The organism is Thalassobacillus sp. B23F22_16 (assembly GCF_043496955.1).
Classification (GTDB): Bacteria; Bacillota; Bacilli; order Bacillales; family Halobacillaceae; genus Thalassobacillus; species Thalassobacillus devorans_A.
In genome coordinates this window covers 2501-60171 of sequence record NZ_JBIEKD010000004.1, presented here as the reverse complement: position 1 = coordinate 60171, position 57671 = coordinate 2501, and the positions used below count along the sequence as shown (strand labels likewise).

The 57671-nt window shown below is 44.5% G+C and carries 60 protein-coding genes, 2 tRNA genes, 1 other RNA gene and 1 other annotated feature (2 of these 64 running past the window's edge); of the genes, 45 read left to right on the top strand and 18 right to left on the bottom strand.

Annotated features, from left to right (window positions below; genetic code table 11):
- Positions 1-647, top strand: the 3' portion of a protein-coding gene (locus ACGTNI_RS05180; protein ID WP_394460488.1) for an HD-GYP domain-containing protein. The gene continues 445 nt to the left of window position 1, outside the view; only the last 647 of its 1092 coding nucleotides appear in the window; its start codon lies off the left edge, out of view; it ends in the stop codon at positions 645-647.
- 44 nt (positions 648-691) lie between these two features.
- Here ACGTNI_RS05180 and ACGTNI_RS05175 read toward each other — a convergent pair whose 3' ends face one another.
- Positions 692-1636, bottom strand: a complete 945-nt coding sequence (locus tag ACGTNI_RS05175) for a YaaC family protein (protein WP_394460486.1) — start codon at positions 1634-1636, stop codon at positions 692-694.
- A gap of 151 nt (positions 1637-1787) precedes the next feature.
- Here ACGTNI_RS05175 and guaB point away from each other — a divergent pair, with 151 nt between their 5' ends.
- The 6 genes from guaB (at position 1788) to ACGTNI_RS05145 (ending at position 8363) form a co-directional block, all read left to right on the top strand.
- Positions 1788-3257, top strand: a complete 1470-nt coding sequence (guaB, locus tag ACGTNI_RS05170; RefSeq protein ID WP_394460484.1) for an IMP dehydrogenase — start codon at positions 1788-1790, stop codon at positions 3255-3257.
- Positions 3258-3363: 106 nt separating this feature from the next.
- Positions 3364-4695: a serine hydrolase gene (locus ACGTNI_RS05165; RefSeq protein ID WP_394460482.1), complete on the top strand. Its 1332-nt coding sequence runs from the start codon at positions 3364-3366 to the stop codon at positions 4693-4695.
- A gap of 115 nt (positions 4696-4810) precedes the next feature.
- The gene (gene pdxS / locus ACGTNI_RS05160; RefSeq protein WP_394460480.1) at positions 4811-5695 is read left to right on the top strand and encodes a pyridoxal 5'-phosphate synthase lyase subunit PdxS; all 885 of its coding nucleotides are present in this window, start codon (positions 4811-4813) and stop codon (positions 5693-5695) included.
- Between the two features lie 16 nt (positions 5696-5711).
- Positions 5712-6302 carry a pyridoxal 5'-phosphate synthase glutaminase subunit PdxT gene (gene pdxT, locus ACGTNI_RS05155; RefSeq protein ID WP_085506642.1) on the top strand — a complete coding sequence of 197 codons (591 nt, stop codon included), beginning with the start codon at positions 5712-5714 and terminating at the stop codon, positions 6300-6302.
- A 38-nt stretch (positions 6303-6340) separates the two neighbouring features.
- Positions 6341-6559, top strand: a binding site (T-box leader).
- 56 nt (positions 6560-6615) lie between these two features.
- Complete coding sequence (serS, locus tag ACGTNI_RS05150; RefSeq protein WP_394460478.1) at positions 6616-7890, top strand: serine--tRNA ligase; 1275 nt, start codon at positions 6616-6618, stop codon at positions 7888-7890.
- Positions 7891-8270: 380 nt separating this feature from the next.
- Positions 8271-8363, top strand: a tRNA-Ser gene (locus tag ACGTNI_RS05145).
- A 113-nt stretch (positions 8364-8476) separates the two neighbouring features.
- Here the strand turns inward: ACGTNI_RS05145 and ACGTNI_RS05140 are convergent.
- Together ACGTNI_RS05140 and ACGTNI_RS05135 are read right to left on the bottom strand one after the other, a co-directional pair.
- Positions 8477-9163, bottom strand: a complete 687-nt coding sequence (locus ACGTNI_RS05140; protein ID WP_085506644.1) for a deoxynucleoside kinase — start codon at positions 9161-9163, stop codon at positions 8477-8479.
- Positions 9160-9801, bottom strand: coding sequence for a deoxynucleoside kinase (locus ACGTNI_RS05135; protein WP_394460476.1), 642 nt, complete (start codon positions 9799-9801; stop codon positions 9160-9162). The genes ACGTNI_RS05140 and ACGTNI_RS05135 overlap by 4 nt, the downstream gene beginning before the upstream one ends.
- Before the next feature lie 176 nt (positions 9802-9977).
- Here ACGTNI_RS05135 and ACGTNI_RS05130 point away from each other — a divergent pair.
- Positions 9978-10050, top strand: a tRNA-Arg gene (locus ACGTNI_RS05130).
- 51 nt (positions 10051-10101) lie between these two features.
- Here the strand turns inward: ACGTNI_RS05130 and ACGTNI_RS05125 are convergent.
- Entirely contained in the window at positions 10102-10248 is a 147-nt protein-coding gene (locus ACGTNI_RS05125) for a hypothetical protein (RefSeq protein ID WP_394460474.1), read from the bottom strand.
- A gap of 59 nt (positions 10249-10307) precedes the next feature.
- Positions 10308-11276, bottom strand: a complete 969-nt coding sequence (locus ACGTNI_RS05120; protein ID WP_394460472.1) for a bile acid:sodium symporter family protein — start codon at positions 11274-11276, stop codon at positions 10308-10310.
- 241 nt (positions 11277-11517) lie between these two features.
- Here ACGTNI_RS05120 and ACGTNI_RS05115 point away from each other — a divergent pair, with 241 nt between their 5' ends.
- Genes ACGTNI_RS05115 through ACGTNI_RS05105 form a run of 3 tightly spaced genes read left to right on the top strand, consistent with a single transcriptional unit; the run spans position 11518 to position 15361 of the window.
- Positions 11518-12666, top strand: coding sequence for a CaiB/BaiF CoA transferase family protein (locus tag ACGTNI_RS05115; RefSeq protein ID WP_085506646.1), 1149 nt, complete (start codon positions 11518-11520; stop codon positions 12664-12666).
- A gap of 24 nt (positions 12667-12690) precedes the next feature.
- Positions 12691-13893: an acyl-CoA dehydrogenase family protein gene (locus ACGTNI_RS05110; protein ID WP_394460470.1), complete on the top strand. Its 1203-nt coding sequence runs from the start codon at positions 12691-12693 to the stop codon at positions 13891-13893.
- Positions 13894-13906: 13 nt separating this feature from the next.
- A complete protein-coding gene (locus tag ACGTNI_RS05105) occupies positions 13907-15361 on the top strand; it encodes an NAD-dependent succinate-semialdehyde dehydrogenase (protein WP_394460468.1) in 1455 nt (484 codons plus the stop codon).
- A 197-nt stretch (positions 15362-15558) separates the two neighbouring features.
- Here the strand turns inward: ACGTNI_RS05105 and ACGTNI_RS05100 are convergent, their stop codons facing one another.
- From ACGTNI_RS05100 to ACGTNI_RS05085, 4 genes are read right to left on the bottom strand one after another with little or no spacing between them, the layout of a single operon-like run.
- Positions 15559-16713 carry a saccharopine dehydrogenase family protein gene (locus tag ACGTNI_RS05100; RefSeq protein ID WP_394460466.1) on the bottom strand — a complete coding sequence of 385 codons (1155 nt, stop codon included), beginning with the start codon at positions 16711-16713 and terminating at the stop codon, positions 15559-15561.
- A gap of 33 nt (positions 16714-16746) precedes the next feature.
- Positions 16747-18243 carry an aldehyde dehydrogenase family protein gene (locus ACGTNI_RS05095; RefSeq protein WP_394460464.1) on the bottom strand — a complete coding sequence of 499 codons (1497 nt, stop codon included), beginning with the start codon at positions 18241-18243 and terminating at the stop codon, positions 16747-16749.
- Between the two features lie 33 nt (positions 18244-18276).
- Complete coding sequence (locus ACGTNI_RS05090; RefSeq protein WP_394460462.1) at positions 18277-19941, bottom strand: thiamine pyrophosphate-dependent enzyme; 1665 nt, start codon at positions 19939-19941, stop codon at positions 18277-18279.
- A 3-nt stretch (positions 19942-19944) separates the two neighbouring features.
- A complete protein-coding gene (locus ACGTNI_RS05085) occupies positions 19945-21117 on the bottom strand; it encodes an LL-diaminopimelate aminotransferase (protein ID WP_394460460.1) in 1173 nt (390 codons plus the stop codon).
- Positions 21118-21293: 176 nt separating this feature from the next.
- On the opposite strand from ACGTNI_RS05085, the gene ACGTNI_RS05080 reads away from it, so the two are divergent.
- Positions 21294-21875 carry a cell wall hydrolase gene (locus ACGTNI_RS05080; RefSeq protein WP_394460458.1) on the top strand — a complete coding sequence of 194 codons (582 nt, stop codon included), beginning with the start codon at positions 21294-21296 and terminating at the stop codon, positions 21873-21875.
- 114 nt (positions 21876-21989) lie between these two features.
- On the opposite strand, the gene ACGTNI_RS05075 is transcribed toward ACGTNI_RS05080, so the two are convergent.
- The gene (locus ACGTNI_RS05075) at positions 21990-22250 is read right to left on the bottom strand and encodes a 2Fe-2S iron-sulfur cluster-binding protein (protein WP_085506653.1); all 261 of its coding nucleotides are present in this window, start codon (positions 22248-22250) and stop codon (positions 21990-21992) included.
- A 182-nt stretch (positions 22251-22432) separates the two neighbouring features.
- On the opposite strand from ACGTNI_RS05075, the gene ACGTNI_RS05070 reads away from it, so the two are divergent.
- The 10 genes from ACGTNI_RS05070 to ACGTNI_RS05025 all read left to right on the top strand — a co-directional run bounded on the left by ACGTNI_RS05070 (position 22433) and on the right by ACGTNI_RS05025 (position 28531).
- Positions 22433-22639 carry a DUF1657 domain-containing protein gene (locus tag ACGTNI_RS05070; RefSeq protein ID WP_085506654.1) on the top strand — a complete coding sequence of 69 codons (207 nt, stop codon included), beginning with the start codon at positions 22433-22435 and terminating at the stop codon, positions 22637-22639.
- A 72-nt stretch (positions 22640-22711) separates the two neighbouring features.
- A complete protein-coding gene (locus ACGTNI_RS05065; RefSeq protein ID WP_394460455.1) occupies positions 22712-23158 on the top strand; it encodes a YhcN/YlaJ family sporulation lipoprotein in 447 nt (148 codons plus the stop codon).
- Between the two features lie 13 nt (positions 23159-23171).
- Complete coding sequence (gene spoVAC / locus ACGTNI_RS05060) at positions 23172-23651, top strand: stage V sporulation protein AC (RefSeq protein ID WP_085506656.1); 480 nt, start codon at positions 23172-23174, stop codon at positions 23649-23651.
- A complete protein-coding gene (gene spoVAD, locus ACGTNI_RS05055) occupies positions 23651-24655 on the top strand; it encodes a stage V sporulation protein AD (protein WP_085506657.1) in 1005 nt (334 codons plus the stop codon). The genes spoVAC and spoVAD overlap by 1 nt, the downstream gene beginning before the upstream one ends.
- Entirely contained in the window at positions 24652-25002 is a 351-nt protein-coding gene (spoVAE, locus tag ACGTNI_RS05050) for a stage V sporulation protein AE (RefSeq protein WP_085505145.1), read from the top strand. The genes spoVAD and spoVAE overlap by 4 nt, the downstream gene beginning before the upstream one ends.
- 12 nt (positions 25003-25014) lie before the next feature.
- Positions 25015-25221, top strand: coding sequence for a DUF1657 domain-containing protein (locus tag ACGTNI_RS05045; protein ID WP_394460452.1), 207 nt, complete (start codon positions 25015-25017; stop codon positions 25219-25221).
- An 18-nt stretch (positions 25222-25239) separates the two neighbouring features.
- A complete protein-coding gene (locus ACGTNI_RS05040; RefSeq protein ID WP_085506659.1) occupies positions 25240-26100 on the top strand; it encodes a DUF421 domain-containing protein in 861 nt (286 codons plus the stop codon).
- 69 nt (positions 26101-26169) lie between these two features.
- A complete protein-coding gene (locus ACGTNI_RS05035; protein WP_394460450.1) occupies positions 26170-27168 on the top strand; it encodes a DUF3231 family protein in 999 nt (332 codons plus the stop codon).
- A gap of 11 nt (positions 27169-27179) precedes the next feature.
- Complete coding sequence (locus tag ACGTNI_RS05030) at positions 27180-27653, top strand: hypothetical protein (protein ID WP_394460448.1); 474 nt, start codon at positions 27180-27182, stop codon at positions 27651-27653.
- Between the two features lie 122 nt (positions 27654-27775).
- Positions 27776-28531, top strand: a complete 756-nt coding sequence (locus ACGTNI_RS05025; RefSeq protein WP_394460666.1) for a metallophosphoesterase — start codon at positions 27776-27778, stop codon at positions 28529-28531.
- Between the two features lie 150 nt (positions 28532-28681).
- Here ACGTNI_RS05025 and ACGTNI_RS05020 read toward each other — a convergent pair whose 3' ends face one another.
- Positions 28682-29239 (bottom strand): YkoP family protein, encoded by a 558-nt coding sequence (locus ACGTNI_RS05020; protein ID WP_394460446.1) that lies wholly within the window; start codon positions 29237-29239, stop codon positions 28682-28684.
- A gap of 220 nt (positions 29240-29459) precedes the next feature.
- Here ACGTNI_RS05020 and ACGTNI_RS05015 point away from each other — a divergent pair, with 220 nt between their 5' ends.
- The 8 genes from ACGTNI_RS05015 (at position 29460) to ACGTNI_RS04980 (ending at position 35360) form a co-directional block, all read left to right on the top strand.
- A complete protein-coding gene (locus ACGTNI_RS05015; protein ID WP_394460444.1) occupies positions 29460-30128 on the top strand; it encodes a hypothetical protein in 669 nt (222 codons plus the stop codon).
- Positions 30125-30862 (top strand): cytochrome c biogenesis CcdA family protein, encoded by a 738-nt coding sequence (locus ACGTNI_RS05010; protein ID WP_394460442.1) that lies wholly within the window; start codon positions 30125-30127, stop codon positions 30860-30862. The genes ACGTNI_RS05015 and ACGTNI_RS05010 overlap by 4 nt, the downstream gene beginning before the upstream one ends.
- A gap of 27 nt (positions 30863-30889) precedes the next feature.
- A complete protein-coding gene (locus ACGTNI_RS05005) occupies positions 30890-31498 on the top strand; it encodes a peroxiredoxin family protein (protein WP_394460440.1) in 609 nt (202 codons plus the stop codon).
- A 28-nt stretch (positions 31499-31526) separates the two neighbouring features.
- Positions 31527-32213, top strand: coding sequence for a response regulator transcription factor (locus tag ACGTNI_RS05000; RefSeq protein WP_085506666.1), 687 nt, complete (start codon positions 31527-31529; stop codon positions 32211-32213).
- On the top strand, positions 32197-33285 hold the full coding sequence (locus ACGTNI_RS04995; RefSeq protein WP_394460438.1) for a HAMP domain-containing sensor histidine kinase: 1089 nt from the start codon (positions 32197-32199) through the stop codon (positions 33283-33285). The genes ACGTNI_RS05000 and ACGTNI_RS04995 overlap by 17 nt, the downstream gene beginning before the upstream one ends.
- A 111-nt stretch (positions 33286-33396) precedes the next feature.
- A complete protein-coding gene (locus ACGTNI_RS04990; protein ID WP_394460436.1) occupies positions 33397-33738 on the top strand; it encodes a YolD-like family protein in 342 nt (113 codons plus the stop codon).
- An 83-nt stretch (positions 33739-33821) separates the two neighbouring features.
- Entirely contained in the window at positions 33822-34364 is a 543-nt protein-coding gene (locus ACGTNI_RS04985; protein ID WP_394460434.1) for a hypothetical protein, read from the top strand.
- Between the two features lie 90 nt (positions 34365-34454).
- A complete protein-coding gene (locus tag ACGTNI_RS04980; RefSeq protein WP_176223959.1) occupies positions 34455-35360 on the top strand; it encodes a DMT family transporter in 906 nt (301 codons plus the stop codon).
- Here the strand turns inward: ACGTNI_RS04980 and ACGTNI_RS04975 are convergent.
- A complete protein-coding gene (locus ACGTNI_RS04975) occupies positions 35350-35541 on the bottom strand; it encodes a hypothetical protein (protein ID WP_394460432.1) in 192 nt (63 codons plus the stop codon). The two genes, ACGTNI_RS04980 and ACGTNI_RS04975, sit on opposite strands and share 11 nt — an antisense overlap.
- 143 nt (positions 35542-35684) lie before the next feature.
- Between ACGTNI_RS04975 and aldA the strand changes: the two genes are divergently transcribed.
- A complete protein-coding gene (gene aldA / locus ACGTNI_RS04970; protein WP_085506672.1) occupies positions 35685-37139 on the top strand; it encodes an aldehyde dehydrogenase in 1455 nt (484 codons plus the stop codon).
- Positions 37140-37294: 155 nt separating this feature from the next.
- Here the strand turns inward: aldA and ACGTNI_RS04965 are convergent, their stop codons facing one another.
- Both ACGTNI_RS04965 and queF read right to left on the bottom strand, forming a co-directional pair.
- Entirely contained in the window at positions 37295-37927 is a 633-nt protein-coding gene (locus ACGTNI_RS04965; RefSeq protein ID WP_085506673.1) for a queuosine precursor transporter, read from the bottom strand.
- Between the two features lie 50 nt (positions 37928-37977).
- Entirely contained in the window at positions 37978-38475 is a 498-nt protein-coding gene (gene queF, locus ACGTNI_RS04960) for a preQ(1) synthase (protein ID WP_085506674.1), read from the bottom strand.
- A gap of 414 nt (positions 38476-38889) precedes the next feature.
- On the opposite strand from queF, the gene acsA reads away from it, so the two are divergent.
- Positions 38890-40602 (top strand): acetate--CoA ligase, encoded by a 1713-nt coding sequence (gene acsA / locus ACGTNI_RS04955; protein ID WP_394460429.1) that lies wholly within the window; start codon positions 38890-38892, stop codon positions 40600-40602.
- A gap of 49 nt (positions 40603-40651) precedes the next feature.
- Here acsA and hmpA read toward each other — a convergent pair whose 3' ends face one another.
- A complete protein-coding gene (gene hmpA / locus ACGTNI_RS04950; protein WP_394460427.1) occupies positions 40652-41890 on the bottom strand; it encodes an NO-inducible flavohemoprotein in 1239 nt (412 codons plus the stop codon).
- 222 nt (positions 41891-42112) lie between these two features.
- Here hmpA and ACGTNI_RS04945 point away from each other — a divergent pair, with 222 nt between their 5' ends.
- From ACGTNI_RS04945 to ACGTNI_RS04920, 6 genes are all read left to right on the top strand, one after another.
- A complete protein-coding gene (locus tag ACGTNI_RS04945; RefSeq protein WP_085506677.1) occupies positions 42113-42553 on the top strand; it encodes an Rrf2 family transcriptional regulator in 441 nt (146 codons plus the stop codon).
- Between the two features lie 106 nt (positions 42554-42659).
- On the top strand, positions 42660-43976 hold the full coding sequence (locus ACGTNI_RS04940; RefSeq protein ID WP_394460425.1) for a lysine N(6)-hydroxylase/L-ornithine N(5)-oxygenase family protein: 1317 nt from the start codon (positions 42660-42662) through the stop codon (positions 43974-43976).
- A gap of 82 nt (positions 43977-44058) precedes the next feature.
- Positions 44059-44577, top strand: coding sequence for a type 1 glutamine amidotransferase domain-containing protein (locus tag ACGTNI_RS04935; protein ID WP_085506679.1), 519 nt, complete (start codon positions 44059-44061; stop codon positions 44575-44577).
- Positions 44578-45413: 836 nt separating this feature from the next.
- Positions 45414-47120 carry a serine hydrolase domain-containing protein gene (locus tag ACGTNI_RS04930; RefSeq protein WP_394460423.1) on the top strand — a complete coding sequence of 569 codons (1707 nt, stop codon included), beginning with the start codon at positions 45414-45416 and terminating at the stop codon, positions 47118-47120.
- A gap of 65 nt (positions 47121-47185) precedes the next feature.
- Positions 47186-49306 (top strand): glycoside hydrolase family 3 protein, encoded by a 2121-nt coding sequence (locus ACGTNI_RS04925; RefSeq protein WP_394460421.1) that lies wholly within the window; start codon positions 47186-47188, stop codon positions 49304-49306.
- Positions 49307-49333: 27 nt separating this feature from the next.
- A complete protein-coding gene (locus ACGTNI_RS04920) occupies positions 49334-50611 on the top strand; it encodes an exo-beta-N-acetylmuramidase NamZ family protein (RefSeq protein ID WP_085506683.1) in 1278 nt (425 codons plus the stop codon).
- Between the two features lie 45 nt (positions 50612-50656).
- Here ACGTNI_RS04920 and ACGTNI_RS04915 read toward each other — a convergent pair whose 3' ends face one another.
- Entirely contained in the window at positions 50657-51064 is a 408-nt protein-coding gene (locus ACGTNI_RS04915) for a PH domain-containing protein (protein WP_394460419.1), read from the bottom strand.
- Positions 51065-51148: 84 nt separating this feature from the next.
- On the opposite strand from ACGTNI_RS04915, the gene ACGTNI_RS04910 reads away from it, so the two are divergent.
- Positions 51149-51916: a DUF3891 family protein gene (locus ACGTNI_RS04910; RefSeq protein ID WP_085506685.1), complete on the top strand. Its 768-nt coding sequence runs from the start codon at positions 51149-51151 to the stop codon at positions 51914-51916.
- Positions 51917-51964: 48 nt separating this feature from the next.
- On the opposite strand, the gene ACGTNI_RS04905 is transcribed toward ACGTNI_RS04910, so the two are convergent.
- The gene (locus tag ACGTNI_RS04905) at positions 51965-53254 is read right to left on the bottom strand and encodes a glycoside hydrolase family 18 protein (protein WP_394460417.1); all 1290 of its coding nucleotides are present in this window, start codon (positions 53252-53254) and stop codon (positions 51965-51967) included.
- Between the two features lie 61 nt (positions 53255-53315).
- Positions 53316-53846, bottom strand: a complete 531-nt coding sequence (locus ACGTNI_RS04900; protein ID WP_394460415.1) for a cysteine hydrolase family protein — start codon at positions 53844-53846, stop codon at positions 53316-53318.
- A 71-nt stretch (positions 53847-53917) separates the two neighbouring features.
- On the opposite strand from ACGTNI_RS04900, the gene tadA reads away from it, so the two are divergent.
- From tadA to ACGTNI_RS04870, 6 genes are all read left to right on the top strand, one after another.
- Complete coding sequence (gene tadA, locus ACGTNI_RS04895) at positions 53918-54406, top strand: tRNA adenosine(34) deaminase TadA (protein ID WP_394460664.1); 489 nt, start codon at positions 53918-53920, stop codon at positions 54404-54406.
- Positions 54407-54450: 44 nt separating this feature from the next.
- Positions 54451-54716: signal recognition particle sRNA large type (gene ffs, locus ACGTNI_RS04890), an RNA gene on the top strand.
- 208 nt (positions 54717-54924) lie between these two features.
- A complete protein-coding gene (gene dnaX / locus ACGTNI_RS04885) occupies positions 54925-56610 on the top strand; it encodes a DNA polymerase III subunit gamma/tau (protein WP_085506688.1) in 1686 nt (561 codons plus the stop codon).
- A 23-nt stretch (positions 56611-56633) separates the two neighbouring features.
- Entirely contained in the window at positions 56634-56951 is a 318-nt protein-coding gene (locus ACGTNI_RS04880) for a YbaB/EbfC family nucleoid-associated protein (RefSeq protein WP_062443807.1), read from the top strand.
- 11 nt (positions 56952-56962) lie between these two features.
- Entirely contained in the window at positions 56963-57559 is a 597-nt protein-coding gene (gene recR, locus ACGTNI_RS04875; protein ID WP_062443810.1) for a recombination mediator RecR, read from the top strand.
- A 16-nt stretch (positions 57560-57575) separates the two neighbouring features.
- On the top strand, positions 57576-57671 hold the 5' end (the start) of the coding sequence (locus tag ACGTNI_RS04870) for a YaaL family protein (RefSeq protein ID WP_229717897.1). 114 nt of this gene lie beyond the right edge of the window; the window shows 96 of its 210 coding nt (coding positions 1-96); the start codon lies at positions 57576-57578; its stop codon lies off the right edge, out of view.

Here is a 57671-nt window from a genome sequence, read left to right as displayed (position 1 = left end):
ATGCAGTATCGACTGCTTTCATCGCTGCATTCTTAGGAGAGAGACTGGGGATGAACCAGGGAGAATGGCTCCAATTAGGATTAGCAGGATTATTAAGTGATGCTGGAATGGCTAAACTTAATGAATCTATTTTGAAGAAGGACACGGTATTAACAAAGGAAGAATACCAGGAAATAAAAAAGCATCCGATTTATTCCTATCGAATGGTTGAGAATATCTCCGCTTTAAGTAAGGCTGCTAAATTAGGAGTTCTACAGCATCATGAACGGTTGGATGGAAGCGGCTATCCGCTCGGTACCCATAAAAAGAAAACCCATTTGTTTGCCAGAATTATCGCTGTGAGTGATATGTATCATGCGATGACCACTGACCGTTTATACCAGAGCAAGCAATCACCTTTTTTAGTGATGGAACTGATGATGAAAAAACAGTTCGGGCGCTTTGATCATACGGTTGTTCAGGCATTTGTCAAAAGCATGAGCAATTACACCACCGGAACCAAAATAAAGCTTTCCGATGGACAAATAGGCGAAATCGTCTTTACCGAAGCGTCTCAGCCCACCAGGCCGATGGTCAGGCTGGACAGTGGAGAAATTATAAATCTAACAGAAGTGCAGGATCTCTATATCCGCGAAATCCTAACTTAAAGCTGACATAGGACATAGCTTAACCCGGACTATTATAGTCCGGGTTATTTTTGTGCTATTAACCATAGTTGGACCATTTTTTCTGTTTCCTCACTGGTAAGGGCAATGAAGTGGGTAAGTAATGCATAATCACTGGTATCGCGGATATGATGCAAATCCATCCACCATTCCACTTCGTAGCGGCAAATCATACTGAGATTATAGAGCAGCATATAGTGAATCATCATTTCAGGTAGATGATCAGCAGTGTCTCTGGCATATGGCGTATAAAAAGCTTGCTTCGTACTGGAAAAGTAGAAGGGATGAGATAAATAAGGCTGAAAGGGTTCCTTTAACTCGATCTGCAGCACATCGTTATCTTTTACCCATCTTGTTACTTGATAATTAGCAAATCTCTGTTTAACCTTTCGCTCGGTTAATTGATGATCAAAAATACGGGATAAAGGAATCTCAAAGCTTTTTTCATTCAACTCAGCAACCTTGAATAGCGGCTCTTTCCCCTTCCATTGGTAAATTTCCTGCATATCCGGAAGCAGTTGCATCAAATCTGCCATAGTCGCCTTGTCACTCCGAAACGGGGAAGAGTCAAAAAGACGTTCACAGGCGTAGGCAAATAACCCTTGAGGCTGAATTTTCACTTCATCCTGCGAGAAGGAATAGTTCTGTTTTTTTCTTTTCCTGGTACTCAGTCCATGAGCAAGTACTTTCGACGAGGAGGGATATTCAGGGTCCTTAACAAGAAGGCAGGCTTTCAATAAATGACCAAGACCATAAAAATACAGGACAGGCTGAACCGTTACAGGGGATGATTTACCGGTCGCAATAAACTTTCTGCCATGTTCCAGAAAATAACAAAACCGTTCGCTATTCCGATAGGCTTTTGATTTGGCTTCTGAAATCGCTTGTTTTTCATAACAATCCATCAGATAATTCCGGGTATTCGGCACTGATTGTAAAAAGGTTAAAAAAGACTGATTATTCTGAAGCAAACCGTATTCCTCCTCTCCATGAATTTACTGTTGAAAAAGCTGTTTTGTTGGCGTATTGTAAATAACAATAAGAGTTACGAAACCACCACTATACCACTAGTTTAACCCATTTTTACCCAAACTATTTTTAATGAAAAGGAGAGGATCGAGCGTGCGTGAGGATAAGTTTGCCAAAGAAGGTTTGACGTTTGATGATGTGTTGTTAGTACCAGCTAAATCAGAGGTATTGCCAAGAGACGTATCGGTTGCAACAGAATTGTCACCAACATTGAAGTTGAATGTGCCAGTTTTAAGTGCAGGAATGGATACAGTTACCGAAGCAAAAATGGCAATAGCGATGGCCCGTCACGGTGGACTTGGAGTCATTCATAAGAATATGTCGATTGAGGCACAGGCTGAGCGTGTCGATCGTGTAAAACGCTCCGAAAGCGGCGTTATTACAGATCCTTTTTATTTAACCCCGGAACACCAGGTGTTTGATGCGGAGCATTTGATGGGGAAATATCGGATTTCCGGTGTACCGATTGTCGATAATGAAGAGAACCAGCGGCTGGTAGGAATCATTACTAATCGGGATCTCCGCTTTATTGACGATTATTCGATTGCTATTTCGGAAGTGATGACACGCGATGACCTCGTGACAGCACCCGTAGGGACTAATTTGGAAGAAGCAGAACGAATCTTGCAGCAATACAAAATAGAAAAGCTGCCACTAGTTGATAGCGATAATGTCCTCAAAGGCTTGATTACCATCAAAGATATCGAAAAAGTCATCGAGTTCCCGCATGCTGCTAAGGATGAACAGGGACGACTGCTTGTTGCTGCTGCAGTTGGGGTGACGGCAGATGCCATGACCCGCGTGGACAAGCTGGTGGACGCTGGCGTGGATGCCCTCGTAGTAGATACGGCCCATGGCCATTCCCGTGGAGTATTGGATCAAGTAGAGCGGATCAGGTCCAAATACTCGGATGTTAATATCATCGCAGGGAATGTCGCTACCCAAGAAGCAACCAGGGAATTGGCGGAAGCAGGAGCAAATGTAATCAAAGTAGGTATTGGTCCTGGCTCGATTTGTACGACACGAGTCGTTGCAGGAGTTGGAGTTCCGCAAATTACGGCTGTGTATGATTGTGCCGTCGAAGCGGAAAAACACGGAGTATCCGTAATCGCTGATGGAGGAATTAAGTATTCCGGCGATATCGTCAAAGCTTTAGCTGCTGGTGCTCATGCAGTAATGATCGGAAGCATGTTTGCAGGGGTAGCGGAAAGTCCTGGAGAAACAGAAATTTTCCAGGGACGCCAGTTCAAAGTCTATCGTGGCATGGGCAGCGTCGGTGCTATGGAAGCAGGATCGAAAGACCGTTACTTCCAGGATTCCGAAGAAAAGAAAAAGCTTGTGCCAGAAGGGATCGAGGGACGTGTTCCATATAAAGGCCCATTGGCAGACACGCTGCACCAGTTAGTCGGCGGTATGCGTTCAGGTATGGGGTATTGTGGAACAGCTGACCTGCCGACACTTCGCAAAGAAGGAAAGTTCATCCGGATTACTGGAGCAGGACTTCGTGAGAGTCATCCCCATGACGTACAGATTACAAAAGAATCTCCAAACTACTCCATTTAACCTAGATATAATTTCGTAGACAGGGACTATTCCCTGTCTATTTTTTTGTGTAAGCCTGTGATAAAATAACAAAGATGCATAATTTATACCGTGGAGGTCGAGTAAGTTGAAACAAACGTTTAAAACATCATGGCTGGTAGTGATGGCGGTAATGATCACCCTGGTCGGGTTCATCCAACCGAATACTACATACGCACAGATTGATATTAAAGCAGAATCTGCTATTTTAGTAGATGCAAACAGTGGACAAGTCCTGTTTGATAAACAATCAGATGTGGCTTTGCCACCTGCCAGTATGACAAAGATGATGACAGAGTACCTGGTGCTTGAAGCGATAGAGAATGGCGAGATTAGCTGGGATACGACTACCCAGATCAGTGATTACCCATATAGCATATCTGCTGACGATACCTTTTCCGGGGTCGGTTTGAGGCAGAATAAAGATTATACGGTCCGTGAATTATACGAAGCGATGGCAATCAACTCAGATAATGCTACCACTATTGCCCTCACGGAACTGATTGCAGGATCAGAAGGCGAATTCGTCAAAATGATGAATGAAAAAGCAGAGGAAATGGGCTTAAAAGAATACCAGTTTGTCAATTCTACCGGACTGCCGAATAGTAGTTTAGGAGATAACTACCCGGAAGGGACACAACCGGATGATGACAACTTACTTTCTGCTCGGGCATCTGCTTTATTAGCTTACCATTTAGTAAATGACTATCCAGAAGCTTTGGAAATTTCCAGTATTACAGAAACAGAATTCGATGATCAGACCATTCGTAACTGGAACTGGATGCTTCCGGACATGCCTGGTTACCTGTCTCAATACGGTTATGAAGGCATGGACGGGATGAAGACAGGATATACCGACCTCGCAGGATACTGTTTTACAGGAACTGCAGAACGGGATGAAAACCGTTTGATTTCTGTAGTAATGAAGACCGATAGCGAAGAAGCCCGATTTGAAGAAACACGTCGTTTAATGGAGTATGGTTTCCAGCAGTTCGAAAGGCAGGAGTTGTATCCAGCCGGTCATCAAAAAGATGGTGAATCCGAACTTCCTGTCGCAAAAGGAAAAGAAAAGCAGGTAGGAATTGAAACCGGGGAAGCCGTGCAAGCTATGATTAAAAACGGCGAAGAAGATAAGTATGAACTGAACTTTATTGTAAACGAAGATAAATTGAATGATGAAGACAAACTCGCAGCGCCGATTGAAAAGGGAGAACAAATTGGGACAGTGGAACTTGTCTACAATGGTGAGAATTCCCATGGCAACATTCTGGACGGCCAGCAGGATGATAAGAGCATCCCGTTGGTGGCCACAGAGGCTGTCGAGAAAGCAAACTGGTTCATGCTGACGCTTGGAGCAATCGGAGACTTTTTCAGTGATATCTTCACCAGTGCTGTCGATACCGTAAAAGGATGGTTTTAATCCAGATAAAACCGGTAGGCAATTTAGTATAGAGTGCGTTATAATAATTAAATAGTGCATGAATTTGAACTCTTTTGAAGTTAACTATATATAAAGAAATGGGAGGAAATAGATTATGTCTAAAGTAGGTACTGATTTAGTAAAACGTGGGATGGCGGAAATGCAAAAAGGTGGCGTCATCATGGATGTCGTCAACGCAGAACAGGCGAAAATCGCAGAAGAAGCAGGTGCGGTTGCCGTAATGGCACTGGAGCGTGTCCCTTCTGATATTCGTGCAGCAGGTGGAGTTGCCCGTATGGCTGATCCGACTGTTACAGAAGAAGTATTGAACGCCGTATCCATTCCAGTAATGGCAAAAGCCCGTATTGGCCATATTGTAGAAGCTCGTGTTCTGGAGGCAATGGGCGTTGATTATATCGATGAAAGTGAAGTATTGACTCCGGCAGACGATATTTATCATATTAACAAAAGAGATTTCACGGTTCCTTTCGTATGTGGATGCCGTGATCTTGGAGAAGCGACCCGCCGTATTGGAGAAGGTGCTTCCATGCTTCGTACGAAAGGTGAACCAGGTACAGGGAATATCGTAGAAGCTGTCAATCATATTCGTAAAGTACAATCTCAAATCCGTCACCTTCAATCATTAGCTGAAGATGAAGTGATGGTATTTGCAAAAGAAAACGGTGCGCCATTCGAAACCCTTATGCAGATCCGTGAAGAAGGACGTCTTCCAGTCGTAAACTTTGCTGCCGGTGGAGTAGCGACACCTTCTGACGCAGCCTTGATGATGCAATTGGGAGCAGACGGTGTATTCGTCGGTTCTGGTATCTTCAAGTCTGACAACCCGCAAAAATTTGCCCGTGCGATTGTTGAAGCTACCACTCATTATGATGATTACAAGCTGATTGGTGAACTTTCTAAAGGTCTTGGTACAGCAATGACTGGAATTGAAATGTCCACATTGACTGCAGCAGACCGTATGGCTGACCGCAGCGAATAAAAAGGAGACATGCATCATGACTAAAATCGGTGTATTGGGACTTCAAGGAGCTTTTCGTGAACATATTCGCTCTGTCGAAGCTTCTGGCGCTGAAGGCATCATCGTCAAGCGCGTAGAACAACTGGACGATTTGGACGGTTTAATTATCCCGGGCGGTGAAAGTACGACAATGCGCCGTCTGATCGATAAATATAATTTCCTTGAGCCATTACGTGAATTTGGTAAACAAGGAAAGCCTATTTTCGGCACATGCGCAGGCATGATTCTGCTTGCTTCTGAAATTGCAGGAACAGACAATGTCCATTTAGGACTGATGGATATCAAAGTCGAACGCAATGCGTTTGGACGTCAGCGTGAAAGCTTTGAGACCGATTTGGATATTAAAGGTGTAGCGGAAGGATACAATGCTGTATTTATTCGTGCCCCTTATATTTTAGAAGTCGGACCGGAAGTGGATGTCCTGGCTACCCACCAGGATAAAATCGTATTAGCACAGCAAGGTCATTTACTGGCTTGTGCTTTCCATCCGGAATTGACCGATGACCATCGATTGACGGCACATTTTGTCGAGATGGTGGAAGAATCAAGAAAATCACTTGCATCCTAAGTGAAAATTCGCTATTCTTTATAAACAACAATTCTATTTCCAATGCTATGACAGGAACTAGTAGCACGTTCCCTTTTCCAAAGAGAGTCAGTGGCCGGTGTGAACTGACGAAAAGGGCTTGTGAATCCATCCTTGAGCAGATTTGCTGAACCATCAGTAGGCAAATCCGGTGATTCGCCGTTAATGAAGATGAGCCGGGAGACATGTTTGTCTCCAATCAGGGTGGTATCGCGGGAATATAAACTCTCGTCCCTATTTTTATAGGGATGAGAGTTTTTTTAATAGCTAAAATAATCATAAGGAGGAAACAACCATGCTGGACATGAAATACTTACGCAACAATTTTGATGAAGTAAAGAGCAAATTACAGAACCGCGGAGAAGACTTGTCTGATCTCGATAAATTTGGTGATCTGGACAGCCGCAGACGTGAATTGATTGCAGAAACAGAAGAATTGAAAGCAAAGCGCAATGAAGTCTCAAAAGAAATCTCTGTACTGAAGCGGGAAAAGAAAGATGCCGATCATATGATCAAGGAAATGCGTGAGGTTGGAGACCGCGTCAAGGAACTAGACAACGAACTGAAAGAAGTCGAAGAGCAGTTGGAGACAATGCTGTTATCCATTCCTAATATCCCGCATGAAAGTGTACCGGTTGGGGAAGATGAAGACGACAATATTGAAGCACGTCAATGGGGTGACCTTCCAGACTTCGGTTTTGAAGCTAAGCCGCACTGGGACCTGGCAACAGAACTTGATATCCTTGACTTTGAACGTGCTTCCAAGGTGACAGGAAGCCGGTTCGTATTCTATAAAGGACTTGGAGCCCGACTTGAACGAGCCCTGCTTAATTTCATGATGGACCTCCATGCAGACGAACATGACTATCAGGAAATGCTGCCTCCGTATATGGTCAACCGTACAGCGATGACAGGCACCGGTCAACTGCCGAAATTCGAAGAAGACGCGTTTCGCATCGCTGGCTGGGATTATTTCCTGGTGCCGACAGCAGAAGTGCCTGTTACCAACTATCACCGGGAAGAAATTTTGGACGCTGAGGACCTGCCAAAGAAATATGTGGCATTCAGTGCATCTTTCCGTTCTGAAGCCGGCTCTGCCGGACGCGATACGCGCGGGTTGATTCGCCAGCATCAATTCAATAAAGTGGAGCTGGTCCAGTTTTGCAAACCGGAAGAGTCTTATGACGTATTAGAAGAACTGACAGCTAATGCAGAAAAGGTACTACAACTATTGAAGCTTCCTTATCGTGTCATGAGTATGTGCACCGGAGATCTTGGCTTCACGGCAGCTAAGAAGTATGATATCGAAGTATGGCTGCCAAGCTACAACACGTACCGTGAAATCAGCTCCTGCTCTAACTTTGAAGATTTCCAGGCTCGTCGTGCCGGTATCCGGTTCCGACGTGAAGCAAAAGGCAAGCCGGAATTCGTCCATACTTTAAATGGCTCTGGCCTGGCAATCGGACGTACCGTCTCTGCTATTTTAGAAAATTACCAGCAGGAAGACGGCTCCGTAATCGTACCAGAAGTCCTGCGTCCATATATGGGCGGTAAAGAAGTAATCAAATAAAAGTTATACGAACGAGCCTGAAACTAACTCAGGCTCGTTTTTAATATCTAAAAAATAGGGATCTGGCCTGTTTTTTCATCCACCTATTAAAATAAATCGCCGCTGATGGGCAGGAATAGGATAGCTATAATTTTGTATATTTCTATACAGTCAATATGGTAAGCAGGCAGGAAAATGACGAGACTCCAGCGGGAAGAAGAGATAGACGAGACCCCGCAGGGAGGAACGACCGAGGAGGCTCGGCGTCTTTCCCGCGGAAAGCGAGTTGTTTCCAGGCCTGCTTATGTTCTACAAATTAATTATCACAAAATTTAATCTTTTGGTTTTTGCGTTGACAGTAAGACAAGGGGCATGATATATTTTTATTTGTTGGACAAGACGGAGGAGTACCCAAGTCCGGCTGAAGGGAGCGGTCTTGAAAACCGCCAGGGGGTTTACGCCCCGCGGGGGTTCGAATCCCTCCTCCTCCGCCATATTTACAAACAAAGCGCATAAAATTTGGAGATTATATGAAAAGTCGTTGCCTCTGGTAACGGCTTTTTTCTTTCTTTATATAAAAAAAGAAAGCCCTCATGAGGCTTTCTTTTTATTTTGTCAGTAAGCGGCTGGAGCGCCATTTCCGTGACTGATTAATGAAATGACCAATCTTTTCTAAGACAGGCTCGATGCTGTTTTCATCATTGATAACATCGTAGTCCGCGATATTCAACCGCAGAATCGGGCAAGAATTGAAGTTATCAATCCAATTTTCATAGCGCTGGAACATCTCCTCCCAGTAAGAAACCGGAGTTTGCTGCTCCATCGGACGTCCACGATTCTGAATACGCTCTAAAATATCTTCAAACGATCCTTCTAAATAAATCAAAAGGTCAGGATGAGGGAAGTATGGCGTCATCACCATGGCATCAAAAAGGTTCGTATACGTGTCATAGTCTGTTTCAGACATTGTCCCTTTTTCATAATGCATGCGGGCAAAGATGCCTGTATCTTCATAAATCGAGCGATCCTGGATGAACCCTCCGCCATATTCAAAGATTTTCTTCTGTTCCTTGAAACGTTCAGCAAGGAAGTAGATTTGTAAGTGGAAGCTCCACCGTTCAAAATCATAATAAAACTTATCCAAATAAGGGTTAGTTTCGACTTTTTCTAAGGATGTACGAAAATTCAAAGCGTCGGCCAGTGCGTTGGTCATGGTAGATTTACCGACACCGACCGTGCCTGCAATCGTGATGACACTATCATGGGGAATGCCGTAACGTTCTCTAGCGTTCATGTGATAACTTCTCCTTTGTGTAGATGGTATTCAACCTGATCAAGAATATAGCGGAGATCATCCTGGTGTTTGACGAAATCGAGCTTATCCCCATCGATTCGAATGACTGGAATCTCAGGATGTGTCATTTCAAAGTGATTCATAAACTCTTCATAATCACGAGAGAGCTGCTCCAGGTAGGAAGGCTGGATATTCGCTTCGACACCGCGATTGCGCATACGAATACGCTCCAGCAGAGTGTCGAGACTTGCATCAAGATAAACCATCATGTTTGGACGCGGCATATCGTTCGTCAATATATCATAAATTTGTGTGTATTTCTCAAATTTTTGTTCCGGCAATGTACGACGTGCAAAAATCATATTCTTTGTAATATGGTAATCAGCCACTACTGGCTTATTCTGGCGTAAGTATTTCGTTTCTATATCTTCCAGCTGCTTGAACCGGTTGCATAGAAAGAACATTTCCGTCTGGAAGCTCCATTCTTCGATGTCATTATAAAACTTTCCCAGAAAAGGATTCTCCTCGACGATTTCCTGCAATAGATGGAAATCAAAATGGGAGGCGATCTTTTTCGACAGGGAGGTTTTTCCGACACCGATTGGCCCTTCCACAGCAACAAAAGGCAGTTGTCCCATCTCTTCTCCTCCTTACCCAACAATCAAGAGACATAATTCGATACGTTCAGACAGACAGCTTATATTTTACCACAGAAATGGCAGGAATGGACAGGTAATGACAGAATTTGCGGATATGAAATCTTTTCAAATCACAATATCTTTTGTATAATATACTTTGTGCCTGCTAACTTCGTGCCCCCGTAGCTCAGGGGATAGAGCATCGGTTTCCTAAACCGTGTGCCGCAGGTTCGAATCCTGCCGGGGGCGTACAACATAGAAAAAGCGCCGCATTCCTTGGAATGCGGCGCTTTTTTTCATTTACCGGTGTGTGTAAGCGATCAGAATGACCGGTTCGCTGGAATAGGCTTTTAGCTTTCCTTCCAAGTCCTTAACTTCTTTAAGCATTTGGTCATTCAGGGTCGCTGTATCATATTCTTCCATCCCACGCAGTTGTTCTTCTAACATCATACAACCTCTTTCCTTAGTGAAGTTGCACTTAGGTTATGCAATACAATAGAAAGTAATCAGCTCACGCTGAATTTCTTCTTCGATACTTCCTGCGGCTCCCGCTCTTTCTGCTTGCGGTAAATCGTCGCAATGATCGGACCGGAAATATTGTGCCACACACTGAAAATCGCACTTGGTACGGCTGCCAATGGACTAAAATGAGCGGCAGCAAGTGTGGCCCCAAGTCCGGAATTTTGCATGCCGACTTCAATAGAAACCGCCCGTTGTTTGGACGCATCCATCCCCATCATTCTTCCCAATCCTAAACCGATCAAGTAGCCAAGTACATTGTGCAGTACTACGATGGCGAAAATAATAGCTCCAGTCGTGGCGATCTGCTGTTGATTCACTCCGACTACTGCAGTAACAATCGCAACAATGGCGATAACCGAGACTAATGGAAAAGCCTTTACTCCTGCTTCTACTTTACTGCCAAGCAACGCTTTTACGATAAAACCAAGCAATATTGGAATAAGGACGATATTGACGATCGATAAGAATAACGCACCTGGAGAAATAGGCAGCCATCTGCTTGCTAACAGTAAAACTAATAAAGGTGTGAGTACCGGTGCAAGCAAGGTAGACACGGCAGTTATCGCAACAGAAAGTGCCGTATCGCCTTTTGATAAATATGTCATGACATTCGATGATGTTCCGCCTGGACAACATCCTACCAGTATAACGCCGGCCGCCACTTGAGGCGATACAGGAAGCGATACGGCAAGAATGAATGCCAATACTGGCATAATAAGAAATTGCGCTCCAACACCGATAGCAACGTCTTTTGGTCTACGAAATACTTCCTGGAAATCCTTTGCTGATAATGTCAGCCCCATGCCGAACATGATGATTCCTAATAATGGAGTAATGTAGGGAGCGATCCAGGTAAATGCTGGTGGATATATGAAAGCAACGACGGCAAACAGGACGACCCACACCGCGAATGTACTCCCCATGAAACTGCTGATTTTCTCTAGTATCTTCAACGAAACTCACTTCCTTTTGATAAATTAATGATTGATTATACATTATAATCTGAAAAATCTAAACCTTTTTTTGATAAATTATTTAAAGCATTAATGCTTTTATTTATAAAAGCGATAGAAGTAAGGAATTCCTGCTTTATGGACATGTTCTTTTACATAAAATCATAACTATGAAATAAGCAAATAAAACAACGAGACGTCATAGGATAAAGCTTTGAAAGAAATGAGGTGATGGAGCGTAATGAAGGGTGCATTATCTGACATCAAAGTGCTTGATCTATCACGGGTTCTTGCAGGTCCATATTGCACAATGATACTTGGAGACTTGGGGGCAGAGGTTGTAAAAGTCGAAGCTCCCGGCGGCAGTGATGAAACAAGGAAATGGGGACCGCCTTTTCAGAAGGGTGTCAGTGCCTATTATTTATGTGCCAATCGAAATAAGAAAAGCATTACAGCTGATTTGAAAAGTGAAAAAGGAAAAAAGAAAATCATGGACTTAGTCCGTGATTTTGATGTGGTCATCCATAATTTCAAAGCGGGGACGATGGAACGAATGGGACTGGGTTATGACGATTTGAAACGGATGAATCCCGGGCTTGTTTATTGCAGCATTACTGGATTTGGAGAGACAGGCCCTTATAAAGATTTACCTGGATATGATTTTATTATTCAGGCCATGAGTGGGTTGATGAGTATCACGGGCGATGAGCAATCCGGCCCACAGAAAGTCGGTATAGCCATTACTGATGTGCTGACAGGACTGTACGCTTGTATCGGCATCCAGGCTGCATTACTGGAAAGAATAGCTTCCGGAAATGGTCAAAAAGTCGATCTCGCTCTCTATGATACAGCGGTTAGCTCCCTCGTCAATATCGCCAGCAATTTCCTCATGTCAGGGAAAGTGCCCAAGCGACTAGGGAACCATCATGCCAATATTGTCCCATATCAGACCTTTCCGGCGGCAGATGGAGAAATGATAGTAGCGGTGGGAAATGATCGTCAGTTCCAGCGTTTATGCAAGCTATTAGGAATGGCTGAAGTGGCAGAGGACCATCGTTTTTCTACTAACCCGGCCCGCGTGGAAAACAGAAAAGAGCTGACAGCTATTTTACAAACAGTATTCCAGAAACAGCCGGCAACCTATTGGAAAGTCCATTTAGATAAAGCGAAAATACCATGCGGTCCGATCCAGGATTTGAAGGTATTAACGAAGGATCCTCAGCTGGCGGCAAGAGAAATGTTTTTCTCTATGGCTCATCCTAGAGCTGGCGAAATTAAGATGGTAGGGAGCCCGTTGAAGTTGTCGAGAACCCCGGTTTCCTACCGGTATCATCCACCGGAAGCCGGGGAGCATCAACAGGAATTTTTTAACGAGGAGAAAAAGGAGTAAAAATAGTGAATGGAGGATACATGTATGAATTTTGACTTTACCGAAGAACAGCAATTATTACGTAAGATGACACGTCAGTTCGTGGATAAGGAAATCGTTCCGAATATGCGCACGTGGGATGAACAAGGCAGTTTTGATCCTGCTGTTCTAACCAAATTGGCGGACTTAGGACTGATGGGTGTCTGCATTCCGGAAGTATATGGCGGTAGTGGAATGGATTATAATTCCCTCGCTATTGTTTGTGAAGAACTGGAAAGGGGAGATACAGCCTTCCGTACGGCCGTATCGGTCCATATCGGGTTGAACAGTCTTACTTTGCTGCAATGGGGAAATGAAGGACAAAAACAAAGGTATCTGATTCCTCAGGCTAAAGGTGAGAAGATAGGAGCGTTTGGCCTGACAGAACCAGGGGCAGGGTCGGATGTAGCGGCGATACAGACAACAGCTGCCAATAAGGGCGATCATTATGTATTAAATGGGCAGAAAACATGGATATCGCTATGCGATACAGCTGATCATTTTATCGTTTTTGCTTATACCGATAAAAGTAAAAAACACCATGGGATATCAGCCTTTATTGTGGAACGCAGCACAGCTGGTTTTTCCTCAAAAGCTACCAAAGGAAAGCTTGGAATCCGCGCGGGTAATACCGGTGAATTATTTTTTGAAGACGTAAAAGTACCGGCAGAAAATCTACTCGGAAAAGAAGGAGACGGTTTCAAAATAGCCATGTCCGCTCTTGATAATGGCCGTTTTACGGTCGCAGCAGGAGCATGCGGTCTGATAATGGCCTGCCTGGAAGCGAGTATCGATTACTGTCATGAACGCAAAACATTTGGTCATGAAATAGGAAAACATCAATTAGTACAGCAAATGATTGCCAATATGGAGGCGGGACTCCAGATGAGCCGGTTACTCGTTTATCGTGCCGGAGAGTTGAAAAACAAAGGAAAACGAAACACGAGGGAAACTTCGTTAGCAAAATGGCAGGCTTGCGACTTTGCTAATAAAGCAGCTGATGATGCGGTTCAGGTACACGGTGCTTATGGGTATTCTAATGAATATCCTGTTGAACGACATTTACGCAATTCGAAAGCGCCTGTCATCTATGAAGGAACACGGGAAATCCATACGATCATGCAAGCGCAATATGTTCTTGGTTACCGGAAAGATAAGCCGTTGGATCATATGCTGCCAGCCTGGCCATATGAACCAGATGAGCAATAGGGGGGAGTTCTGATTGATCACTTTTGAAGCTTATGTGCCAAGTATTTATATTAACGGCAGGTGGAACAGTGCATCTTCACGAAAAAAAACACCGGTACGTAATCCAGCGACGTGGGATATCCTTACCCATGTGTCTTATGGTGATGATATCGATACAACAAATGCCATTGAAGCTGCCAGTAAAGCACAAAAACAATGGGCATCTTTGTCACCAAGGAAGCGTTCCTCTATCCTTTATAAAGCGAATCAGCTTATGAAAGAAGAGGAAGACCGTTTAGCAGCGGTTCTTACAATGGAGCAGGGGAAGCCACTGCGCGAAGCAAAAGGAGAAATCAAATCGGCAGCCAGTTTCTTATTATGGTATGCCGAAGAAGCGAATCGCCTGTACGGGGAATGGATCCCGTCATCGATTGAATCAAAACGGCTTTCTGTCATTCCACAGCCTGTCGGGGTAGTGGGAGCAATCACCCCTTGGAATTTCCCGGCTTCGATGATTACCAGGAAAGTCGCTCCTGCGTTAGCGGCAGGCTGTGCTGTCGTTTTGAAACCAGCTTCTGAAACACCATTAACAGCAATTGAAATTGTAAAAATCCTTGAAAAAGCAGGGGTGCCAGACGGGGTGGTGAACCTCGTAACTGGCAATTCTGCCAAAATAGGAAATGCGTTACTCCATCATGAAGATGTCCGGCTGATTACTTTCACTGGTTCAACGGAAGTAGGCAAGCATTTAATGCGAGAAAGTGCCGATCAAGTAAAAAAACTTTCCCTTGAACTTGGGGGGCATGCCCCTATTATCGTTTTTGCCGATGCCGATTTGGATCAGGCGGCGGAAATGACATTGGCAAGTAAGTTCCGTAACAGCGGTCAGACATGTATCTGTGCAAACCGCGTGTATGTGGAAGCTGACATTTGGAATGAGTTCAAACAAGTATTAGTAGAAAAAGTAGAAGCAATGCGCCTCGGTGATGGACTTGCAGAGGAGGTGGACATGGGTCCATTGATTAACGAAGGGGCAACCGATAAAGTGCATGAGCAGGTGATGGATGCCCTCGCAAAAGGCGCTGAAATCGCATGTGGCGGTAATCTATGGGAAGGCACAGGCAAAGGACATTATTACTTGCCGACCGTCCTATCTGGCGTCAAAAACGACATGCTGGTCATGAACGAGGAGACGTTCGGTCCCATTCTTCCGCTCCAGTCCTTCACAAGTGAAGAAGATGCAATCAACGCAGCCAACGACAGCGAATATGGATTGGCCGCATACTTTTTCACGAAGAATCTTGACCGATCCGTCCGGGTCGCAGAAAAGCTGGACTACGGTATCATCGGCATCAATGATGTCTTTCCTGCTGTAGCAGAAGCACCATTCGGCGGCATCAAGCAATCGGGTTTCGGAAAAGAAGGCGGACACCATGGCATCCATGAATATGTGGAATTAAAATATATATCGATGGGAATTAAGAACTAGAGGCACCCTCTGGGAAGTTCATTTCGACTTCTCAGGTTTTTTTTATTCTCTTAAATCAGCTAAAATGTCTCATTTCCTAGAAATTTGTCTCACATAAGTTCGTCGTTTAGAAGTTTAAGCTACAGGTGTCGTAAAAAAACAGCCCGAATACCGATATTTGGTATTCGGGCTGTTTTATCTATGTGTTCTTTCTATATTTACTTCCATTGTTTTGTTTCTTTAATGTTCACACCACGCTTTGCCATCTCTTCAATATAATTATTTCCCGGGACGATTTGTTCCGGAGGATAGACACCACGCTTCTCAATCGTGCCATTTCCGAGCATTTGAGCGACTACAGATATAGTATTGGCCGTAGCTCTCGCCATTGCTGTTACGTTATTTTTCCGATCTTTAAAGGTAGCCATTTCGTAAGTGTAAGTAGTGGCATGCCCGTCTTTTTCTCCCGATACTAACACCCTTAGAAGGACAGCATCATCCTTCTCCTTTAAATCAACTATCGGATCCAACACTTTCAGGAATACTTCCCGAGGGCTTACTTTTGCTCCTTTAACTTCAACAAAATAATCATTTCTTGTCAGGTTCAAATCGACAAGGAGCTTGAATTTTTCAGCGTGGCCAGGGTAGCGGATCGTCTTATATTCTAGCGTATCTAAGTAAGGGTAGGAGTAGGATAAGGTGGATGTACCCCCGGCAGTATGGAAAGCTTCTAATGGACCGAACTTTTCAAAGTTTATGCGTTCAATTTCTGATAAAGAAGGGATCTCCTGTTTCATTCCATTTCGAATAATCAGAGCGGGATCGGTATAGTGATCGAAAACACCTTCCATGGAAAAGACATGATTATATTCAAAAGGAGGTTCCGGCTGGACAGGGATGCCGCCAACATATAGTTTAATAGATTTCGCTTGATCAAGCTTGCTGACGCCATATCCCGACAAAATATTTATCATACCAGGAGCAACCCCTAAGTCCGGGATTAATGTGACACCGGCGGCCTTTGCTTCTTCCTTGAGCTTTAAGACTTTGTCCGTCATATGGCCGATATGGCCTCCTAAATCGACAGAATGGACACCGGCTTCGATTGCTTTTTTGGCGACAATTTCATTGAATGAGTAAAACAGCGCGTTGATCACTACGTCATAATTTTTGATAAAGTCCCCTAATTCCGTTTCATTGGTGGCATCGAGCTGAGCAGCACCAAGGATGGGACTGTTCAGTTGCCGGCACACGTCTTTCGCTTTCTGATAATCAACATCCGCCAGTGCGACATGTTTCACGCCTGGACTTTGCACCAAGTCGCGGGCGGCTTCCTTTCCCATAAGTCCGGAACCTAATACGGCTACCTTCATATAAAAACCTCCTTCACTTACTTGAAAAATACTCTATTGTTCGGTGTCGATTTGTGCCCGTTGCAATTTACCGCTGAAATCGACATAGACGCTCTTCCATTCGGTAAATACGTCTAATGCAGCGAGTCCGGAATCACGGTGTCCGTTTCCTGTCCCTTTTGTACCCCCAAATGGCAGATGGATTTCAGCGCCGATCGTTCCGGCATTGACATAAACGATTCCTGTATCCAGATCACGCTGGGCAGCGAATACCTGGTTCACATTTTGGGTGAAGATGGAGCTCGATAACCCGTAGCTTACTTCATTATTGATCTCGACCGCTTCTTCGAGACTTTCTACTTCAATTAAAGAAACGACAGGGCCGAAAATTTCTTCCTTCGCAATCCGCATCGTGCGATCCACATCGGTAAATAGCGTAGGGACGTAGTAATAACCAGCATCTTCTTTATCCTCATGAAGCGTATAGCCTCCAGCTAGAAGTACAGCGCCTTCTTGTCTTCCGATTTGTACGTAGCGGTCGATTTTTTCTAGCGCGCCAGCATTAATGATTGGGCCGACCTTCACCGTCTCATCGAGTCCGTTACCAACCGTCAGCTTCTCCATTTCTGTCATCAGACGCTCCGTTAATTCTTCCTTCACATCTTTGTGGACGATGACCCGGCTGCAGGCGGTACAACGCTGGCCGCTTGTTCCGAACGCGCTCCAGAGAATTCCTTCGACAGCTAATGATAGATCGGCATCATCCATGACAATGACGGCATTCTTACCGCCCATTTCCAGGGATACTTTTTTTAGCTTCATCCCACACTTACTCGCGATATTCTTCCCAGTCTCGTTCGAACCGGTAAAAGAAATGACCCGGATGGTGTCATCAGCTACCATCGCTTCCCCGACATCACTGCCAGAGCCGAACACGACATTCAATACGCCATTTGGCAATCCGGCTTCTTCAAAAATTTTCGCCAGCTCATAGGCCATAATCGGTGTCTCGGTTGCCGGCTTCCAGATGACGGCATTGCCAGCAACGATAGCCGGGAAGGACTTCCAGGTTGCAATAGCAATCGGGAAATTCCACGGCGTAATGATACCGACAACTCCCACGGGAGCACGGACACTCATAGCAAATTTATTCTTCAATTCTGATGGGGTAGTTTGTCCAAACAGTCGGCGACCTTCGCCAGCCATATAAAAAGCCATATCGATGCCTTCCTGGACTTCTCCTCGTGCTTCTTCCAGTACTTTTCCGTTTTCCATCGTCAACAGTCTGGACAGGTGTTCTTTTCTTTCTTTCATCATGCTGCCGACCCGGTATAGCAATTCTGCCCGCTGTGGAGCCGGAACAAGTGCCCATTCTTTCTGCGCCTTTTTAGCAGATTTGACAGCGGCTTGTACATCATTTTCCGTTGATAAAGGTACTTTTGTGATTGTCTGTCCAGTTGCCGGATTTACAACAGCTGTATAGTTGTTACGATCCGGCAGCACCCATTGTCCATCAATGTAATTGACCAGTTTCTTCTCGATATTGACCATAAGAAACCCTCCCAATAAAAATAAATATAACGTTTACTTTTTTCTTAAATCTTCGATTGTCCGCTTCGCTGAAATTTGATTCTGATCCATCGGCACTTCAATGACAGTCGGCCGATCATTATTAACCGCCTTACTTAAGACATATTTAAAATCCTCCAGACTATTCACGAAAAAACCGTCGGCTTCCACACTTTTGGCTATTTTGGAAAAATAAACGGTACCTAAATCGGTCCCCGATACGCGATGAGGAAAGTGAATCTCCTGATGCATGCGGATGGTTCCGTACATCTGGTTGTTAAAAACGATACAGATTACAGGAATTTGGTAACGGACCGCTGTTTCTATTTCCTGCATCGTCATCATGAAGCCGCCATCCCCTGATAAGGAAACGACTGTTTTATCCGGGGAGGCGAGTTTGGCACCTAACGCTGCCGGCATCCCGTATCCCATTGCACCCGATGTCGGGCCTACATAGGTCTTTTTCTGTTTGAACTGGTAAAAGCTATGGAGCCAGCCGGCAAAATTGCCAGCATCATTGGTAATAATCGCATCTCCCGGCAGCATTTCCTGCAGACAAGTAATCACCTGGTTATTGGTGATTGTTTCGCTATCATCTGGTGCCAGGCAGGAGGCGGCTTCGTAACAACTTCTTCTTTCCTGCACCCACGGTTTCCAAATTGGAGAAGCGATTTTCGTTGCAGCATTCATAAGCTGCAGTGCTGATTTCATATCAGCTACAATCCCCAGGTCAGGAGCGAAGGATTTTCCCAGCACCGATGGCGTGATATCGATATGAATCAACGTTTGTTCCGGTGAGATAACCGAATAATCCTGTGTCGTCACTTCAGAAAGACGTGTACCTAGCGCCAACAGTACGTCTGCCTGCCGTACGGTATCCAGTACTCCTGGATTGGTTCCCAGCCCAAGATGTCCCACGTATAAAGGATGGTCGTTTGGAAAAACATCCTGTCTCCGGAACGCAGACAAAACCGGCAGGCTGTTTGCTTCCGCAAAAGCGAGCAGCTTGTCTTCTGCATCCGCATGTTTTATACCTCCGCCGGCAATGATCACTGGTTTTTTCGCTTGTTGCAGGTAGCTGTTCACTATTTCAATCTCTTCTAAAGAAGGGGAAGGTCTCGGTTTGCTAACCGGAGCAGCGAATGTCATGTTTTCTTTAAAACGAAGAACATCTTCCGGAAGTGAAACGATGACAGGACCAGGGCGACCAGTCTGGGCAATCCGAAAAGCTCGCTGTACCAGCTCAGGAATTCGCCCCGCATGGGTGATTTCCACAGCCCATTTAGAAATAGGCTGGAAAAACTGGACTAAATCCACTTCCTGAAACCCTTCCCGGCCTAAAAAATGGCTGTCTACTTGTCCTAAAAACACCACCATCGGGGTCGAATCCTGGTAGGCGGTATGGACACCTATCGACAAATTGGCAGCCCCGACGCCTCGAGTCGCCATCACGACCCCAGGTTTGCCGGATGCTTTGGCATATCCTTCTGCCATGAAGGAGGCTCCTCCCTCATGACGGGCAGAAATCAATTGGATGCTCGGTTCCCCGTAGAGTTCATCTAACACAGGTAAATAGCTTTCTCCGGGAACACAGAAAACTTTTTCGATGCCTTCATTTTTTAAACACGTGACAACCCCTTTGGCGCCACTCATTCTGGAGGCTTGGTTTGGTGGTTTCATACATCAACGCTCCTTGCTATTCAATGCTTTTATCCGCTCAGCTGCTTCCCGTAGTCGTTCTTCACCGACCGATAGGGAAATTCGGAAGTACTTATCACCGGACGGGCCAAAAGCAATTCCAGGAGTTATAATCACTCCTGCTTCTTCCAGCATGCGCTCGGCAAAAGAAGAAGAGGTAAATCCTTTTGGTACCGGCGCCCAGATGAAGAAGGTTCCTCGTGGCTTAGTCACCTTGATACCAAGCTCCTGTAACGCATCCAGCATGATGGCCATCCGTTTTTCATAAACAGCAACGTTTTCTTTTACCGCAGAAAAGTCGCTCATTAAAGCAGCCGCCCCCGCCTTTTGAATCGGGAGAAACTGGGATGTATCTGTGTTGCTTTTTACGATCGACAGGGCTTTGATCAACTCTCTGTTGCCTGCGACATAGCCGATCCGCCAGCCAGTCATGTTGAAACTTTTCGATAAGGAACCAAATTCCACTGCAATGTCTTTCGCACCGTTACTCTCCAGTACACTTGGTGCCTGATAGCCGTTATAGGTTAGTGCACTGTAGGCGGCGTCATGAAGAAGAGCAACATCATGCTGTTTAGCAAAGGCCACCGCCTCGTCAAAGACGGAACGATCGACGGTAGCGGCTGTCGGATTGCCCGGGTAGTTCAAAAACATCAGCGAAGCGTTCTTCCAATCGGCTTTTGACACGTGATCAAACATTGGCCGGTAGTGGTTATCTGCATCCAGCGGCAGATAAGTGGTTGTCCCACCGGCTAAATGGACAGCAGAACGATAAACCGGATAACCAGGATCAGGAACCAAAGCGGTTTCACCTGGGTTCAGGACGGCAGTGGCCATGTGGGCAAGTCCTTCTTTTGAACCAATGAGCGCAAGGATTTCTGTATCAGGATCCAGTTCTACCTGATAGGTTCTTTTATAAAAGCCGGCGACCGCCTGACGGAATTCCTGGCAGCCGTTGTAGGAGGAGTAGACATGGTTGGCGGGTTTCTGGGCTTCTTTAGCCAGCTGGTCAATAATGAACGCAGGCGTAGGCAAATCTGGCGCTCCAATGCCTAAGTCAATTACATCAACTCCCTGGCTTTCTAATGCTTTTTTCTTCTGCTGAAAGATTGAGAATAAATATGGGGGTAAACTGGTGACACGATTAGAAATTGGCGGCAAATCATCCTCTCCTTTGACAATCAAATATAGTTCATTATATGAGGGGGGATGTCCGGTTTATGTTTGAAACTGCCAGATAGTGTATGAATGGAAAAAGTGGCAATATTTTTATAATGAAGGAAGGTGGAGGGCGTGTTAGATTGTAATGGATAGAAATCGAAGGAGGTTTTTTAACCATGACTATCAAAAAAATAATTGTGACATCCCTTACAGCCATCATGGCCTTAGCAGCGACGATTTCAGCAAATGCTGCAAGTGCACAAGGATATACAGTCAAAGAAGGGGACTCTTTGTATAAAATTGGAACAAAGTACGGAGCATCTGTTGTTGATATCAAACAAGCGAATGGTAAAACCGATAACAATATCAACCCTGGGGAACAGTTGACGATCCCTGTAACTGTTTCAGAAGCGGAGAAAGATGTACTTGCAAGACTGGTAGAGGCAGAAGCGAAAGGTGAATCTTATGAAGGGAAAGTGGCTGTAGCTGCTGTTGTGTTGAACCGAGTGGACAGCAGTCTCTTCCCTGACAGTATCAACGATGTCATTTACGACGGTTATCAGTTCTCGCCTGTGCTGAATGGAACTATCAACCAGCCGGCGAGTGAAGAGTCCAAAAAAGCGGTCAATGAAGCGATTGCGCATCATGGCCTAGGCTATGGTTCCCTGTATTTCTTCAACCCGGATAAGGCGAACAATGAATACTTGAACCAAAGAGAAGTAACAAATGTAATCGGCAACCATGTATTTGCCAGATAAATAATATTAAAAAAGCTGAGGCACAGGAATTTGAACCTGTGCCTCAGCTTTTTTTACTTCATAATTCTATTTTCATATAAAAAATATTGAATTTCGGTCTACTTATCACAGAAATTATTTAACGGGTACGGTTTGACAGGCAAGACGATAACCGTTTTCTAACTCTGATTCGATCTGCTGATATTCTTTGGGCGTCGGTTTATTTACGGATTCTGTTCCAGTTACAAGCTCCACTTTACAGCGCGTGCAGTTGCCTTTCTGGCATTTGTAATCCAACGGCACTTCCTGTTCAAATGCTGTAGCAAGCAGTGATTTCCCTTTTACCGGTTCAATATCATAAGTTTCTCCATTTTGTTTTACCCGAATCGTATTCATGATGAAAAACTCCCCTTTAAGTAGTGTTTATTATAAAGTTCTCTATAGCCTATTGTATGGTTTCCTCCTGTTTCCTACAAGCAGCCTTTTTTTCTCCTTCATAATAAAGCAAAAATAGGTAAACATAATTTCAAGAATGGTGCAAAAAATAACGGTTGTAAAAAAAGTAAGGAGAGATGAATATGACTGTCATTAGCGATGTGAAACAAACAGTCGCCGGATTAAAGAGCGCACAGGCAAACTTTGAAACCTTTGCCCTTGGCACAGAAAATCAACAAGCCAAGCAACTGTATCAGCAGGCTGCCCAGCAGACACAGGCAATTATCGACAGTGTCGAGCCACGTGTTACTGAAATCGAGCAAGAAGAACCTCAATATAAACAGCAATAGGCAAGGACAGATAAGGTTAGCGAACTGCTAACCTTATTCTGCCATGGACCGCTGTAAGGTGGTGGAGAGAATATGAAAAAAATAATGACCGGGATACTTATGTTGGCATACCTGTTGGGATGTCAGGCTGGAGGCAATGAGGAAACACAAGAAATGAATGAGCCTATGCAAATGGCAAATAACAATAAGTTGAATCAGGCTGTCTCTGAACAGGCTGATCGATCTCTACGAAACAAAAATAATTTAACTGATGTCCAAGTCGTCAATGATGACAAACAGTTGCTGATTGCTGCACAAATTCCCCATAATGAGCGACTCCATATGAAAAGAATAGAGAAGGATTTGACGAAGCAGGCGGAGGAGAAGTTTCCGAAGTACCAGGTTACGCTCTCCCTTGATAAGAAAATCCACCTGGAAGTGATGAAACTGAAGAAAAAGATGGCAGAAGGAACCATCGATCGTAAAAAGCTATCGAAAGAGCTGGACCGACTGATCAAGCTTTCCAAAGAAAAAACATAAAGTAGGTGGCGTCATGGCTAATAATAAGAAAAAAAATCTGACTCCAGTTCAACAGGAATATCAACAATTTCAATCCGAACGCGAAGTGAAGAGGCCGGTAGTTAAAAACTGTATCAAGGCCTTTTTCGTTGGTGGGTTAATCTGTTTAATCGGGCAGTTCATCCAAACTTTTTTTATCTACAACTTTGACTTCACCGAGCAGACTGCCGGAAACCCTACCGTTGCCGTCATGATATTCATCGCCATGCTGTTAACAGGGTTTGGTGTCTATGACCGCCTCGCTCAATTTGCCGGTGCAGGCTCTGCCGTTCCAGTTACAGGCTTTGGTAATGCGGTCATTTCTGCTGCGATTGAACATAGAAGTGAAGGGCTTATTTTAGGTGTAGGTGGCAATATGTTTAAGTTAGCAGGTTCGGTCATTATGTCAGGTGTATTCGCTGCGTTCATAGTTGCTCTCATTAAGACTTTATTGATTCAATGGGGTGCTTTGTGATGCGGACGTGGGAATTTGAACAGCGGCCGGTCATCGTATCAACCGGTACGGTCGGCGGTCCATTTGAAGCGAATGGTCAGCTGGCCGATGATTTTGATACCTTGCATGGTGACCTGTGGCTGAATGAAGATACCTATGAAAAAGCGCACAAAGTGCTATTTGAGGAAGCATCGCTTAGAGCGCTAGAAAAGGCTGGTCTCGCTAAAGAAAAAGTTGACTTTTTTATAGGCGGTGATTTGATCAATCAAATCACGCCGACAAGCTTCACAGCAAAAACAATCGGTGCGGGCTATTTTGGTTTGTTCGGCGCCTGTTCCACTTCGATGGAAGGGCTGGCACTAAGCGCTTTTATCATCAATAACGGGGGCGCGAAATGCATAGTGACAGGCTCAGCCAGCCATAATGCCGCTGTGGAAAAACAATTTCGTTATCCGACAGAGTACGGGGCACAAAAACCGCCGACTTCCCAGTGGACGGTAACAGGTGCAGGCGCGTCAGTCGTAATGGCTCAGGGAGAAGGTCCCGTTGTCACTTCGGCCACCATTGGAAAGGTCGTCGATATGGGCCTTACGGATCCGATGAATATGGGAGGAGCGATGGCACCTGCCGCTGTCGATACAATTGAAACCCATTTTCGCGACCGGAATATTGATGCTTCCCATTACGACTTGATTGCTACGGGCGACCTCGGGCACATTGGCCGGGAAGTGGCCTTCGACTTGTTGAAAAAACATGGAACAGATATTTCTGAAGAAAAATTCCAGGATTGCGGGCTGATGATTTACAGGGAGAACCAGCCGGTACTGGCAGGGGCAAGCGGTGCAGGATGTTCAGCAGTCGTCACCTACGGTCATTTATTGAACCGGATGAAAAAAGGGGAATTGAGGCGGATATTAGTAGTAGCAACCGGTGCCTTATTATCTCCCTTGACTTTTCAACAAGGGGAAACCATTCCATGTATCGCCCATGCAGTTTCGATTGAATATGGGGGTGGGAGCTTATGATTTTTTTCTGGGCGTTTGTAGTTGGAGGAATCATTTGTGTGATCGGTCAAATCATGTTTGATGTCTTCAAATTGACTCCTGCCCACACCTTAAGTGCGTTAGTAGTGGCAGGAGCTGTTTTGGATGGATTTGGATTGTACGAACCATTAATCGATTTTGCAGGGGCCGGGGCGACCATCCCAATCACAAGCTTTGGAAACGCCCTCGTCCACGGAGCGATGGAAGAAGCACAAAAACACGGACTTGTCGGGGTAGTGACCGGAATGTTTGAAGTAACGAGTGCAGGTATTTCAGCTGCCATCATTTTCGGGACGCTTGCTGCCCTCATTTTCAAGCCAAAAGGATAAGGAGAAGCAGATATGACAGTTGGTGCGGATATCAAACAATGTCTTGCCACAATCAAAAGTATCGAAGCGGGTTTATCTTCGCTGGCCATCAACACGAACGCGGAAGATGAACAGCGACTCTTTCATGAACAAATGCTTATCATCGAAGAAATCAAACAAGATTTGATGAAGCGAATTGGAGAAGTTGAACGAGAAGAAGAGCAGTATAAGGGTTTTTAACCCAAGGAGTGATGTAAAGTGCCAGGATGGTTGGAAGTGGTAGTAAGGGGTGTATTATTTCTCTTTGTTCTTTTTCTGACAACAAAGATACTAGGAAAGAAACAGTTATCAGAGCTTTCATTTTTTGAATACGTTTCAGGCATCACCATCGGTAGTATTGCGGCGGAAGTCATGATGGGACTGGAAAATAATATTTGGCATGGGATCATCGGTGTCGCTATTTTCGCGGTGCTTCCTTTCTTTGTGGAAATCCTGTCGCTCCACAGTAAAACAGTCCGTGATGTGGTGGAAGGAAAAGGAACTGTATTGATTAAAGATGGCAAAATTCTCGAAGATAATTTAAAAAAAGAGAAGTACACCACGGATGAACTTTTACAGCTGTTAAGGGGGAGAGACGTATTTAAAGTGGATGAAGTAGAATATGCGGTTCTCGAAGCAGATGGTAAATTAAGCGTTCTGTTGAAAAAAGACAATCGTCCCCTGACAAGAAAGGACTTAGATTTGCCCAGTATCAATGAAAAGGAGCCCCACACGATCGTTATGGACGGGGAGATTTTTGATGAAAAATTGGCTTCTGCCGGGAAGAACCGGGCATGGTTGAAAGGTGAGTTAGATAAGCAGAACGTCACAATCGAGAATGTCTTTCTTGGTCAGGTGGACTCCTCCGGCCAGCTGACCATTGATTTATACGATGACAAAATCGAGGTACCCACGCCTCAGGATAAGCCGCTCCTCCTGGCTAATATGAAAAAATGCCAGGCGGACCTGGAACTGTTTGCGCTGGCTACCGACTCAGAGAAAGCAAAGCGTCTATATGCAGCCAATGCCAAGAAGCTGCAGGAGTCGATGGATGTACTGTCCCCGCATTTGAAAGGATAAGGAATGCGACATAAACTGCAGCAGTTAGGAAAAGCTAAGCAAAACAGTAGTGAAGGAGATGTTTTTTCAATGGCAGTCGTAAAGCTTACCGCCAGCGAAATTGGAATGTTGTGGACACAATATGTCCAAAACACGATGACCATCCAATTTTTGAAATATTTTAGTAAAACCGTTGAAGACGATGAAATTAAATCAGTCGTCCAATTTGCGGAAGAGTTTTCATCTACCGTTATTGAGGATATGCAGGGTATTTTTCAAGAAGAAGAGCTTCTGGTGCCGGATGGTTTCAACGAAAAAGATGTCAATATGGAAGCTCCCAAATTATTTACTGATGCTTTCATACTGATGTTCCTGAGTAATATGGGAAAAGCAGGTGTCCTGGCCTATGGAGCTTCTTTAAGTGCATCGTCCCGTGAAGACGTCCGTCAATTGTTTTCCAGGTGCGTTACTGAAACGACAGAACTGTTCAATCGGGCGGTAGATGTTGGTCTGGAAAAAGGGCTCCATGTGCGGCCTCCACAAGTCGATGTTCCGAGAGAAATCGAGTATGTCGAAGGTAAAAAGTATTTGAGTCCATTTAACAAGCGTTCACTTAATACCATTGAAATCAGTCATTTGTTCGAAAATATAAAAACCAATATGCTTGGGGAATCGATATGTGCTGCATTTGCCCAGACGACAACCTCCAATGAAATCGTAGCTTATATGAAAAAAGGGGAGGATATTTCCTCCAAACATATCCAGACTTTTTCTCATATATTAGACAAGTCCGAAATTCACCCGCCGATGGCATCCAACAGTTTGATCACCAATTCTACTTCCCAGACTTTTTCTGATCGCCTGATTGTCTTTTTAATGAGCGTGCTCAGTACAACTGGACAGGGAAATTACTCAGCAGCTTCAACGGCAAGCATGCGTTATGACTTAGTTCTCAACTATCAGCGGCTCTCGGTGGAAGTGGCTTTATATGCAAAAGACGGTTTAGACTTAATGATCAAACATGGATGGTTAGAAGAGCCTCCCCAAGCCCCCGATCGAAACGAACTTGTCGCGCACTCTTCCAGTTGACGGGGGCTGCTATGAGACATTCGCCGCTGGAAGTCTTGCTATGGAGTATCGCCTTTCCGGGATTTGGGCAATTGCTGAACCGTCAGCTTATAAAAGGTATATTTTTTATTGTGTTAGAAGTCTTTGTGAATTTGTATAGTAAATTCAACACAGCCATCATCTACAGTTTCCTTGGTGAAATTGATAAAGCGATTGAAGTAACAAACTTTCAATGGCTGATGTTTTATCCATGTCTTTATATGTTCACCATCTGGGACGCGTATAAAGATGCGCATGCTGCCGAACCTCCGAAGCTTGCTTTCTTACCATTTGTTTTTTCAGCCTATTTTGTAACGGTAGGGCTGATCTATTCGACTAAGGTGAAGCTGTTCGGCGTTTTATTCGGCCCTGTCTGGCTGCCGATACTGTTTGTCATTCCGGGTCTCGTCATAGGTTTTTTATTACGATCGTTACTGCTTCGTGTTCTGACCGCCAACAACAGCTAGGTGGTAACCTATCCATCAATTGCTAGTCCTCCATCATCTTGATCCTTGTATAATAGGAAGGGGAGGTGGAGGCCATAATTTGGATTATATCTTTGCTGCCGCTGCTTCTGGTTGGCGGCTATATGGCATATAAAAACACACAAGAAGTACAAATCAATAAAGTGGATGTGAAATCAGATAACACAGCCGCTCCTCTTCATATTTTGCATTTATCCGATCTTCATTTAGAAAATATCTCCATAAGTCCAGCTCAGCTCTATGAAAAACTGAAACAGGAACCATATGATATGATCGCATTGACCGGGGATTTTCTTGACCGGAAATGGACGATTCCGAAGCTTGTTCCTTATTTGGAAGTGCTTAACGATTTGAAGCCAAAATACGGCATTTACGTCGTGTTCGGTAACCACGATTACGTCCTGCGTCCCCACAACTTCAAGCGATTGAAGAAGACCTTGGAAAATCACCAGTGTAAGGTATTGCAGAATGCCAATGATCAATTAATCATAAACGGCCGCTCTATCAATGTTATCGGTATTGATAATTATAGTACCGGCCACAGCGATATTGAGGCTGCCTATCAAGGAATTCATCAGGGCTATAACCTTGTGTTGACTCATGACCCGAACGTTGTACTGGAGATGGATGACTATCACTTTGATTATTTATTGTCCGGTCATTTCCATGGCGGACAAATTTTGTATCCTAAAGCCTATCATCTTGTGAAAATGGGAAAGCTTCCACGGATGAATATGATTAAAGGCCTTCACAATCATAAAGGAAAGTCTTTTTATATCAGTGAAGGACTGGGACAGACCGGCCTGAATATTCGCATAGGAAGCCGACCTGAAGTCACCATGCACCAAATAGCAGAATAACAATAACTAAAAAAGCTAAGGCATTGTCGCTGCATTGCCTTAGCTTTTTTCATTGGCTGAAATACTTTTTGTGTTGCTGCGGACCTTCACTTTTAATATTTTGTTCAAACGGGGCAATTGTTATAGGAAAGCTAATTTGTGTCTATTTTGTTAAGATATCTGTTTTTGCAACTGGTCTTTTGAGATAAAAATATAGTTAGGCTGGTGGTTTTTCAGGTATCCTAAAGAAGAAGGACGCATACACAAGGTACTGATAGCTATGAAGGATAAAAATTTCATACAGCGGTATACTTGGTTGGTAATAGGAGCCGTTTCAAACCCCAGCCGGCGACAGCCCTTGTGCAGAGCCGTAATTCCCATGATTCCGGTAACCTCATGCCTATGGGTATGTTGGTTCAGATAACTGGCAAGGTCCGGCATCGAATCCCGGACAGTCTTATAAATATGACGCGCTTTGTTAACATCGTGGTTCATGGAGCGCATTTCATTGATGAGCCGGATATTATGCAAATGTATTTTCAGTACCTTATCATGTTTTTGAATACGGGTACCATCATCGAGCGTTATTCCGCTGCCTTTATAGGCTGTAATCCGGACACGGAACACATTGTTGATTTCTTTATTATTCCCCGTTACATAGGTCAGCCGGGAGACTCGATAGTAGAGAGGATCAAATAAAGTCCAGAGACTCACTAAATATTGTCTCATGGCAAACACCTCCTAAGGTTAATCGCATCCCTTAGTGTTTGGTGTTTCTTTGGTTTTATAGATGGGAAAAATCGGTTTATAATCAAGTCTTGTGCCATTCGCAGCCAGGTTTTTCTACTGGTTCATAATCCGTTAACAATCGAGTTTTATACTTGGCGATAAGCTAAGTTTTTCAAATAATGGATTTTGCCATGATACTTCACAATAAAGGAAGAATGTTATGCCATCAGCATGGGTGTTAGGACCGCTAATTATAAAAAGTTCATGGATCATCACGATCATCAGTATAATAGCAGGAGGCTTGTTTTACCGCTCCTATTCCCGTTTCAGTCAGGATAAGAAGAAGCGGATGGAAGAGAGTTTGTTTTCCCTGTTGCTGACATTTATTTTTACGTATTTCTTTGGGAAAATCGTATTTCATTTCTCGTTATTTCTCCAGGATCCTCCGGCTATCCTGGCATACCCGAGTGGGAAAAATGAGTTTTACTTAGCTGCAGTGCTTACCTTCGCCCATGCCTTGTTCTTATTGCGAAAAAAACAAATGGATGGGTGCGAGCTGTTATTTAGCGGAATGATGGTATTTTTGCCGGCACTGTTGTTGAAAAGTTTCCTTGACGCTATGCTGCTTCAAAATGGGATGGAGCTTCCTATAATCGTTAAACTTTTCGTATTAAGTGTTTTTGTACTGCTGTTTGCTTTTCAGACAGTCGGCAAAAGCCATGTTATTTATTTATGGCTGGCCTGGCTGCTCAGCGAATGGCTGCTTTCATTTATTGCACCATTCCCGATGTTGTTCGGGGTTATGGTCGATCCGTGGTTTATATTTGCGTTAATGGCTGCAGGACTATTTCTTGAAATTTTGACTAGACGGAAGGTGGTCATTACATGACTTCAGATGTTACAATTTGGCTCGCTTTCGGTGCAGGGGCGATATCTTTCTTATCCCCATGTACTCTGCCGCTGCTTCCTGCTTATTTGTCCTACATAACAGGAATGAGTGTGAAAGAAATACAAAACAAGAAAGATGCTAAAGTACGGACTAATATTTTGTTGCATTCAATATTCTTCCTTATTGGTGTGTCATCGATCTTTATTGCTTTAGGAATTGGAGCCTCTTATTTAGGAAGCTATATTCAGGGGCTATTGTCCGGTCAGTCCGGTGTTTTGATTCAGCGGATAGCCGGTGTATTCATCATTTTGATGGGCTTGTTTGTCGGTGGCTGGATCAGTTTCAAATGGCTGATGAAAGACAAACGACTTCGTCATTCTCAGAAGCCGGCTGGTCTGTTAGGAACGACCTTTGTCGGAATGGGATTTGCCGCAGGATGGACCCCGTGTATCGGTCCGATCTTCGCTTCGATTCTTGTACTGGCAGCAACAGACCCGGGGCAGGGGTTACTATACACAATTGCTTACGTACTTGGTTTCGCTATGCCCTTCCTCTTGTTCTCCTTCTTCCTGGGATCGGCTAGATGGGTTGTCCGCTATAGTGAAAAAATCATGAAGGTCGGCGGTGGGCTGATGATTGTCATGGGGGTATTACTTTATACCGGACAATTAGCACGGCTTTCGAATATTTTGCTTCGGTTAGTACAGGATACGTGGTTAGGGAACTTAGGATAATTTTATTGAGGGAGGACGATGTCAGGCATGAAAAAAGGGATTTTAATCGGAATCGTGATAGCTATGCTGGGCTGGGCGGTCTATGATATGCTAGGTGACAAAGGTGACTCAGGAACTTCTGGAGAAAAAGAGCCTCAGATGAGGGTCGCAGGAGATGGAGAAGGTCCAGAAGGGGACGAAGCTTCCGAAAATGAAGACGTTGCCGGGGGCGAGGTCGGTTTACAAAAAGGTCAGAAAGCACCTGATTTTGAACTCCAGACGATGGACGGTGAAACGGTCAAACTTTCCGATTACCGCGGTCAGAAAGTAATGATCAATTTCTGGGCTACCTGGTGTCCGCCGTGCCGGGCGGAGATGCCGGACATGCAGAAGTTCTATGAGAACGAAGATGTCGAAATTTTGGCCGTGAACCTTACGCAAACGGAAAGCGACGCTAGTGACGTCACAAAATTTGTCGATGACTTCGGGCTGACCTTCCCGATTCTCATGGATGAGAATATTGCGGTTGCCAACCAATATGAAATTAAACCGATTCCAACTTCCTATTTCGTCGATTCGGAAGGTTACATTCAATATGTAGCTTTGGGAGCGATGAATTACGACTTGATGATTCAACAGTACGAACAGATGGATTGATGCCTATCATAAACGAATGGTGGTTGACATGAACGAGAAAATTTTAGTGGTAGAAGACGATCCGATGATCATGAACCTGGTTACCATTTACTTAGAGAAAGCCGGTTATGATGTAGTAACGGCAGAGGACGGGGAAAAGGCGAAAGACATGTACTTCACCCACGCCCCCTGCCTGATTATATTAGACTTGATGCTTCCCAAGGTTAGCGGGGAAGCATTTTGTCGTTGGGTAAGAAAGCAGGATGCAAGAGAAGTTTCCATCATCATATTATCGGCAAAAGCGCGCACAGAAGACAGGATTGCCGGGCTTAAAATGGGGGCGGATGACTATCTGACCAAGCCATTCAGTCCTGAAGAGCTGGTTGCCCATGTAGAAGCAGTATTGCGCCGCACTGGTCAGCACTGCCAGAAAATCACCTATGACGGGTTGAGCATTATGCCGCGGAAAGGGGAAGTTACCCTGAATGGCGAACAGCTGAACCTGACAAATTATGAATTCAACCTGTTATATGTGTTCATGGAAAATCCTAATATCGTTCTTTCCCGTGAACACCTGCTCAATCATCTGAACCCCTATGATGAAAATGAAAGCTTTGAACGGACGATTGATGTGCATGTTAAAAAGCTTCGGAAGAAAATCGAGGACGATCCCACGAAACCAAAACGGCTGATCACTGTAAGAGGAATGGGGTATAAATTTGTGGCAGAAAATTAAATCCTGGCGGGAAAAGATGGCCACCCAATTGCTATGGCGACTGACCATCACCAATATCATCATCATTGCCTTATTTATTTTATTAAGCGGTGTTGCTGTCTACCAGACTGCCTGCTTTCTGGTGGGAAGGATTACGGATGTCGGTATGGCTCGCCAGTTAAGTTTCAATTCCACGCTGTTTCAATATTTATGGATTTTTAGTCTGATTGCTATTGTCAGTGGGAGTGTCGTTCATTACTTTATGATGAAGCAAATGATGCAGCCGATCACCGAACTTACTGAGTCGATGAAACGGTTGAAACAGGGGAGCTATCCAGCTGTACTGGAGACGAAAAACAAAGATGAAATCGGACAGCTAGTCGAACATTTTAATGAAATGAATCTGCTGCTTCGTGAAAATGAACAAAAGCGTAATAAGATGTTGACGGATATGGCTCATGAATTACGTACTCCGCTAGCGAATATCAACGGCTACCTGGAAGGGTTGAGCAAAGGCGTCATTGAAGGGTCGCCGGAACTTTATCATTCCCTGCATCAGGAGGCGAAGCGGATTACCGCCATGATGCAGCAGCTGCACGAAGTGAAAGAATGGGACAGTCTCGGCGGACAGTCCTACCCGGAAAGAGAAATGGTGGAAATCAGCGATTTAGTTGCTAATTGTGTCCAGTTATTTCAATGGGAGCTGGACAATCAAAAGGTTAAAGTAGTTACCGAAGTGGAGGAAAGCCGGTTATTCGTTCACCGGGAAGGCATCCAGCAGGTACTCACCAACCTTCTTCAGAATGCCATCCAGTACTACGAGGGCGAAGAGCCGATAACAATTACCGGTAAACAGACGGAAACAGCCTATCAGCTCTCTGTTGCAGGGCCTGGCTCTTACATTTCAGAAACGGAAAAAACAAAGATATTTGAACGCTTTTACCGTATCGATCCGTCGAGAAGCAGGGAAACAGGCGGAAGTGGACTGGGACTTGCGATCAGCAAAGAAATTATCGAGCAGCATAATGGAAGTGTCCAGTTAGATACAGATGGTTATCATCATACCTTTACCTTCACACTCCCGCTTCCATGACGAATTCAAGGATAAAACGTCAATTTTTGGCAGTCTGTGAAATTAGCTTTACCCTGCTGTTAGAATTATATATAATAAGAACAAACGTTCGGAATGACAGGAGGGTGCATGATGGATAAGCATAATAAAGACCGAGGAACCATTAAGTGGACATCGTTGATGCTGCCGGAGCATGTCCAATTAGTGAAAGAGCTTTGGAAAGAAGATGAACGTGTGGAAAAAGGCATCATTGATGAACAAAAAGCTGTAGAAATCGATTTTTTACTGCAGCGGGCCCTGAATGACAATTTGACCGTGGAGATCATTTTTCATAATGGGTTTGAACATGAACGGCGCTATGGGAAAATCAATTCGATCTGTTCCATGAGAAAAGAGCTTCATGGTACAAAGGAAGCCACGAAGCATACGTTTACACTGCCTTTAAATGACATCGTCGATATTACCATCCTGTAAACACCTGAATGAAAAGGAAAATAATTGAAATATCCAACAACTTATATTAAGCTGGTTGTAACAGTGTATTAAAGGGGATTGTAATGGGGAAATTATTCAGTTTTAAAGGCTTAATGACAATTTTAATTGTTTTGGTAGTTGGTTCGCTCGGGTTTTTTGGCGTACTTATATTTACGGATATCAACGAAAATAAATCAGAAAATACAGTTGCTTCAGAATCCAGTATTGAAGAGGAAAACCCATCTGAGTCAGGCGGAGAGGCAGAGGCTAAGCCGGCAAATAAAGAAGGTTTTGAGGATGCGGGGGATTTAATAGCTGTCGCTCACCGTTATTATAATGACACAACCGGCTATGGAAAGCTGGAAGATGGCGTCAAATGGAGTGAGCAGCGGGAAAAGGCAGATCAGTACTTAACTTACATTGAGGACAACACATTTGAAGACCCGCCTACCTTACAGACCGATATGGATGCAGTTGCTCAGTATTTGAAACAAATAGTCGACGGATCCAAAGAATTAGATAACGTAAGGCAGGCCCATCGTTATTTTCATGACCTCGATATTGCCATTAATAATTACACGAATTATACAGATGTCTGGGACGTAACAGAAACGCCTGTCAACTGATTCAGGAAAAGACTCTTACCTTCAGGGTAAGGGTCTTTTGGTATCTGGATGGACTTTGTAATTTCTTCAAATGGAAGGGGGGGTGGAACCATGTGGAAAGCATATGCATTGGTTATGCTCGCTATTATATTGTTTTCGGGAAATTTTATCGCTGGCAAGGTGGCTACAGCAGCAATCGCCCCATTTACGCTGGCCTGGCTGCGGACATTAATCGCCTTCTTACTGTTATTGACGTTTGCGAGACAGGAATTCAAGTATGCCCGTCCGGTGATGATGAAAAATTGGAAAGCTTTATATGGAATGGCGATGACGGGGGTGGTGTTATTTCCGGCCCTTGTGTACACTTCCTTGAATTATACGACTACCATTAATGCATCTATTGTAGAGGCTTTGACGCCTTCCGTTGCGATGGTGCTCGGCTTTTTATTCTTAAGGGAACGTTTTACTCCCTCTCAATTAACAGGGGTGCTTATTTCTTTTCTCGGTGTCCTTTACATCATCACACAAGGATCATGGGAAGTATTGACAGGCTTAGGATTTAACATTGGAGATTTGATTATGCTGAGCGCGGTCGTAAGCTGGGCTTTTTATTCTTTACTGGTCAATAAGCATGGACCGAAGTTTCCGATGTATGGAAGTCTGCTGTTCATGTTGGGAATGGGAAATGTCACCCTGCTGATAATGGCAGCGATCATCGAATGGCTGCCCCGGGGATTTGAAATTGACTGGTCTTCACAAGTGATTTGGAGTGTGCTTTACACTGGTATCTTCCCGGCTGTTATCGCTCTGATTGCCTGGAACCAGGCCGTGTCGATGATCGGTCCTTCAAAGGCTGCGGTGTTTTTGAATTTGATACCTGTAATCACAGCGGTTATGGCGTTCATTTTTTTAGGAGAAGCAATAACCAGTGCACAGTTAGTAGGGGGGATGTTTGTGTTAGGCGGTGTCTATATGACGACACGAAGACAAAAAAAGAGAGAGGCGGCTAATCCTTAGCATCCTCTCCGTGCGTTTCTGTCCATGCCACCCTTCCGGCCAGCAAAAAAATCAGGCTGGAAGCCAGGAATACGAAGCTGATTATCGTATCGTGAAGGATGAACATCATGATGGCTCCGGTTAGTGCGTTCATGATTCCGACGGTGACAAACATCCAGGCAATCAAGTTCTTTTGTTCCATGGCAAGTCACCCCATTCCTATGGTTACTTAGAGTATAGCGCAAACGAAAGGGCAATACATGGGTCGATGCGCGTGTTTAGGACAGGACTTTGGGTGGAAGATAATTTACAGGAACTCACATTCCGATTTAGAGGAGGATTATCTTGCAAACCCATAAACTATACATTGATGGTCAATATATAGAATCTACTGGAAATGAATGGCTCGATATCATTAATCCGGCAACAGAAGAGGTGATTTCACAGACACCCCGAGGCACAGAGGAAGATATCGATCGTGCTGTCAAAGCGGCTTTCAACGCCCAGAAAGATTGGGAACTGAAACCAAACATTGAACGTGGAAAAATCGTCCGCGAAATTGGTGACCGCATCGAAGCAAAACGTGAGCGGTTCATTGAATTGCTGCAGGAAGAACAGGGGAAAGACTATGAGCTTGCCAGCGGAGAAATTGATCTCGCGATTGATTATTTCCGTTACATGTCCGAATGGGCACGGCGAATCGAAGGAGAAATCGTCCCAAGTGACCGCCCTAATGAGCACATTCACATTTACAAAAAACCAATCGGCGTCATCGGCGGTATTGTGCCTTGGAACTTCCCGATGTTCATTTTGGCGCGTAAGGTAGCGACAGCACTCGTTACTGGCTGTACGATAGTATTGAAACCGAGTCAGCAGACACCGAACACCGCGATGGAATTTACAAAAATCATTGATGACATGAGTGAAATTCCAAATGGCGTCTATAACCTTGTCACTGGCACAGGATCTGAAATCGGAAATGCCCTTGCTTCTCATGAAAAAGTCCATATGGTGACGATGACCGGAAGCATCCCGGCAGGCACAAAGGTAATGGAAGCAGCTGCGCAGAATATTACGAAAGTGAATCTCGAATTAGGCGGGAAGGCACCTGCAATTGTCACAGAAAACGCTGATCTTGACCTTGCTGCTGAAAATATAAAAATGTCACGTCTTGCTAATAATGGACAAGCATGTACCAATGCAGAACGGGTATATGTCCATGAAAGCGTGGCAGAGGAGTTTTTAGAGATACTGAAAGAAAAAATCGAAGATGTCACGATTGGTGATCCACTGGAGAATAAAGAAGCGGATGTTGGTCCATTAGTAAGTGAAGACCGCAGGGAGACCGTTGAAGAGATGGTTACGAATGCTGTCGATGCCGGAGCGGAAGTAGTGACTGGCGGCGAGCGTCCGCAGGAATTTGATAAAGGGTTCTTCTATAAACCGACCATTTTGAAAAATGTGAAGCAGAATATGGAAATCATCCAGGAAGAGATTTTTGGTCCTGTCATACCGGTGACTACCTTCTCCAATTTGGATGAAGCAATTGAAATGGGTAACGATACCGTTTATGGCCTCTCTTCTTCCGTATATACGGAAGATTATCATGAAGCGATGCGAGTCGTGAATGAGTTGAAATTCGGTGAAACGTTCATCAATCGTGAAAACTTCGAAGCCGTCCAGGGCTACCATGCCGGGATGAGACAATCGGGACTTGGCGGCGCTGATGGCAAGCACGGCGTTGAAGACTTCCTCGTCACCCAAACCGTCTATATGCAGTATAAAGACGATAAACAATAAAGCATATGCAGGATTGTATTAAAAATATTTTTTTCGATCATTTCATTTAGAATCAATAATGATGTGTTTCGTGCGAAGATACTGATCTAAGTTAAAATATAATTTACGAGCAAATACAAAAATCCCAGCAGTTTCGATAACTGCTGGGATTTGTTTTATTTCATAGATTCTGCTAAATGAAAGCTTTGTTTATCTTTTTTTGCTGTTTTTACTAACAAGTAAGCGATTGGAGTATCGACGGCTGCGACGAGGAACTTGAATACATACTGCGTAGCGATCATTCCAAGTAAAGCCGCAGTTGGCATCGTACCGGCAAATGCAATGGTAATGAAGACGACGGTATCAATCAATTGGCTCGACATCGTCGACAAATTGTTCCGAAGCCATAGCTTCTGCTCACCATGCTTCTTCTTTAAGCGATGGAAGATGAAGACATCGAAATTTTGACTGGCAACATAAGACACCAGGCTTGCCAGCATCACCCGGAAGCTGCCACCGAGAATCGTTTCGAATTCCGCCTGCGATTGGAAAAAGGGAGCAGCAGGAAGTTGAATTGCCACAAAAATGAAAATAAGTGCAATTACCTGCGTGAAAAAGCCGGCCTGGACTGTTTTCTTTGCTGCTTCTTTGCCATACACTTCACCAATGACATCAGTGATCAAATAAGTGACGACGTAAACAATGACAGCAGCAGGTAGGACGTAGCCGCCGATAGAGAACAGCTTGACGCCTAAGATATTAGCTAAAATCAATAAACCAACAAATAAAGCATTCAAATAAATGAACATATATCATCTCTCCTTATAAAAGGGAGCATGCTTGTGAACGTCGCCCTCGATTAACGGTTGTCGATTTTTTCAGGATATAGATCATGGTTGAAAAGCCTTTGTTCTGCCATCTGCTCGAACTTAGTTCCAGGCTTACCGTAGTTACAATACGGATCGATGGAAATGCCGCCTCTTGGTGTGAATTTACCCCACACTTCGATATAGCGTGGATTCATCAGTTCAATCAGGTCGTTCATAATGATATTGACACTATCTTCATGAAAACCTCCATGATTTCGGAAGCTGAACAAGTACAGTTTCAGTGACTTGCTTTCGACCATTTTTTCCTCTGGAATATAACTGATATAAATCGTTGCAAAGTCCGGCTGACCTGTCTTGGGACAGAGCGTTGTGAACTCAGGGCAATTAAATTTAACAAAATAATCCCGGCTCGGATGCTGGTTATCGAATGTCTCCAGTACATCGGGGTCGTAATCAAAGGAATAGTTCGTCCCTTGACTGCCTAATAAGGATAAATCTTTTAAATCTTCATCTTTTCGTCCAGCCATGTAGATTTCCTCCTCTATATGTTTATATAGGTAAACTTTCCGAAAGTACAAAAAAGACCACACCCTAAGGGATATGGTCTGTATCATCATATATCCTTAGTTTTTTATCGAGGGTGTCGCTAAGAACCTCTCCCATAAATAATTGGTACGGATTTTATCCAATTGTAACCTTACTTATTATAGAGGTGTTCCCGATGCTTGTCAATTAAAAGTAAAGGGAAGTAATGCTTTTTCACCAATCTGACAAAACTTACCCCTTATCACTTTAAAACTTCAGCGAAGTATTCTAAAATAAAAGGTAATTCACGAATTTTTAGAAAAATCCAAATTAGGAGTCCTTGCCAAACATAAGTGTCGCAGGTGTTTTTTTACTTAAGTAAGAAACCGTTTACAAATTTTAAATGAGGTGATTCTATGGACATGCAACCAATTCCAGCACGTGAAGGCAATCACAACATGAAAGACTACAACGAAGCATACGAACAATTCCAATGGGATAGTGTGAAGAGTCAATTCTCTTGGAGTGAAACAGGAAAAGTAAACATCGCTTATGAGGCAATCGACCGTCATGCAGACAACCCTGATAAGAAAGATCAGACCGCATTGATCTATTCGGCTCCTAATCGTGAAGAGAAACTGACATTTGAAGATTTGAAATTCAAAAGCAATCAATTTGCGAATGTACTGAAAAAATATAATGTGAATAAAGGAGACCGTGTCTTCTTGTTTATGCACAGAAGTCCGGAATTCTACGCAGCATTTCTAGGAATTCTGAAAACCGGTGCCATTGCCGGACCTTTATTTGAGGCATTCATGGAACAGGCTGTACGCGACCGTCTGGAAGACAGTGAGGCAAGCATGCTTGTCACAACTCCAGAGCTGTTGGACCGGGTTCCTGTCGATGAGCTTCCAAACTTGAAACAGATTGTCATTGTCGGCGATGTACCTGAAAATGGCGACTACATTGATTATCATAAAGAAATGGATCAGGCATCCCAGGATTTCGACATTGAATGGGTCGATTTAGAAGATGGCATGCTGCTTCACTATACATCCGGTTCTACCGGCAAGCCAAAAGGTGTCTATCATGTACACAACGCCATGCTGCAACATTATCAAACTGGTAAATGGGTGTTGGATCTGAAAGAAGATGACACTTACTGGTGTACGGCCGACCCGGGCTGGGTAACTGGTACAAGCTATGGTATTTTTGCCCCTTGGCTTAACGGTGTGACCAATGTGATCCGCGGCGGACGTTTCAGCCCGGATGACTGGTATGGAACCCTGGATGAATATAACGTTACGGTTTGGTATTCCGCACCGACAGCTTTCCGTAAGCTTGTCAGCGCCGGTGAAGAGGTGGCGAACAAGCACGATTTATCTTCGCTGCGCCACGTATTAAGTGTCGGGGAACCGCTTAATCCAGAAGTAATTACCTGGGGACTGAAAGCGCTCAACCTTCGAATCCATGACACATGGTGGATGACAGAAACCGGAGGCATGATGATTTGTAACTATCCGGCTATGGATATGCGTCCAGGTTCCATGGGTAAACCTTTCCCTGGTACGGAAGCGGCAATCGTCGATAATGATGGGAATGAGCTTCCGCCAAACCGGATGGGTAACCTTGCCCTGAAAAAAGGATGGCCGTCCATGATGCGCGCTGTTTGGAAGAATCCAGGCAAGTATGAAAGCTACTTCCTTGGTGACTGGTATGTATCCGGGGACAGCGCCTATATGGATGAAGATGGCTACTTCTGGTTCCAGGGTCGTCTGGATGACGTGATCAACACGTCAGGTGAACGCGTCGGCCCATTTGAAGTAGAAAGTAAATTGATTGAGCACGAAGCAGTTGCTGAAGCCGGTGTTATCGGTAAACCAGACCCTGAACGCGGCGAAATCATCAAAGCGTTCATCACCTTGAACGAGGGTTATGAAGAGTCTGATGAATTGCTCGAAGATATCCGTCAGTTCGTCAAAAAAGGATTGAGTGCGCATGCGGCGCCTCGTGAAATCGAAATCAAGGATACGATTCCGAAGACACGAAGTGGTAAAATCATGCGTCGTCTCCTTAAATCCTGGGAGCTTGGTCTTCCAACTGGAGACACCTCTACACTAGAAGAATAAGCAATCAAAAAAGATGCCTGCAATGTTACTGCAGGCATCTTTTTTATGTTTATTTTTCTAAATCACCCTGAGGGCCAAAGAATTCGTAATTAATCTGTTGCATTGGAACGTTCCATTCTTTCAAAGCACCATAAATTGCTTTCATGAATCCTTCTGGTCCACAGAAATAGAAATCAGAATCCTGCGGAACAATGGATTGAAGCCATGCAAGGTCGACATACCCTTCTTTAGCATGGATTTTTTCTTTCATATCCTCTTCTGTTGGTGTGTCATAGACGATATAAGTCTTAATGTTTGGATATTCTTCTCCAGCCATCTTCATATCATGCTTCAAGGCATGGACGCTGCCATTACGAGCGGCATGAATGAAATGAACTTCCCGATCGATTTGTTGTTTGATAATAGTCTGCAGCATGCTCATCATTGGTGTAAGCCCAACGCCGCCACTGATCAGTACCAGCGGTTTTTTGGATGCTGTATCAAGGAAGAAATCACCGGCAGGGGCACTGACAGGGATAACGTCTCCTTCATTCACATGTTTGTGCAGGAAGTTAGATACTTTACCCTCTGGAAATTGTTCTGTCCCTTCCTCTCGCTTGACACTGATTCGGTAATAGCCTTTTCCAGGAGCGTCAGAAAGACTGTATTGGCGTAATTGATCAAACTCTTCATTCGGCATTTGTGCTTTAATGGTCAAATATTGGCCGGGTTTATAGCCTGGTAAAACTCCTTCGTCAACTGGTTTTAAGTAGAAGGACGTAATGACATCACTTTCTTTTACCTTATCAATGACCTCAAAATCGCGGTAGCCGACCCAGCCGCCAGTCTCTTCGGCAGTTTCTTGATACATGTTCGCTTCCACTTGAATGAAAGCCTCTGCAATGACTCCATAAGCCTTTTCCCATGCATTAATGATATCATCGGTAGCCGCATCACCGAGTACGTCTTTAATAGCAAGCAGCAAATACTTTCCTACAATCGGGTACTGTTCGGGTACGATATTCATACTGCGGTGTTTATGGGCGATCTTTTCGACTGCAGGCATGATAGCGCTTAAATCATCGATGTATTGAGCAGCGGCATAGACAGCATTCGCAAGGGCGCGTGGCTGCTTTCCTTCTTTTTGGTGTGTCATATTGAAAACATTTTTAAGCTCCGGGTGGGCTTCAAACATCATTTGATAGAATCTGGTTGTAATTTGTTCTCCGTGTTCCGCAAGTACAGGCACAGTGGCTTTAACCGTAGCGATTGTCTGCTCATCAAGTTTAGGAAGTGTTTCTGTAGACATAATGAAAAAACTCCTTTTAAAAAGTTAGTGTGATTTAAAGATGTATTTTTCGTGTATCTTTATTGTTAAACATTATAAACACTAAAGCAATATTAAAAATGCATGTTTTTGTGACAATTTGGTTAACTGTTTCACATGAAACAATTGAAGTTTACAAATAAGACAATCGTTATCTACCTGTGATACGATTATAAAAAGTAAATTATTTAAGGAGTATGCTACATGCGTCTGAAAAAATATACGGATTATGCGCTTCGTGTGCTTATATATACCGCTTCAAAACCAGAAGGGGAGCTTGCGAGCATCAAAGAAATCTCGAAAGTCTTCGATATTTCGGAAAACCATTTGAGCAAGATTGTCCATCAGTTGAACAAGCTGGACATGCTCACGACCATCAGAGGCCGGTCGGGTGGGATCAGGCTCGCTAAACCACCGGAAGAGATCAATGTCGGGGATGTGGTGAGAAAGATGGAAGATGATTTTATCCTGCTGGAATGCTTTGACCGTGGTTCTGATCATTGTGTGATTACACCAGCCTGTAAACTGAAGCATGTACTAAATGATGCGCTTGAGGCATTCCTGAATATTTTGGACGAATATACACTTCAGGATTTATTGAGCAATAAAAGCAGGCTCCGACAACTGATGGATATTACCGATTAAATAGGCCGCCTCTCTTAGGCGGTTTTCTTTTATTCCAAAGCCTTTTGATTATGAAACTAGCTGCAGACCATACTATAAACATGGTATGAAATAGGAGGACGGATTCATGGAAAAAATATATGATGTCATTGGGATCGGGATTGGACCTTATAACCTCGGATTAGCTGCATTAATGGAAAAAACAGAGCTGGAAGGACTGTTTTTTGATAAAACGGCTGAATTTGACTGGCATCCAGGAATGATGATTGAAAAAATGAATTTGCAGGTTCCTTTTCTGGCCGATGTCGTAACATTGGCGGATCCGACAAGCACGTATACATATTTAAATTATTTGCATGAACAAAATCGGATGTTCCAATTTTTCTTTTTCAGCGAATTCAAAGTCCCGCGCCAGGAATATAATGATTACTTGAAATGGGTAGTTGAAAAACTGGATGGTCTTATGTTCGGGTATGAGGTAGTAGATGTCATCGACCATAACCAGGGTGAAGATGCTCATTATGAAGTCATTACAAAATCAGTCGAAAACAGCGAAGAGAAAAGCTTTCGCGCCAGGCATATCGTCATGGGTACAGGAAGCAACCCGCTGATTCTGGATGAAATGAAAGGATACCCGGAAGAAGACATCCTTCACACTAGTGATTACCTGTATCAAAAAGGAGAATTACTTTCTTCTGACCATGTTACCATCGTCGGTTCCGGTCAAAGTGCTGCAGAAGTCCTTTTGGACCTGTTGCAGGAACAAGAATACCGTGACAATATGCATTTAACGCTATTCACACGATCATCCGGCCTATTCCAACTCGAAAGTGCCAAACTTGGACAGGAATTTTTCTCGCCGGATTATATTGATTATTTCCATGGTCTTCCCTACAAAAAAAGAAAAGACTCGCTTGATTTGTTAGGCAACCTACGGAAAGGTATTGATCCCGACACGCTAGAAGAGCTCTATAAAACGCTTTATCACAAGTCGACTGGTGATAAGAAAGCACGTGTAACCATCCAGCCAATGACAGAAGTAAAGGATATTGAAAGAAATGGAGATTCTTACTTGCTTAAATGTCATCAATGGCAGGTGGACGAGGAGTTTGATTATCCTACGGAGAAAGTGGTATTGGCGACCGGGTACGCCCCCCATATTCCAGACTGGTTCCTGAATCGCTTTCAAGAAAAAATCGAATGGGAAGATGAGAAGCGCTACCGTGTAACCCGCGATGCCCGCCTTGTATTCCATGAGAATAGGAATCATCATTTCTTTGTCGCGACGAATCTGGCCCATTCTCATGGTGCCGGTGCTACCAACCTTGGGCTAGCCGTCCGGCGCAATGTTCAAATTATAAACAGGATTGCCGGAGAAGAACTCTATCAAGATAAAAGAAATACGATTTTTCAGCAATTCCAAATGGAAGATAAAGACAAATAAGTTTAATTCAGTTATGCACGGGTAAATCAAATATGTGACTTCATTAGAAATCGAAAAATATAAATGAAGGAGGATTTTTGTTATGAGTAAAAAAATAGCATGCTTAATGACGGATATGTTTGAAGATGTGGAATATACCGATCCTGCCAAGCAGTTTAAAGAAGCAGGACATGAAGTAGTGACGATTGAAAAGGAATCAGGGAAAGAGGTAACTGGTAAACAAGGGGAAGAAACGGTTAAAATCGACAAAGGAATCGATGAAGTTAAACCGGAAGATTTTGATGCCTTGTTCTTGCCAGGTGGATTTTCACCAGACCAGCTTCGCGGCGATGAACGATTCGTAGAATTTGCGAAGCATTTCATGGATGAAAAGAAACCAGTATTCGCTATCTGTCACGGTCCGCAACTCTTGATAACAGCTAAAACGCTGGAAGGCCGTAAAGCGACAGGATTCAAGTCGATCGCTGTTGATATGGAATATGCCGGTGTCGACTATAAGGACGAAGAAGTGGTCGTCTGTCAGGATCAGCTGGTGACAAGCCGTAACCCGGATGACCTGCCAGCCTTCAACCGTGAATCCTTGAAGCTTCTCGATAAATAAATATGACTGACTCCCCCCAACCACCTGTGAGGCTATAAAAGGTCTTGCAGGTGTTTTTTATTGCCTTCTTCGCTTTTTTCAAAGACTTAGTTACAAGATAGTTGGGTCCGTTACCATAGAGGAAAGGGCTGGGCTGGGAAACGACTCGCTTTCCTGCGGGGGACCTGGCAAGCTTCCTCGGGCTATAGCCCTGCGGGATCTCGCCTAGTCCCTCTCCCGCGGGAGTCTCCCCGTTTCCCTGCCCATCCAGCCAATCTAGTAATAAACGCCCCCTTCAAAAAGTGTATAACTAACCCCTTCCTCAGCACGTATTTATAAAGAATGTACAGGAGAAGAATTTTTTTATTCTTACGTGGGGCATCATGGGGTAGTTTCTTAAAGTGTTATTTCGAGAACTTTCTATGGCAAGGTCCGGTGGGGAACGGCGAGACTCCTTGAAAATGCTACGCATTTCCTGCGTGCGTGGGTTAAGTCAGGGTGAAAATTCAAAGTCCTGCGGGATGAGCATGATAGGTGAGACCCCGCAGAGCGTTAGCTCGAGGAGGCTCAGCGCATGGCGGCGGATAGGGAGTCGTTCCCCACCGGACCGTTATGCAGGCAAAACTCTCGAAATCAAGTCTTCGACTTTTCGGTCTTATAGTTGAATATGCAAGTCATATAATCAATGGATTAAAAGATAAACCAATCTTAATGTGACATAAGGACTATTTTTTCTGAAGTTTATGACTTATGTGGTATAGACAACTATATAAATGATTAGATACGCTACATGTAAGAAAGTGTAAGCCTTTTCATTCGCTTATGTTCGACAACAATATGCACAAAGGAGGAAGGTAATGAAAAAGAAAACATGGAAGCTTGCATTGGTGGCTGGGATCGGTTTTTCTCTTTTAGGGAGCAATGGGACTTTGATTCATGCGGATAATTCTCTCCCGCCCAAACCGACACTGGAGCAAAAAGAAAAGAAGGACTCCCACAAGAATGTCCATCCTGCTTTTTCATGGGGTGACGCGGGGCCTGTCTCACCCGTTTTACATCCAGGCTCAGTGAGAGGTGCAGGGATGGTGGAAGCACCCCTGTCAGATATTGACGATTTGATGGAAAGCAAAATTGAAGAAGGAGTCATGCCTGGGGCTGTGACATTCGTTGCCCGAAAAGGACACATTGTTCAGCATGAAGCATATGGACATGCCGCGTTATATACGGACGACCAGGGGACAGAAATGGACAACCCGGCAGCTATGGAGAAAGATACGATTTTTGATATGGCGTCGATCAGCAAAGTGTTCACTACAACAGCAGCTATGCAGCTATATGAAGAAGGGTTATTCGACTTGGACGACCCTGTAGCGGACCACATTCCTGAGTTTGCAGCCAATGGAAAAGAGCAAGTGACGATTCGGCAGCTGATGACCCATACCTCCGGATTTACAGCATGGGTACCGCTATATACTCAGGAAGGAAATAGGGAAGATCGCCTTCAATATGTTTTAGAACACCCGTTGGCTAATGAACCAGGCACAAGCTATACATACAGTGATCTGAATATGATCACGTTGAGTGTATTGATTGAACGACTGTCCGGTCAACGCCTTGATGAATATGTAAAAGCAAATATTACAGAGCCCCTTGGCATGAAAGATACGATGTACAATCCCCCTGCATCTTTGAAAGAAAGGATAGCGGCGACAGAATATCAGCCGTGGACAGATCGGGGAATTGTGTGGGGCGAGGTACATGATGAGAATGCCTGGTCGCTGGATGGGGTAGCTGGCCATGCCGGAGTCTTTTCCACTGCGGAGGATTTAGCAGTTTTCGCTCATATGTATTTGAATGAGGGCAGCTATGGAGGAACAGAAATTCTGAAACCAGAGACAGTTAAGCTCCTCGCTGAAAATCAAATCCCGCAATTCCCTGGTGATGACCATGGCCTTGGCTGGGAACTGCAGCAGGGCTGGTATATGGATGCGTTATCCGGAAGCATGACGCTTGGCCATACCGGTTACACAGGCACTTCTATCGCTGTCAGTCAAAGTAACGATACAATTGCCATACTGCTTACCAACCGGGTTCATCCTACCAGAGAAACTGTTTCAACCAATGTGGCCCGTCGCCCATTTGCAAGATTAGTTGCAGACGCTATTCCGGTAGAAATGCCGAAAAAAGAAACATCCTGGTTTGCCGGCTATGGCGATCAGCTCAACCGGACATTGAAAGGAGAAATAAATCTGGATGAGCCGGCTGTCTTGAGTTTTGATACATGGCACCGGATTGAAGCGGGCTATGATAAAGGTTTCATTGAAATAACGAGAGACGGAGAAAGCTGGGAACAGGTGGGAGATGCACTGACCGGGAATAAAGACTGGCACACACGTGAGGTGACATTGCCAGCTGATACACAGCAGGTAAGATTCCGGTACCAGACTGATAGCTATACTAATGGCAGGGGATGGTACATTAACAATGCTGCGATCACATTGGAAGATGGCAGTGTCATAAATCCAGACCTATCAGGCGAAGGTTGGGAATTACGTAACTACTAAGCTGTGCAACATCCTGATAATCCTGTCGTGACAAGAAAGACTATTCAACATAAGGAGGATGTAACATGAGGCGTATCCGTACAAAATGGGTGTTTTCGTTACTGGCCTTTATGCTGGTATTTTCGCACCTGCTCTTAGGAATTCCTGCTCAAGGTGTGGAAGCGGCAGAGCGTGAAGGTGTTAAGGATCTCGTGCTTCTGGAAAACGTACCACAAGCAGGTGAAGAAATAGATGGACAGGAGTTGGATTTAACCGCACTTCACTTATACGAAGAAGGACATTTCATGGCAGTTTCGGAAGGTCTCACTTGGTCGTCAACAAATAAAAATGTAGCGACAGTGGACCAGCATGGTAATGTCACACTTACCGGACAGAACGGGAGAACTTTTATTGAGGTAAGTGACGGCACCTATGCAGACCGGATCGCGGTTGATTACAAGCCGGATGCTGATGCGTCCGGTACAAAAGGAAAACCTGCATCTACTGTGAAACTGGTCAAGGAAGAAGGCGAACGCTACGATATCATCGCTCAAGCCATTGAACAGATGAGTCTGGAAGAAAAAGTAGGACAAATGCTGATGCCGGATTTTCGTAATTGGAATGGAGAAAATGTAACGGAAATGCTTCCGGAAATCGAGCAGCTTGTTAAAGATTATCACCTTGGCGGTGTCATCTTGTTCCGTGAAAATGTTGTCACTACGGAACAGACGGCTGAACTTGTTTCTGCCTATCAGGAAGCTGCTGAAAAATACGGATTGCTTTTGACGATTGACCAGGAAGGCGGGATTGTTACCAGACTCCAGTCTGGAACGGATATGCCTGGAAATATGGCGCTTGGAGCCGCAGGATCTTCTGAAATATCAAGAAATGTCGGACAAGCGATAGGGGAAGAGCTGGCTTCCCTTGGTATTAATATGAATCTCGCTCCTGTGCTGGATGTCAATAACAACCCGGACAATCCGGTGATTGGGGTTCGCTCTTTCGGCGAAGATCCGGAATTAGTCGCAGAAATGGGGCTTGCCTATACGGAAGGTCTTCAAAGTACAGGAGTTGCTGCTACTGCGAAACACTTCCCGGGACATGGGGACACGGCGGTGGATTCTCATTTAGGGCTGCCAGAGGTACCTCATGATAAAGAGCGACTCAAAGAAGTGGAACTGTATCCATTTCAGCAGGCAATGGAAGCTGGAATTGATGCAATCATGACCGCTCATGTCACTTTCCCGAAAATCGATGATACAAAAGTGATCTCTCAAAAGACAGGGGAAGAAATTGCCCTTCCTGCCACACTTTCACCGAAAGTGCTGACCGGCTTGATGCGTGAAGAGATGGGCTATGAAGGAGTGATCATTACAGATGCGTTGAATATGAAAGCAATCGCAGATCATTTTGGTCCTGTCGACGCGGTTATTCGAGCAGTTAAAGCAGGCACAGATATCGTCTTAATGCCGGTAGGGTTGGAAGAAGTGGCTAGCGGATTGCTGGAAGCAGTAGAGACTGGAGAAATTGATGAATCACATATCGAAAAATCTGTTGAGCGAATTTTGACCTTGAAGATCAACCGTGGGATTTTCAAGGAAGAAACTCCTGAGCCGGTCGATGAAAAAATTGAAACGGCACTAGAGGTTGTGGGTTCGGAAGACCATAAGCAAGTGGAACAGGAAGCTGCCGACCGCTCTATCACATTAGTGAAAAATGACGATGTGCTGCCATTGCAGCCAGCTGCTGATGAACAGATTGTTGTAGTGGGCAACAGTTATATTAATGATCTGGGAGATGCAGTGAAGGAGCATCATGAAAACACAACGGTCATTAGAACCTCAAGCGCTGAGCTAAGTGAAGAGCAAATGGAAATCGTGCAGGAGGCGGACCAGGTGATCTTTGGGAGCTACACGTACAGTGTATCTACCCGTTCTGATTCCCATCCTCAGATGCAACTCGTGAATTCAATTATGGAGACGACGGATGCTCCTGTCATTGGTGTAGGCATTCGTAATCCATATGACATCATGGCTTACCCGACAGTAGATGCTTACCTCGCACAGTATGGTTTTAGAACCGCAAGTTTTGAAGCGACTGCCGCAACAATTTTTGGGGAGAATGACCCAACAGGAAAACTTCCAATCACCATTCCAGGGGAAAATGGTACACCGCTATTTGAATTCGGGCATGGCTTGAATTATTAGAACTGAAAAATTAAGGGAGGGGACATTATGAAAAAATGGATGATTTCAATTGTAACAACATTTCTCATCCTGTCTACACTGACGATTGCTATGGCTGATAACAATGGAAAAGGAAAAGGGAACGGCTACGGCAATGAAAAGAATAATCAGTTCGAACTGGGTGTAGAAGTATTGTTGAATGAGCAGAAGGATTTGATTGAAGGAAAAAAGGTGGGGTTGATCACAAATCCTACGGGAGTCGATCAGGAATTGAACAGCATTGTAGATTTGCTGCATAATGATGAAGATGTAAACTTAACAGCATTATATGGTCCGGAGCACGGCGTTCGGGGAAGCGCCCAGGCTGGAGAATATGTAGAATACTATATAGATGAAAAAACAGGACTTCCTGTTTATAGTCTGTATGGCCAGACCAGAAAACCGACACCGGATATGCTGGAAGATATCGATGTTCTTTTATTTGACATACAGGATGTAGGTACCCGTTTCTACACGTACATTTATACAATGGCTTACGCGATGGAAGCGGCTCAGGAAAATGACATTCCATTCATCGTTTTGGATCGTCCAAACCCGATCAGTGGAAGCAAAGTCGAAGGTCCTGTCCTTGATATGGAGTATAAATCGTTCGTCGGCAACTATCCGATTCCACTTCGTCACGGTATGACGGTCGGGGAGCTGGCCAAGTACTTCAATGAAGAGCATGAAATTGGTGCAGACTTAACGGTAGTCGAAATGGATGGATGGAAACGTCACATGTATTACGATAAAACACCGCTTGAATTCGTAGCTCCTTCACCGAACATGCCGACCCTTGATACTGCGCTTGTGTACCCAGGTGCAGCCTGGATTGAGGGAACGAATGTATCAGAAGGGCGAGGGACGACCCAGCCATTCGAATTAATCGGTGCACCTTTCATCGACAGCACAGACTTGGCGGCAGCAATGAATGAGCTGGAACTTCCGGGAGTGACCTTCCGCGCCGCATCATTCACGCCAACATTTTCTAAGCATGCTGGCAACCTTTCTCATGGGGTACAGATTCATGTCACCAACAAGAAGATCTTCCAGCCGGTGGAAACAGGCCTTGCGCTTGTAAAAACCATTCACGATATGTATCCGGAAGACTTTGAATTCCGTGCGGAAAACAGTTCCGGTATCTCTTTCTTTGATAATCTGGTCGGGAACGGCTGGATCAGAGAAGCGATTGAAGAAGGACAAAGCATTGACACAATCAAATCGCAATGGCAAGGTGAATTGGAGGATTTCAAAGAAATCCGCGACAACTATTTAATTTATAAGTAAAAAAACGAACAGCTGCCTGACTGGTATCGGTCGTGGCAGCTGTTTTCATATACGTATCGTCGCTTTGGGGCATTGTTGCTGCAATACTTCCCGGAATCTATCTTCTTCCTTTGGAATTGAAAGGAGATAGGTGTGGTGATGAGTATCGGTAAATGACAGACGCTTCAAAGTCCAGGCAGGACTTGATAGAGGGTTATAACTGTATTCGACAAGCTTTATATCCTCCAGTTTGACTCTTTTTTTAATTGGACCAAAATGTCCGATGAAAGCATCATCTGTCACTTCGTGGTATGATTGAAATAGCGCCCAAAGAAGAATAACGGCAATCGGGATAACAATGATCAATCCGATCCAGCCCTCTGCGGGGTCTGTATAAATACCCAGAACCCCCAGCGGCAAAAGGGCCATGGTCAGCAGCACGAGCAGTGGGTTTTTCTTTACGCTAAAAATCATTGGAATGCACCTCACATTGTATGTCCTACATAGAAATACGAAAAAAGCAGAAAAAAAGTTTCATTGATACGGGAGGGAAAAGCTATGATAGTCAATCAGGTTGGAGATTCTTTTGTAATGATGGCGCAGCATGACCATGCGATAGCCTCAGGCAAGCTGGTCGATCACTGGAAACAGGATTTTATCATGCGGTCCAAACTCCGCCAGCACGCCGATTGGGCTGTTGGACAGCATGACCGTGCCTGGATTCCTTTGGATAAGCACCCGAAATGGAATGATGATAAGAACCGTCCTTATTCATTTGTGGATTACCCCTTGAAAGAGAAATTGAATGCCTATGTGCATGGCATCGATGAAATTGAAAAAGACTCTTACTATGCGGGTGTACTATGCAGTCGGCATTATAGCTCTTTTTTTCCAAAAGATTCACATGATGCAGACATCAAACACTTTCTCGATCATGAACAAAAACGGCGGAGCCGCTTGAAGAAGCAGATGAACGTAGAAGTACCAAAGTATCTTTATGATCTTCATTTTAAACGTCTGCAATTCTGTGATGATTTATCATTGTATATATGTATGCAGGAGCCGGGGATTTCGAAAGAAGAGGAGCTGTCATGGTTCAAAGATGGATTCAGACAGACATTTGATTTTGCTCCAGATGGCATGATTGCTCACTGGCTGGACAAATACACAGTTTCTGTTGCGCCTTTTCCTTTCGAGCGTCCTTTTGAATTATCCATCCCATATCGTGATGTACCGATGGATGATATCGATCGAAGGGGTCTTCAAAAAGCCTGGGATCAAGCGGATATTGAATACCGTCATGTAAAAATCGTCCCGGGAACATAAATGGAAAGAGGCTGCCTCCACCAATTTTTTGGTGAGACAGCCACCTGTTCATTCCAGTTTTTCGACATTAAACTGTCCTTCAATCAATGTCCAGTTTTGTGGGAAGGATAAACCTAGCTTCCAGTAGCTGACCCCTTTTAAACCAAGTTCTTTCACCAGGTCAAATTTACGCTGGATCGAACGGGCATCCTCAAACCACACCTCGTGTCTTTTCCCTTCGGCATCCTGATAAAAGAAAAAAGGTGCCTGGGCTTCCTCATCGTATTCAATCGCTACATTATTTTCTCTTGCCAGCTGAATCGCCTGTTGAGGGCTGATTGCTTTTGCGAATTCTCCGCCTTCTACATAAGGAAGTGTCCAATCATATCCATATAAGTTCTGACCAAGAAAAATCTTTTCTGCCGGCATTTCAGTCAAAGCATATTCGACTACCTCACGAACTGGGCCAATTGGCGATACTGCCATTGGAGGACCACCGCTATATCCCCATTCATAGGTCATCAAAACGACAAAATCGACGATTTCTCCATGCGCTCCATAATCATGGGCTTCATACCACGCACCTTCCTGTTCAGCACTGGTTTTGGGAGCTAATGCGGTAGAAATCAATAACCCTTCCTGCCTTAAGCGTTGCTTAGCCTTCCGGAGGAAATTATTATAATCCTCTGCCATTTCCGGTGGCAAAAATTCAAAATCAAAATGGATATCTTTATAACCGATTTGCTGAGCGGTAGAGATGATATTATTCAACATGGTGTTCTGGACGTTCTCATCGGTCAAAACCGTCCTCCCCAGCTCAGCGCTGAAACCATCGTCCGTTAAATTGGTCACCACCATCATCAAGGAAGCCGTACTGTCTTGTGCAATCTGCTGAAAGTCATCTAGCGGGGGTGCTTCCAGGCTGCCATCGGATTGTACACGGTAGCTGAATGGAGCGAGATAAGTTAAGAGGGGGCTTCTTCTTCTGGCGGCTGTTTCCAACGCCTGCGAAACCTGCCCTCCTGTCGGCTCCACGTAAGCGTTGAAAGACGCATTCACTTTCGGTTGAGGCGGAATGTACAGCCTCGTCCCTACCTGCAGAGGTGCATCCAATGGAATTTGGTTAATATCAGCCAGTTCCTGAGCTGTCATACCAAATCTCTGTGCAATCGTGTATAGGCTGTCTCCGGATTGGACGGTATAGAACTCCCCGGTAATCGGGATAACCAGCGCCTGACCCACAACGAGGTTTCCTGGAGTTTCTAATTCGTTCGCTTCAATAATGGCTTGTGGATTTATGTTGAACGTATTTGCAATCGAAAACAGGCTGTCTCCGCTTTGCACTACATATATCTGCATCTTGCCACTCCCTTCCTATTAATCCTTTATCAGTTTATGACCAGTAAGGGAGGGTTTATGATTATATCCGAGAAACATCTGCCTTCAAGACATTTTTCATCATCGTCAGTGCAAACATGTTATCATGCGGGTCATTGGATGCGACGGCATTCTGCGGAACCCATAGATCATACTCCCGCATATAAGCGTCATTAGCAGTAAATAAAACACAGATATTTCCCGCGATTCCGCTCAAAATCAACCGTTTTACACCTAACTCATATAAAAGAGACTGCAGCGAAGATTGATAAAACCCGGAATGCTTTGGTTTAATCAGGAAATAATCATCCTCCTTTGGGCGAAGGGCTTGTAACAACTCTTTATTATCATTAGTTAAACAATGCTGATAGATTTGTTGCAGATCTGCCCGCCAGGATGCATAATGGTCATTGATATAGATGATCGGAATCTTGTGGTCACGGGCATACTGTTGTAACTTAAGCATAGCAGGAAGGATATGGTAAGTTTGGTTGAGCAGTTCCTTCCCATGATCAAATTGGAAGTCGTTGATGACATCAATATATAAGAGTGCCGATTGTTTTCCAGCGGTCATAAGGATTCCACCTTCTTTCATTTATATTCTGCTCGATGACGAGCTAAATCATGAAGAAAAGTGTGATGAAAATGTGTGAAGATGAAAAATGGATGCAATATGCGATGCAAGAAGCAAAAAAAGCAGAAGCTGTGGGCGAGGTTCCCATTGGCGCAGTCATTGTCAAGGATAATGAGGTTATTGCCTCTGGGTATAATTTAAGGGAAACAAGTCAGCTTACTTCCTCCCATGCAGAATTCATTGCTATCGAACGAGCGAATAATATTATGGGAAGCTGGCGGCTGGAGGACTGCACACTGTATGTGACATTAGAGCCATGCCCTATGTGTGCAGGAGCTATTCTGCAGGCAAGGATTCCTCGTGTCGTGTTCGGCGCCCCGGATCCAAAAGCGGGTTGTACAGGAACGTTGATGAATTTACTGCAGGATGAACGCTTCAACCACCAGGCGGAAGTAGTCAGTGGAGTTCAGGAAGAGCAGTGCGGACAGATGCTTAGCGATTTCTTCAAGCGGATCCGCAGCCAAAAGAAAAAAATGAAATCATCCAAAGATTTACATTGATTTCCCATTGCATTTTAGAATGAAAATCGTTATACTGAAATATGCCGTGCTAAGCGGGGAGGTAGCGGTGCCCTGTACTCGCAATCCGCTATAGCGAGGCCGAATCCCCATCCGAGGTGGTGCGGCCTTATGGTCTGCCTCAAGTAAGTGGTGTTGACACCCAGGTCCTGCGCAACGGGAACCAGCGAACCCTGTCAGGTCCGGAAGGAAGCAGCAGTAAGCTGACCCTCCCGTGTGCCGCGGGAGTGCCTGGGTCGAGCCATGAGCTTGAGTAACGCATAGGGCCGCCCCATCGAAGATGGGTGCGCGGCATTACATAGGGAAGAACTCACCTGGAATCCCAGGTGAGTTTTTTTGTACAAAAAGACAGGTTTCTTCATGAAAGTCTTTAAAATAAGAAATACCAGGGATTTCGTCACAAGCTAGTTTTTTCTACTATTATTTTAGGCTCCACTTGTTTTCATCTGGAGAGACATTCAGGTATAATAGTAGAGAAACTATAAAAGGAGAACGGTTGTATGAGCTATCAGGCATTATACCGCGTGTGGCGTCCGCGAACTTTTGAAGACGTCGTAGGACAAACGCATATCACCCGGACGTTGCAGAATGCGATCATGCAGGATAAATTTTCGCATGCCTATCTTTTTTCAGGCCCGCGCGGTACTGGAAAAACCAGTGCGGCGAAAATTTTTGCTAAAGCAGTCAACTGTGAACGTTCTCCAGCAAAAGAACCGTGTAATGAATGTGCTGCATGCCGTGGCATACAGGATGGTTCTATCTCCGATGTCATCGAAATCGATGCCGCTTCGAACAATGGGGTCGAACAAATTCGTGAGATACGAGATAAAGTGAAGTATGCTCCTAGTGTAGTGGATTATAAGGTCTATATCATTGATGAGGTACACATGTTATCGATCGGCGCGTTCAATGCTTTGCTGAAAACATTGGAAGAACCGCCGAAGCACGTCATTTTCATTTTGGCGACGACCGAGCCGCACAAAATACCACTGACCATCATCTCCCGGTGCCAGCGTTTTGATTTTAAACGGATTTCCCAAACAGCAATGGTTGACCGAATGGAGAAGATCATTACACAGGAAGGTATCGAGGTAGCGAGGGAAGCGCTTGAAGTAGTTGCGCTGACAGCAGAAGGCGGCATGCGGGATGCATTGAGTTTACTTGATCAGGCAATTTCCTACAGTGATGAGGAAGTGACCATTGATGATGTTCTGGCTGTGACGGGCTCTGTATCCCAGCAAAAATTAGCCGGGGTTATCGAGTCGCTTCAGCAGCATGATGTTAAGCAGGCATTACAGCATGTAGATGATTTGATTCAACAGGGGAAAGATCCTGGACGGTTCGTTTTCGATTTGATTTATTATTTAAGGGATTTACTTCTATATAAAAGTGCTCCTGACTTGGCTGATAATCTTGAGCGGGCCATACCGGATGAGCAGTTCAGACGATTGGCGGAAGCAACAGCACCTGACTGGATCCAGCAGGCGATCAAAGAATTGAATAAGTGCCAGCAGGAAATGAAATGGTCGACCAGTCCGAAGGTGTTCATTGAAATCGCGATGTTGAACCTTGTCGACAGTCAGCCTGAGTCCCAGCCGGCAGAGTCAGAAGCGGTCCAGCGTCTGGTACGAAGGCTGGATGAGATGGAACGGGAGTTGAAGCAGCTCAAGCAGAATCCTGCATCTGCCCCATCTTCTCCACAAGAGTCAAGACGTCCGCAGCCTAGAAGCAACCGTAACGGATTTAAAGTACCTTATGAACGAATCCGTCTCGTATTAAATGAAGCTTCGAAAGATAATATCAAAATGATCCATTCGAAATGGGCGAACTTCATGGAAGCTTTAAAGCAGAACAACGCCCCGGCTCATGCCACATTGCTGAACAGCAAACCAAGGGCAGCTTCGGATAAAGGACTTGTCCTGGCGTTCCGGTATGAAATTCATTGTTCACTGGCTCTTGAACATAAACAGACCATTGAGCCTTTGTTAGCGGACTTCATCGGCAGAAGTGTGGAAATCATCCCCATTCCTGAGCCGAAATGGCAGGAGTTAAGGGAAGAATATGTTCGTAAGCAGAAAACGGAAGAAGCGGAAAATGGGGAAGACGGCAAGGAAGAGGAAGAAGATCCATTAATCACCGAAGCGCGCAAGCTTGCAGGTGATGATTTGATAGAAATACATGATTAAATATCCTGAAGGAGGAATTTGCCATGCGTGGTGGAGGAAACATGAATAATATGATGAAACAAATGCAGAAGATGCAGAAGAAAATGATGAAAGCCCAGGAAGAGCTTCATGAGATGACTTTTGAAGCAACTGCCGGTGGTGGAATGGTTAAAGTTGTAGCTAACGGGAAAAAAGAAATTACAGATGTAGAAATTAAAGAAGAAGTCGTCGACCCTGATGATGTAGATATGCTGCAGGACTTAATTCTTGCTGCAACCAACGATGTATTGAAGCAAGTAGATGATAAAACTAACGATACCATGGGACAATTCACTCAAGGCTTGCCTGGAGGAATGTTCTAGGAGGAATTCAAATGTATTATCCAGAGCCGATTTCCAAGCTCATCGATAGTTTCACGAAACTGCCAGGGATAGGCCCGAAAACGGCTGTCCGCCTGGCTTTTTTCGTGCTGGAGATGGAAGAAGATGATGTTTTGGAGTTTGGTAAATCACTAGTAAATGCTAAGCGGGAACTTACCCATTGCTCGGTTTGCGGGCAAATCACCGATCAGGATCCGTGTTCCATCTGTCAGGATGAAGCACGTGACAATTCACTTATTTGTGTCGTACAAGATCCGAAAGATGTCATAGCTATGGAAAAAATGAAAGAGTTCAGTGGGAAATATCATGTCTTGCATGGGGCGATTTCTCCCATGGATGGAATCGGTCCGGAAGATATCAATGTGCCGAGCTTATTGAACCGTCTGAAGGACGAAGGCGTTGAAGAACTGATTCTGGCTACTAATCCGAATATCGAAGGAGAAGCGACAGCTATGTATATATCGCGACTCGTCAAACCTTCTGGAATTCGGATCACCCGTTTGGCCCATGGGCTGCCGATGGGTGGAGATTTGGAGTATGCGGATGAAGTCACTCTTTCGAAAGCAATGGAAGGAAGAAGAGAACTATAATAAGAGGGTGTCACGTTTGAGAAGGAAGAAAATCAAAAAGGTGATGGATCAGGAACTCTTGGCTGAAATATATTATTTGAAACAAGATTGGATGCAGTTGAAAAAAATCATC

Coding starts and splice junctions, on each gene's coding strand:
- pdxS (WP_394460480.1), top strand. CDS start 4,811: ATGTCTAAAGTAGGTACTGATTTAGTAAAACGTGGGATGGCGGAAATG.
- pdxT (WP_085506642.1), top strand. CDS start 5,712: ATGACTAAAATCGGTGTATTGGGACTTCAAGGAGCTTTTCGTGAACAT.
- serS (WP_394460478.1), top strand. CDS start 6,616: ATGCTGGACATGAAATACTTACGCAACAATTTTGATGAAGTAAAGAGC.
- ACGTNI_RS05140 (WP_085506644.1), bottom strand. CDS start 9,163: ATGAACGCTAGAGAACGTTACGGCATTCCCCATGATAGTGTCATCACG.
- ACGTNI_RS05135 (WP_394460476.1), bottom strand. CDS start 9,801: ATGGGACAACTGCCTTTTGTTGCTGTGGAAGGGCCAATCGGTGTCGGA.
- ACGTNI_RS05125 (WP_394460474.1), bottom strand. CDS start 10,248: ATGTTAGAAGAACAACTGCGTGGGATGGAAGAATATGATACAGCGACC.
- ACGTNI_RS05115 (WP_085506646.1), top strand. CDS start 11,518: ATGAAGGGTGCATTATCTGACATCAAAGTGCTTGATCTATCACGGGTT.
- ACGTNI_RS05110 (WP_394460470.1), top strand. CDS start 12,691: ATGAATTTTGACTTTACCGAAGAACAGCAATTATTACGTAAGATGACA.
- ACGTNI_RS05100 (WP_394460466.1), bottom strand. CDS start 16,713: ATGAAGGTAGCCGTATTAGGTTCCGGACTTATGGGAAAGGAAGCCGCC.
- ACGTNI_RS05095 (WP_394460464.1), bottom strand. CDS start 18,243: ATGGTCAATATCGAGAAGAAACTGGTCAATTACATTGATGGACAATGG.
- ACGTNI_RS05090 (WP_394460462.1), bottom strand. CDS start 19,941: ATGAAACCACCAAACCAAGCCTCCAGAATGAGTGGCGCCAAAGGGGTT.
- ACGTNI_RS05080 (WP_394460458.1), top strand. CDS start 21,294: ATGACTATCAAAAAAATAATTGTGACATCCCTTACAGCCATCATGGCC.
- ACGTNI_RS05075 (WP_085506653.1), bottom strand. CDS start 22,250: ATGAATACGATTCGGGTAAAACAAAATGGAGAAACTTATGATATTGAA.
- ACGTNI_RS05070 (WP_085506654.1), top strand. CDS start 22,433: ATGACTGTCATTAGCGATGTGAAACAAACAGTCGCCGGATTAAAGAGC.
- ACGTNI_RS05065 (WP_394460455.1), top strand. CDS start 22,712: ATGAAAAAAATAATGACCGGGATACTTATGTTGGCATACCTGTTGGGA.
- spoVAC (WP_085506656.1), top strand. CDS start 23,172: ATGGCTAATAATAAGAAAAAAAATCTGACTCCAGTTCAACAGGAATAT.
- spoVAD (WP_085506657.1), top strand. CDS start 23,651: ATGCGGACGTGGGAATTTGAACAGCGGCCGGTCATCGTATCAACCGGT.
- spoVAE (WP_085505145.1), top strand. CDS start 24,652: ATGATTTTTTTCTGGGCGTTTGTAGTTGGAGGAATCATTTGTGTGATC.
- ACGTNI_RS05045 (WP_394460452.1), top strand. CDS start 25,015: ATGACAGTTGGTGCGGATATCAAACAATGTCTTGCCACAATCAAAAGT.
- ACGTNI_RS05035 (WP_394460450.1), top strand. CDS start 26,170: ATGGCAGTCGTAAAGCTTACCGCCAGCGAAATTGGAATGTTGTGGACA.
- ACGTNI_RS05030 (WP_394460448.1), top strand. CDS start 27,180: ATGAGACATTCGCCGCTGGAAGTCTTGCTATGGAGTATCGCCTTTCCG.
- ACGTNI_RS05025 (WP_394460666.1), top strand. CDS start 27,776: ATGGCATATAAAAACACACAAGAAGTACAAATCAATAAAGTGGATGTG.
- ACGTNI_RS05020 (WP_394460446.1), bottom strand. CDS start 29,239: ATGAGACAATATTTAGTGAGTCTCTGGACTTTATTTGATCCTCTCTAC.
- ACGTNI_RS05015 (WP_394460444.1), top strand. CDS start 29,460: ATGCCATCAGCATGGGTGTTAGGACCGCTAATTATAAAAAGTTCATGG.
- ACGTNI_RS05010 (WP_394460442.1), top strand. CDS start 30,125: ATGACTTCAGATGTTACAATTTGGCTCGCTTTCGGTGCAGGGGCGATA.
- ACGTNI_RS05005 (WP_394460440.1), top strand. CDS start 30,890: ATGAAAAAAGGGATTTTAATCGGAATCGTGATAGCTATGCTGGGCTGG.
- ACGTNI_RS05000 (WP_085506666.1), top strand. CDS start 31,527: ATGAACGAGAAAATTTTAGTGGTAGAAGACGATCCGATGATCATGAAC.
- ACGTNI_RS04990 (WP_394460436.1), top strand. CDS start 33,397: ATGGATAAGCATAATAAAGACCGAGGAACCATTAAGTGGACATCGTTG.
- ACGTNI_RS04985 (WP_394460434.1), top strand. CDS start 33,822: ATGGGGAAATTATTCAGTTTTAAAGGCTTAATGACAATTTTAATTGTT.
- ACGTNI_RS04980 (WP_176223959.1), top strand. CDS start 34,455: ATGTGGAAAGCATATGCATTGGTTATGCTCGCTATTATATTGTTTTCG.
- ACGTNI_RS04975 (WP_394460432.1), bottom strand. CDS start 35,541: ATGGAACAAAAGAACTTGATTGCCTGGATGTTTGTCACCGTCGGAATC.
- ACGTNI_RS04965 (WP_085506673.1), bottom strand. CDS start 37,927: ATGTTCATTTATTTGAATGCTTTATTTGTTGGTTTATTGATTTTAGCT.
- queF (WP_085506674.1), bottom strand. CDS start 38,475: ATGGCTGGACGAAAAGATGAAGATTTAAAAGATTTATCCTTATTAGGC.
- acsA (WP_394460429.1), top strand. CDS start 38,890: ATGGACATGCAACCAATTCCAGCACGTGAAGGCAATCACAACATGAAA.
- hmpA (WP_394460427.1), bottom strand. CDS start 41,890: ATGTCTACAGAAACACTTCCTAAACTTGATGAGCAGACAATCGCTACG.
- ACGTNI_RS04945 (WP_085506677.1), top strand. CDS start 42,113: ATGCGTCTGAAAAAATATACGGATTATGCGCTTCGTGTGCTTATATAT.
- ACGTNI_RS04940 (WP_394460425.1), top strand. CDS start 42,660: ATGGAAAAAATATATGATGTCATTGGGATCGGGATTGGACCTTATAAC.
- ACGTNI_RS04935 (WP_085506679.1), top strand. CDS start 44,059: ATGAGTAAAAAAATAGCATGCTTAATGACGGATATGTTTGAAGATGTG.
- ACGTNI_RS04930 (WP_394460423.1), top strand. CDS start 45,414: ATGAAAAAGAAAACATGGAAGCTTGCATTGGTGGCTGGGATCGGTTTT.
- ACGTNI_RS04925 (WP_394460421.1), top strand. CDS start 47,186: ATGAGGCGTATCCGTACAAAATGGGTGTTTTCGTTACTGGCCTTTATG.
- ACGTNI_RS04920 (WP_085506683.1), top strand. CDS start 49,334: ATGAAAAAATGGATGATTTCAATTGTAACAACATTTCTCATCCTGTCT.
- ACGTNI_RS04915 (WP_394460419.1), bottom strand. CDS start 51,064: ATGATTTTTAGCGTAAAGAAAAACCCACTGCTCGTGCTGCTGACCATG.
- ACGTNI_RS04910 (WP_085506685.1), top strand. CDS start 51,149: ATGATAGTCAATCAGGTTGGAGATTCTTTTGTAATGATGGCGCAGCAT.
- ACGTNI_RS04905 (WP_394460417.1), bottom strand. CDS start 53,254: ATGCAGATATATGTAGTGCAAAGCGGAGACAGCCTGTTTTCGATTGCA.
- ACGTNI_RS04900 (WP_394460415.1), bottom strand. CDS start 53,846: ATGACCGCTGGAAAACAATCGGCACTCTTATATATTGATGTCATCAAC.
- tadA (WP_394460664.1), top strand. CDS start 53,918: ATGTGTGAAGATGAAAAATGGATGCAATATGCGATGCAAGAAGCAAAA.
- dnaX (WP_085506688.1), top strand. CDS start 54,925: ATGAGCTATCAGGCATTATACCGCGTGTGGCGTCCGCGAACTTTTGAA.
- ACGTNI_RS04880 (WP_062443807.1), top strand. CDS start 56,634: ATGCGTGGTGGAGGAAACATGAATAATATGATGAAACAAATGCAGAAG.
- recR (WP_062443810.1), top strand. CDS start 56,963: ATGTATTATCCAGAGCCGATTTCCAAGCTCATCGATAGTTTCACGAAA.